The organism is Pseudoalteromonas phenolica, from assembly GCF_005876835.1.
GTDB lineage: Bacteria > Pseudomonadota > Gammaproteobacteria > Enterobacterales > Alteromonadaceae > Pseudoalteromonas > Pseudoalteromonas phenolica_B.
Genome location: NZ_PPSW01000007.1, coordinates 230,686 through 288,356 on the forward strand (window position 1 = coordinate 230,686; position 57,671 = coordinate 288,356).

48 protein-coding genes and 1 pseudogene (2 of these 49 only partly in view) are annotated in these 57,671 nt (G+C 40.9%); 22 read left to right on the plus strand and 27 right to left on the minus strand.

Features of this window, described 5'->3' with window-relative positions; genetic code table 11:
• The 3 genes from C1E24_RS04820 to C1E24_RS04830 all read right to left on the minus strand — a co-directional run.
• Positions 1-1,613, minus strand: the 5' portion of a protein-coding gene (locus tag C1E24_RS04820; protein WP_138479248.1) for a tetratricopeptide repeat protein. It extends 1,150 nt beyond the left edge of the window; 1,613 of the gene's 2,763 nt are visible here — the first part of the coding sequence; its start codon is at positions 1,611-1,613; its stop codon lies beyond the left edge, outside the window.
• A gap of 251 nt (positions 1,614-1,864) precedes the next feature.
• On the minus strand, positions 1,865-2,728 hold the full coding sequence (locus C1E24_RS04825) for an AraC family transcriptional regulator (RefSeq protein WP_138479250.1): 864 nt from the start codon (positions 2,726-2,728) through the stop codon (positions 1,865-1,867).
• A 494-nt stretch (positions 2,729-3,222) separates the two neighbouring features.
• Positions 3,223-4,644 (minus strand): PQQ-dependent sugar dehydrogenase, encoded by a 1,422-nt coding sequence (locus tag C1E24_RS04830; protein WP_138479252.1) that lies wholly within the window; start codon positions 4,642-4,644, stop codon positions 3,223-3,225.
• A 250-nt stretch (positions 4,645-4,894) separates the two neighbouring features.
• Here C1E24_RS04830 and C1E24_RS04835 point away from each other — a divergent pair, with 250 nt between their 5' ends.
• From C1E24_RS04835 to C1E24_RS04845, 3 genes are all read left to right on the plus strand, one after another.
• Positions 4,895-6,979, plus strand: a complete 2,085-nt coding sequence (locus C1E24_RS04835) for a TonB-dependent receptor (protein ID WP_240721947.1) — start codon at positions 4,895-4,897, stop codon at positions 6,977-6,979.
• A gap of 832 nt (positions 6,980-7,811) precedes the next feature.
• Positions 7,812-8,609 (plus strand): hypothetical protein, encoded by a 798-nt coding sequence (locus tag C1E24_RS04840; RefSeq protein ID WP_138479256.1) that lies wholly within the window; start codon positions 7,812-7,814, stop codon positions 8,607-8,609.
• 18 nt (positions 8,610-8,627) lie between these two features.
• Positions 8,628-10,379 carry a serine hydrolase gene (locus C1E24_RS04845; RefSeq protein ID WP_138479258.1) on the plus strand — a complete coding sequence of 584 codons (1,752 nt, stop codon included), beginning with the start codon at positions 8,628-8,630 and terminating at the stop codon, positions 10,377-10,379.
• 63 nt (positions 10,380-10,442) lie between these two features.
• Here the strand turns inward: C1E24_RS04845 and C1E24_RS04850 are convergent, their stop codons facing one another.
• From C1E24_RS04850 to C1E24_RS21160, 5 genes are all read right to left on the minus strand, one after another.
• Positions 10,443-11,108 (minus strand): hypothetical protein, encoded by a 666-nt coding sequence (locus C1E24_RS04850; RefSeq protein ID WP_240721948.1) that lies wholly within the window; start codon positions 11,106-11,108, stop codon positions 10,443-10,445.
• Positions 11,109-11,259: 151 nt separating this feature from the next.
• The gene (locus C1E24_RS04855) at positions 11,260-11,718 is read right to left on the minus strand and encodes a winged helix-turn-helix domain-containing protein (protein WP_171040785.1); all 459 of its coding nucleotides are present in this window, start codon (positions 11,716-11,718) and stop codon (positions 11,260-11,262) included.
• Positions 11,719-11,907: 189 nt separating this feature from the next.
• Complete coding sequence (locus C1E24_RS04860) at positions 11,908-12,645, minus strand: ABC transporter permease (RefSeq protein ID WP_138479263.1); 738 nt, start codon at positions 12,643-12,645, stop codon at positions 11,908-11,910.
• Positions 12,642-13,592 carry an ABC transporter ATP-binding protein gene (locus tag C1E24_RS04865; protein WP_138479265.1) on the minus strand — a complete coding sequence of 317 codons (951 nt, stop codon included), beginning with the start codon at positions 13,590-13,592 and terminating at the stop codon, positions 12,642-12,644. The genes C1E24_RS04860 and C1E24_RS04865 overlap by 4 nt, the downstream gene beginning before the upstream one ends.
• A complete protein-coding gene (locus C1E24_RS21160) occupies positions 13,585-13,716 on the minus strand; it encodes a hypothetical protein (protein ID WP_276609840.1) in 132 nt (43 codons plus the stop codon). The genes C1E24_RS04865 and C1E24_RS21160 overlap by 8 nt, the downstream gene beginning before the upstream one ends.
• Before the next feature lie 227 nt (positions 13,717-13,943).
• Here C1E24_RS21160 and C1E24_RS04870 point away from each other — a divergent pair, with 227 nt between their 5' ends.
• Both C1E24_RS04870 and C1E24_RS04875 read left to right on the plus strand, forming a co-directional pair.
• Entirely contained in the window at positions 13,944-15,740 is a 1,797-nt protein-coding gene (locus C1E24_RS04870; protein ID WP_171040801.1) for a glycoside hydrolase family 3 protein, read from the plus strand.
• A gap of 11 nt (positions 15,741-15,751) precedes the next feature.
• Complete coding sequence (locus tag C1E24_RS04875) at positions 15,752-16,480, plus strand: 5-oxoprolinase subunit PxpA (RefSeq protein ID WP_138479267.1); 729 nt, start codon at positions 15,752-15,754, stop codon at positions 16,478-16,480.
• Between the two features lie 79 nt (positions 16,481-16,559).
• On the opposite strand, the gene C1E24_RS04880 is transcribed toward C1E24_RS04875, so the two are convergent.
• From C1E24_RS04880 to C1E24_RS04910, 7 genes are all read right to left on the minus strand, one after another.
• Positions 16,560-17,765 carry an ABC transporter permease gene (locus C1E24_RS04880; protein WP_138479269.1) on the minus strand — a complete coding sequence of 402 codons (1,206 nt, stop codon included), beginning with the start codon at positions 17,763-17,765 and terminating at the stop codon, positions 16,560-16,562.
• Positions 17,766-17,775: 10 nt separating this feature from the next.
• Entirely contained in the window at positions 17,776-19,089 is a 1,314-nt protein-coding gene (locus tag C1E24_RS04885) for an ABC transporter permease (RefSeq protein WP_138479271.1), read from the minus strand.
• Positions 19,090-19,098: 9 nt separating this feature from the next.
• Complete coding sequence (locus C1E24_RS04890; protein ID WP_138479273.1) at positions 19,099-19,791, minus strand: ABC transporter ATP-binding protein; 693 nt, start codon at positions 19,789-19,791, stop codon at positions 19,099-19,101.
• A gap of 82 nt (positions 19,792-19,873) precedes the next feature.
• Positions 19,874-21,151, minus strand: a complete 1,278-nt coding sequence (locus C1E24_RS04895; protein ID WP_138479274.1) for an efflux RND transporter periplasmic adaptor subunit — start codon at positions 21,149-21,151, stop codon at positions 19,874-19,876.
• 180 nt (positions 21,152-21,331) lie between these two features.
• The gene (efpL, locus tag C1E24_RS04900; protein WP_058031736.1) at positions 21,332-21,904 is read right to left on the minus strand and encodes an elongation factor P-like protein EfpL; all 573 of its coding nucleotides are present in this window, start codon (positions 21,902-21,904) and stop codon (positions 21,332-21,334) included.
• Positions 21,905-22,040: 136 nt separating this feature from the next.
• On the minus strand, positions 22,041-22,394 hold the full coding sequence (locus tag C1E24_RS04905) for a hypothetical protein (RefSeq protein WP_138479275.1): 354 nt from the start codon (positions 22,392-22,394) through the stop codon (positions 22,041-22,043).
• Between the two features lie 105 nt (positions 22,395-22,499).
• Positions 22,500-23,066, minus strand: coding sequence for a uracil-DNA glycosylase family protein (locus C1E24_RS04910; RefSeq protein WP_138479277.1), 567 nt, complete (start codon positions 23,064-23,066; stop codon positions 22,500-22,502).
• A gap of 745 nt (positions 23,067-23,811) precedes the next feature.
• On the opposite strand from C1E24_RS04910, the gene C1E24_RS04915 reads away from it, so the two are divergent.
• Together C1E24_RS04915 and C1E24_RS04920 are read left to right on the plus strand one after the other, a co-directional pair.
• Positions 23,812-24,264 carry a YaiI/YqxD family protein gene (locus tag C1E24_RS04915; protein WP_138479279.1) on the plus strand — a complete coding sequence of 151 codons (453 nt, stop codon included), beginning with the start codon at positions 23,812-23,814 and terminating at the stop codon, positions 24,262-24,264.
• A complete protein-coding gene (locus tag C1E24_RS04920; protein ID WP_138479281.1) occupies positions 24,261-24,800 on the plus strand; it encodes a DUF6942 family protein in 540 nt (179 codons plus the stop codon). Before C1E24_RS04915 ends, C1E24_RS04920 begins: the two co-directional genes overlap by 4 nt.
• 2 nt (positions 24,801-24,802) lie before the next feature.
• Here the strand turns inward: C1E24_RS04920 and C1E24_RS04925 are convergent, their stop codons facing one another.
• Genes C1E24_RS04925 through C1E24_RS04940 form a run of 4 tightly spaced genes read right to left on the minus strand, consistent with a single transcriptional unit; the run spans position 24,803 to position 30,633 of the window.
• Complete coding sequence (locus C1E24_RS04925; RefSeq protein WP_138479283.1) at positions 24,803-25,471, minus strand: class I SAM-dependent methyltransferase; 669 nt, start codon at positions 25,469-25,471, stop codon at positions 24,803-24,805.
• Between the two features lies 1 nt (position 25,472).
• Positions 25,473-29,129, minus strand: coding sequence for an AAA family ATPase (locus tag C1E24_RS04930; RefSeq protein WP_138479285.1), 3,657 nt, complete (start codon positions 29,127-29,129; stop codon positions 25,473-25,475).
• Positions 29,126-30,340, minus strand: coding sequence for an exonuclease subunit SbcD (sbcD, locus tag C1E24_RS04935; protein WP_138479287.1), 1,215 nt, complete (start codon positions 30,338-30,340; stop codon positions 29,126-29,128). Before sbcD ends, C1E24_RS04930 begins: the two co-directional genes overlap by 4 nt.
• 53 nt (positions 30,341-30,393) lie before the next feature.
• Positions 30,394-30,633, minus strand: a complete 240-nt coding sequence (locus tag C1E24_RS04940) for a hypothetical protein (RefSeq protein WP_138479289.1) — start codon at positions 30,631-30,633, stop codon at positions 30,394-30,396.
• A gap of 461 nt (positions 30,634-31,094) precedes the next feature.
• Between C1E24_RS04940 and C1E24_RS04945 the strand changes: the two genes are divergently transcribed.
• The 12 genes and pseudogenes from C1E24_RS04945 to C1E24_RS05000 all read left to right on the plus strand — a co-directional run bounded on the left by C1E24_RS04945 (position 31,095) and on the right by C1E24_RS05000 (position 49,205).
• Entirely contained in the window at positions 31,095-33,527 is a 2,433-nt protein-coding gene (locus tag C1E24_RS04945) for a M1 family metallopeptidase (protein WP_138479291.1), read from the plus strand.
• A gap of 3 nt (positions 33,528-33,530) precedes the next feature.
• A complete protein-coding gene (locus tag C1E24_RS04950; protein WP_138479293.1) occupies positions 33,531-34,025 on the plus strand; it encodes a DUF6702 family protein in 495 nt (164 codons plus the stop codon).
• 126 nt (positions 34,026-34,151) lie between these two features.
• Positions 34,152-34,748, plus strand: a complete 597-nt coding sequence (locus tag C1E24_RS04955) for an HAD family hydrolase (protein WP_138479295.1) — start codon at positions 34,152-34,154, stop codon at positions 34,746-34,748.
• 107 nt (positions 34,749-34,855) lie between these two features.
• Positions 34,856-35,581 (plus strand): YebC/PmpR family DNA-binding transcriptional regulator, encoded by a 726-nt coding sequence (locus C1E24_RS04960; protein ID WP_138479297.1) that lies wholly within the window; start codon positions 34,856-34,858, stop codon positions 35,579-35,581.
• A 152-nt stretch (positions 35,582-35,733) separates the two neighbouring features.
• On the plus strand, positions 35,734-36,969 hold the full coding sequence (locus C1E24_RS04965; protein ID WP_138479299.1) for a hypothetical protein: 1,236 nt from the start codon (positions 35,734-35,736) through the stop codon (positions 36,967-36,969).
• A 50-nt stretch (positions 36,970-37,019) separates the two neighbouring features.
• On the plus strand, positions 37,020-37,421 hold the full coding sequence (locus C1E24_RS04970; protein WP_138479301.1) for a hypothetical protein: 402 nt from the start codon (positions 37,020-37,022) through the stop codon (positions 37,419-37,421).
• Positions 37,414-39,009 (plus strand): GGDEF domain-containing protein, encoded by a 1,596-nt coding sequence (locus C1E24_RS04975; protein WP_138479303.1) that lies wholly within the window; start codon positions 37,414-37,416, stop codon positions 39,007-39,009. Before C1E24_RS04970 ends, C1E24_RS04975 begins: the two co-directional genes overlap by 8 nt.
• Positions 39,002-40,909 (plus strand): putative bifunctional diguanylate cyclase/phosphodiesterase, encoded by a 1,908-nt coding sequence (locus C1E24_RS04980; protein ID WP_138479305.1) that lies wholly within the window; start codon positions 39,002-39,004, stop codon positions 40,907-40,909. The genes C1E24_RS04975 and C1E24_RS04980 overlap by 8 nt, the downstream gene beginning before the upstream one ends.
• A gap of 158 nt (positions 40,910-41,067) precedes the next feature.
• Positions 41,068-43,196 (plus strand): annotated as a pseudogene (gene katG / locus C1E24_RS04985) (catalase/peroxidase HPI); the annotation flags it as partial.
• Positions 43,197-43,360: 164 nt separating this feature from the next.
• A complete protein-coding gene (locus C1E24_RS04990; RefSeq protein ID WP_206078123.1) occupies positions 43,361-44,086 on the plus strand; it encodes a transporter substrate-binding domain-containing protein in 726 nt (241 codons plus the stop codon).
• Positions 44,087-44,367: 281 nt separating this feature from the next.
• Positions 44,368-46,644 carry an aminotransferase class V-fold PLP-dependent enzyme gene (locus C1E24_RS04995; protein ID WP_138479309.1) on the plus strand — a complete coding sequence of 759 codons (2,277 nt, stop codon included), beginning with the start codon at positions 44,368-44,370 and terminating at the stop codon, positions 46,642-46,644.
• 413 nt (positions 46,645-47,057) lie between these two features.
• Positions 47,058-49,205 carry a prolyl oligopeptidase family serine peptidase gene (locus C1E24_RS05000; RefSeq protein ID WP_138479311.1) on the plus strand — a complete coding sequence of 716 codons (2,148 nt, stop codon included), beginning with the start codon at positions 47,058-47,060 and terminating at the stop codon, positions 49,203-49,205.
• A 68-nt stretch (positions 49,206-49,273) separates the two neighbouring features.
• Here the strand turns inward: C1E24_RS05000 and C1E24_RS05005 are convergent, their stop codons facing one another.
• The 4 genes from C1E24_RS05005 to nhaR all read right to left on the minus strand — a co-directional run bounded on the left by C1E24_RS05005 (position 49,274) and on the right by nhaR (position 52,624).
• The gene (locus tag C1E24_RS05005) at positions 49,274-49,642 is read right to left on the minus strand and encodes a response regulator (RefSeq protein WP_138479313.1); all 369 of its coding nucleotides are present in this window, start codon (positions 49,640-49,642) and stop codon (positions 49,274-49,276) included.
• A gap of 115 nt (positions 49,643-49,757) precedes the next feature.
• Positions 49,758-50,222 carry a GNAT family N-acetyltransferase gene (locus C1E24_RS05010; RefSeq protein ID WP_138479314.1) on the minus strand — a complete coding sequence of 155 codons (465 nt, stop codon included), beginning with the start codon at positions 50,220-50,222 and terminating at the stop codon, positions 49,758-49,760.
• Positions 50,223-50,696: 474 nt separating this feature from the next.
• Entirely contained in the window at positions 50,697-51,647 is a 951-nt protein-coding gene (locus C1E24_RS05015) for a class I SAM-dependent methyltransferase (protein WP_138479316.1), read from the minus strand.
• A gap of 83 nt (positions 51,648-51,730) precedes the next feature.
• Positions 51,731-52,624: a transcriptional activator NhaR gene (gene nhaR, locus C1E24_RS05020; RefSeq protein WP_138479318.1), complete on the minus strand. Its 894-nt coding sequence runs from the start codon at positions 52,622-52,624 to the stop codon at positions 51,731-51,733.
• 123 nt (positions 52,625-52,747) lie between these two features.
• Here nhaR and C1E24_RS05025 point away from each other — a divergent pair, with 123 nt between their 5' ends.
• The 3 genes from C1E24_RS05025 to C1E24_RS05035 all read left to right on the plus strand — a co-directional run bounded on the left by C1E24_RS05025 (position 52,748) and on the right by C1E24_RS05035 (position 54,473).
• Entirely contained in the window at positions 52,748-53,050 is a 303-nt protein-coding gene (locus tag C1E24_RS05025) for a hypothetical protein (RefSeq protein WP_138479320.1), read from the plus strand.
• Positions 53,051-53,188: 138 nt separating this feature from the next.
• The gene (arfB, locus tag C1E24_RS05030; RefSeq protein ID WP_138479322.1) at positions 53,189-53,602 is read left to right on the plus strand and encodes an alternative ribosome rescue aminoacyl-tRNA hydrolase ArfB; all 414 of its coding nucleotides are present in this window, start codon (positions 53,189-53,191) and stop codon (positions 53,600-53,602) included.
• Between the two features lie 331 nt (positions 53,603-53,933).
• On the plus strand, positions 53,934-54,473 hold the full coding sequence (locus C1E24_RS05035; protein ID WP_138479324.1) for a hypothetical protein: 540 nt from the start codon (positions 53,934-53,936) through the stop codon (positions 54,471-54,473).
• 377 nt (positions 54,474-54,850) lie between these two features.
• Here the strand turns inward: C1E24_RS05035 and C1E24_RS05040 are convergent, their stop codons facing one another.
• The 4 genes in view from C1E24_RS05040 to C1E24_RS05055 are tightly spaced (at most 6 nt apart) and all read right to left on the minus strand, a layout consistent with a single transcriptional unit that may run on beyond the window.
• Positions 54,851-56,089, minus strand: a complete 1,239-nt coding sequence (locus tag C1E24_RS05040) for an ATP-binding protein (protein WP_138479326.1) — start codon at positions 56,087-56,089, stop codon at positions 54,851-54,853.
• A 6-nt stretch (positions 56,090-56,095) separates the two neighbouring features.
• On the minus strand, positions 56,096-56,785 hold the full coding sequence (locus tag C1E24_RS05045) for a response regulator (protein WP_138479327.1): 690 nt from the start codon (positions 56,783-56,785) through the stop codon (positions 56,096-56,098).
• A complete protein-coding gene (locus C1E24_RS05050) occupies positions 56,785-57,195 on the minus strand; it encodes a DUF3019 domain-containing protein (RefSeq protein ID WP_171040787.1) in 411 nt (136 codons plus the stop codon). The genes C1E24_RS05045 and C1E24_RS05050 overlap by 1 nt, the downstream gene beginning before the upstream one ends.
• On the minus strand, positions 57,185-57,671 hold the 3' portion of the coding sequence (locus tag C1E24_RS05055; protein WP_171040790.1) for a MipA/OmpV family protein. Its footprint extends 449 nt past the window's final position; the window shows 487 of its 936 coding nt (coding positions 450-936); the start codon falls outside the window, past its right edge — the gene reads right to left on this strand; the stop codon is at positions 57,185-57,187. Before C1E24_RS05055 ends, C1E24_RS05050 begins: the two co-directional genes overlap by 11 nt.

Consider the following 57,671-nt stretch of genomic DNA (forward strand, 5'->3'; position numbering starts at 1 on the left):
ACAGTTTGAGTTTTTAAATCCCAGCTCCATAACACATCACCACTCGCCCAAAGTGCCAAACTTAACTTCTGCTCTTTTTCGGCTATTTCTGATTGACTTTGTTTAACTAATGTCAGCTCTCGTTTATTGACCCTTTGTCTATAAAAGTACCAAAGCAATAGCAAAAAGCTCACTACTGCGAGCATCAATAAATTTCTTTTACCGATTTTGTTATTTAATTCTGATTCGGTTAGTTTAGCTTGCTGCTTCACAAATTCTAAGTTGCGCTTGGTTTCTTCAATTTGATTCTGCACAACAAGCATTTCAACCCGCTGCTGGCTATTTAAATCAAATAATTTGTCTTTACTCTGCCTAAAAGTAACCTGCATATCATACGCCGAGCGAAAGTCCCCAATATTTGCATACACTTGAGATAACAACTCATAGGCTTTAAACAACACCACATTTTTTTGCGCTTTTTGTGCGTACTCAATTGCTTCTTTTAACAGAGATACTGCCGACTGATACTGCTGAGTTTGCATCGCTAGGTTAGCTTGCTCCACTAACCCTTCAGCTATACGAGATGCAGAGTTTCGTTTTCGGTAGGTTTCCATGGCCATCGCTAAAATGCGTTCAGCATCTTCATAACGCCTCTCGATGATCGCTATCCGTCCTAAGTACAAATTGGTTGAACCAAGTAGCATTCGATTATTTAATTTATTCGCCAACTCCTCTGCTTTTGCTAAGTAAGATTTTGCTGTTGCTAAATCTCCAGCTAATCGGTGGGTTTCACCCAAATTATTAAATGAATAGACCATGCCCCGCTCGTAGCCAATCTCACGTTTGAGCTCAAGTGATTTGGTATGCATCTCAATGGCTTCTTGGTGTTTTCCGAGGTCTTTATAAACAATGGCCGTGTTATTAAAAGCAATGGCTAAGCTTTTCTTATTGCCTACTTTTCTTTGTCCTTCAATCGTTTGTAATTGATAACTTAACGCGTTATCTAAATCCCCTATCGACCGATAAATTGAGCCAATTCGACCTAAGGTATGAACAACACCCATTTCGAGATCGATCGCTTTATAGTTTTCTTTGGCATTCAATAACCATTCAAACGCACGGGTAAACTTTGACTGAGAGAAATAAGTCATGCCTATGGCGCTTTGTGTATCTGCTAACAACTTGTAATCGCCTTGATGCTCAATCATAGACAAAACATTAAAGCGATCGGTTAACGCCAAATCGCTATTTGACTGCTCTTCATAGATAGTTGCTCGTTGCAATAGCGCTTCAACAGTCACATCCGATAAACCTTCAGTGGTTGATTCATTGATAACTGTATCAAGCAAGATTAATGCATCTCGACGATTACCAATAAAGTTAAGCGCAACCCCTTGCCACAAATACAGATATAATTTTTCTTTAGGGTACTGATTAAGGGGTAAATTTGGCTTAAGTGACTCTGTGAGAGCCAGCGCCTCCCTGGCATCAACAAAAGCTTGTGATCGCATATATTGATTTAAAAGCACTAATTGCTCATGTCCTTTTGCTGCTTTCACGTCATCAACACTGAGCACATTCGCCCTCACAAAAAAGCTCATCGAAAAGAAAAAGGCGAGTAAACAATAGCGCATTGATTGACTCTTTAAACCATGAACATAGTCAAAGTGTAGAGCCTAATTGGTAGGTTCGCGAATCTATCAGCATTAATTTGGTAATGCAAAATCAGCAATAACACATCATGGTGAGTTATTGCTCATCAAAGCATGTTTTATAAATGAACAACTAATAAAAATAGTAGGCATGACGATAGTATTAAATACCCAAAGGTTAAGTTGCGTGAAATATCAGCTATCCGTAGCTGTAACTCAAATAACGTCATCTTCTAACCTTTAAGGGGCAAATAGATATCAGTAATAAGGTCGCACTCATCAACTTGGTGCACAAAATTATGATATTCGAAGAAACAGCAATAGTCGCTCGGTAGTTCACCACTTTGAGGAAGCCACTGCTGGTAAAGCCAACGTATAGTTTGCTCCATGTTATCGTGACTGCCTAAATGCCTGACTTTAGCACAGCGCATGTGTGGAATAATCCCATTTTCGACACCAAACGCGTTATCAGGTACGTCTGCGTTTACCGAGCCGCACAGCTTAAAACGAAATGCGTCTTCAGCCATCGCTTCTGGGTCACCATTTGGCATGCCAAATGTTCGACTCGAATTGAGTGGTGAAAGCCCGCTGTTTTGTCGCCAAGCGATAAACTTGCCTGCACTTTCAAATATCTGTTTTGCTGACCCTTTGTGCTCTAAAAAGGCAATTTGAGTCTGTTCAAAGTTAATTATCTCGACCTGCATGGTCTGCACTCCTAAATTTTGCGGTGAAAAGTTAAAAACGTCATACCAACTAGGCCAATTTGCAGCTTGTCTAAACTTTGAAGGGCTTTGCTCAAACGTACGCTTGAAGGCGCGAGAAAACGCTTCCGCACTGTCAAACTTTGCTTCAAGTGCAATATCAATAATTTTGATATCACGCTCAAACACCAAGCGAAAAGATGCCCGCTTTAATCGTGCCAACAAAATGTACTTGCCCACATTTACGCCCATAAAAGCCATAAATACGCGATGGAAATGAAATTTAGATAAAGCCGCAACATCACTCAGCAAACTCACCGTTAATTCATCATCTAAATGTTGATTGATGTAATCGCAAACAAGCGAAATACGTTGCTGTAAAAGATTGCTTTGCATAAAGCGCCTATGTGTTAGTAAAACTGCAGACAAGCTTAATCATATCAAAAGCCAGATACTTGATTGAGATTGCTGAATGCTACAACAATTTTAAGAACGAGAAAGGCAATAAAAATTAGATAGGTAAAAGCAACGTCAGTCTTCAGGAGCTTGTAGGCGCGATTTTATATCGCGCAAAAAAAGCCCGGGATAAACCCGCGCCTACAGGTTATGAACACTCATTAACCCGACATAAAGTCGGTGCTACCAAGTGCTTTTTCAATTCATTTTTTGGGTTTTGAACTCGTTTCTCGCTAACTTACAGCTCGCAAACTAAAGATTTAAACCCGACATAAAGTCGGTGCTACCAAGTGCTTTTTCAATTCATTTTTTGGTTTTGAACTCGTTTCTCGCTAACTTATAGCTCGCAAACTAAAGATTCAACCCGACATAAAGTCGGTGCTACCGCGCAAAATACCGGTAGCAACGAGTTTATTTCGCGTCTTTATTCAGACTTATTTAGGCGCGATTGCAATGATCTTACTTTGATTGGCATTGCGGTCATTAATGGTTAAATAAATCTCACCATTCGGTGCAGTCACGACATCGCGAATACGACCTAGACCTTTTAATATGATTTCATCTTCTGTGACTTTGCCGTTTTCAATTCGCAAGCGGTGCAATTGCTTCTTCGCTAAACTGCCGACAAATAAGTCGCCCTGCCAATGTTTAAACTTGTTGCCCGTGTAGAAATTCATACCCGCAACAGCAATAGAAGGCGTCCATTGATGCACAGGTAGTTGCATACCGGGTAAATCAGTATGTGGCGTGATAGGCGTACCATTATAGTTCATACCATATGTCACTTTTGGCCAGCCATAGTTAGTGCCTTTGGTGATCAGATTTAATTCGTCACCACCACGCGGACCGTGCTCTGTAGACCACAGAGCTCCAGTTTTAGGGTGTAACGTTAAGCCCTGCGGGTTACGGTTACCGTAGGTCCAAATAGTTTTTTGCGCATCTTTTTCGTTATAAAAAGGGTTATCTTTTGGCACGCGGCCATCTTTGAAAATACGGTGTACTTTACCGTTTTGCGTAGTGATATCTTGCGCGCCATTTTGTAGCCCTTCGTCACCATTGGTAAAGAATAAATAATCGCCTTTAATGGCAAAACGAGAGCCAAAGTGCCAACCGCGATTTTGATGATTTTCTGGTTTGGCTTCAAATAAGGTTTGCTGCTCTACCCACTCTCCATTTTTAATTTTTCCGCGAACAATGGCTGTGAACGCCACTTCTTGCCCTCGGCTGTTTTTGCCTGCATCTTTACTATACGACAAGTAAATCCAACCATTGTTTTTATAATCTGGATCAGGATACACATCTAACAGCCCACCTTGACGCTTATGCCATACTTTAGGCGTGCCCTTAATATGCATTTTTTTACCGCCCTTCGTCATGTGCCAAAGCTCGCCTTCGCGTAAGGTATAAAGCAAACTGCCGTCAGGTAAAAAATCCATAGCCCAGATGATGCCATCACTGTTGGTCACTTCTTTGGTTGTCACCTTGTGATAATCCGTATTAAACGACTTGCCCATTTGCGATTCAGGCTGTTTCGCTTGCTTTGCTCTTGCACCTGCTTCACGAATATATACAACCAGAGTACGAATTTGCTCTTCATTTAACGTCGAGCCAAATGCAGGCATGCCTGCCGAAACAATACCGTTTTTAATGGCATTCGCCAGCGCAGTATCTGTGCCTTCTGTCATCCACTGGTTATCAATTAAAGAACCAGCCATGCCACCTGTTAACTCTTGACCATGGCACGACGCACAGGTTGTTTTAAATAGCTGTTCAACGTTCTGGTTATTAGCATGCGAGGCCATGCTCAACATACAAGCTGCACTTAACAGCGTGGTTTTAAACACTTTTTGATACATAATTTTGCTCGACGGTAGATCGTGTTTTGAATTTATTCAGTATAATGAGGCACTTTTATAATACCAATACTCTTAATTAAGTGATCTATTTTGAGGCAAGGAAAACTTATCGATAGCTAGGCGAAAATTTTGCTGTTTAGTTATTCTAAATAAGAAATTTTTAACGACGCTAGCGTTAGTTTTAATCCCTCAAAATGGTTCAAGTATTATTGAGGATTGGTAAAATATCGTCAAGCTTCGATAAAGGAACATGTCTGTGCGTGAAACGTTTAAATTTTCTATTTTGTCTTTGGCTCTTTTAGGTTGCGCAAGCATCAGTTTTCAGACCTTATCAAGCGCCAATGATAAAGACATCGAAACCCTAGTCACCACCGCCAACCGCACACAAACCCTGCATTTAGACTTGATTGGCAACACCAATAAAATTACCAAACAAAGTATTGAGCAAAGCAACGCTAAGCATTTAAACCAATTACTGAGCCAAGCATCGAGCACTTGGTTAAGCCGTGGTAATGGCCAAGAATCATTATTATCGGTGCGTTCACCTGTTTTAACTGGCGCAGGCTCGTGTGCTGAGTTTTTAACGCTTGAAAATGGTATTAGCTTACGCGCGCCAGGCTTTTGTAACGTAAACCAATTATTCGACACCCACTTTGAGCTTGCAGATAACATCGAAGTGGTGAAAGGCGCGAATTCATCTCGCTACGGTTCAAATGCCATTCATGGCACTATCAATGTGTTTAGCCCAAGTTTATATGCAACGCCTATGGTGAGCGTAGAATTAGGTGAAGATAGCTTTTATCGTGTAAATGGCCTTTACAGCCAGCAAACAGAAGCGCTCGATACCTTAGTGGGCTTAACACTTACCTCAGATGGCGGCTTTCAAGATAGTTCGGGCTACGAACAACAAAAACTCTCATTGTCGGCTTCGCACAGCTTAGGTGATTGGCAAACTACCCACAGAGTGACGCTAACCAACTTAGAACAAGACACAGCAGGCTATTTGCAACGTGGCGAAAACGCCTATCAAGATAAATCATTACTGCGCATTAATGACTTTCCAGATGCATATCGAAACAGTTTGTCGATGCGCTACGCCATGTTTAACACCTTGAATACGGAAGATGCAGTCTGGCAGGTTAATCCATATTTACGCCATACCGACATGGACTTTTTAATGCACTTTTTACCGGGCACACCTGTCGAAGAAAACGGCCATTCGAGTATAGGTTTACAAGTACGTCGCGCAAGTCAGCTGTCTGATATGTTCAGTTTAACGCTTGGCTCTGACATCGACATCACTCGCGGCTTTTTAAAACAAAACCAAGCCAACGACACCGAATCAAACTCTGCGTTTTTACGTGGCGTATTACCTCAAGGAAAGCACTATGATTATGACGTTGATGCGCTAAGTTTTGCCACTTACGCTCAGCTCGACGCCAAAATCACAGACGAACATAATGCCTTTGCAGCACTGCGTTACGATAACACCGACTACGATTATCAAAACAATTTAAGCACAGGTAATTTAAAAGACGATGGCACAGCCTGTGGCTTCGGGGGGTGTCGTTATACTCGCCCTGCAAGCCAAAGTATTCAATTTGACGATATCAGTTATGCTCTTGGCTACAGCTATAAAATTGATAAAAAAACACAACTATTCGCCAAACATGATCAAAGCTTCAGAGCCCCTCATACCAGCGAATTATACCGCCTTCAGAACGGTCAGCTCGCCAGCGATGTAAAAAGTGTCAAAGCCAGACAAACCGAAGTTGGTGTTCGATATATAGATAAAGATCTATTTGCTGAGCTCTCGGTTTATCATTTAAAGAAAAAAGACGGCATTTACCAAGACGCCGACCGTCAATATTTAAATGGCCTAGATACCGAGCACCAGGGCATCGAGTTTGCACTTAACCGCCAAGTAACGCGTACCATCAGTACAAAACTGGCCTTTAGCTATAGCGAGCACACTTATTTAAATAACCCAACTAATGGTGCGCAAATCAAAGGCAACGACATAGATACCGCGCCCAAATTATTACTTAACCTGCAGATCAATTGGCAAGTTACACGAACTATCATGGCTCAGTTAGAACGCCAGCAAATAGACGACTACTTTTTAGATGCCGCCAATACGCAAAGCTATGCTGGCCATAAAGTTTATAATCTGCGAGCAGATTGGCAGATCAATCCACAGTTAAGCGCGTCATTTGCGGTGATGAACATCACAGACGAGCGCTACGCAGAGCGTGCTGATTTTGCCTTTGGTAATCATCGCTACTTTGTTGGTGAACCGAGAAATATGAGTTTGAAATTAAAATATCAATTTTAGTTGGCGAGAGGCGAGCTCAAAGCCACAAAGCCCAGAGTTGAAGCCACCTCGGTAGCACCGACTTTATGTCGGGTTAATGAACGCCGCCAAACCTGTAGACGCGGGTTTACCCCGCGCTTTTTAAGCGCGATATAAAATCGCGCCTACATCCCCCACTGAGCTCTGCTGCTCCACTAAGTGCAGTTGGTAAAATGATATAGCCTCAAACTCAAACTCAAATCAAACGCGGTAGCACCGACTTTATGTCGGGTTAATAATCTCAGTTTGCGAGCAAAAAGTTATAGAGAGGCGGGTTAAAAAGCATGAAATAGCACTATTAATAAAAAAGCCACTATTTAATACTTTGGAAGAATATTAAACGCGGCTTTTTTCGCATATTTGCTTTTGGTAAACAAATGCATTATCTGTAATCCTAGCACCCAAAATATGGCCCAACATTGATAAGCTGTCAACTTCAAGAAGCTTAACCAAAATTAACTTTTTTACCCACACGACAAATGCCTAGCTCAAGAATGCAGCGATTAAATTGATACTATAAAAATAGGTACTAACCTTTACAGGGTTAAAAGATAAAGACAGTGCTTTCATACAAGCAAACCAAATAGCAGCGCCCCAACGCGGCTATTTTTCTTCGAGCTTTCCGAAAATGTAAACCCCCTTTACAACCAAACTCAATAATCAAACCTTCTTGTCAAAATCAGAATACTCAAAAAGAATGTTGAAAAGTGTTCAAAGCTGTACCTTTAAGCATACATTTTCGCGCAACTTAACAACAGTTTCTTACCCTTCATCCCTCTAAGCTAAACGCTCATTTCATCAAGGGATATAAAAAATGTCAGTCAAATTGTTTTCTCGTACACCCATTGCAACCGCACTTTTCGCCACCCTAGTACTAAGCGGATGTTCTAGTGACAAAGATACGCGCACCGAACTGCAAAAAGCCGAAGGCGTATGGAACAAAACCGCTTACGGCGCCGTGTTAGACATTCAAGATAACAAGGTAAGTGCTTATGAATACAATACATTTGCTTGTATTAAAGTGAACCAATTAAGCCATGAGCAAGCCAACAAAGAGTTCATCGCTGAGCTTAAATCGACCGATACCGCATTAAGCTTGCGAGAGAAAGGCGAAATTCATGCGCAAACCTATACCACAAATAAAACCCTACCAGCGCTGTGTAATACACCGATTGATGTCACTGAGAACGCAACTCCAAACCAAGTTTTTGAGTATTTTTGGCATGCCTTTAACGATTACTATGCCTTTTTTGAGTTAAGAGGCGTTGATTGGTCACAGCAATATGTAAAATTTAAACCGCAAATTAGTGATGACATGACTGACGAAGCACTATTTAGCACACTTGCGACTATGGTAGCCCCACTAAAAGACGGACACGTAAATATTTGGGCCAAAGACGCCAACTTTTATGTCGGTAAAGACAGCCCATTTCTGAAAGCTGCAATCGGTATTCAAGGAAATTACTTAAGAGCAGGCGAGCAAACCAGTCTGGATGACGTATTTAATACCATGCTTGGTCATTATACAGAAATTAGCAAAGCCTATTTACAACCTGACAGCATGTCGCAATTTCCTGCACAGAGTGAATTTCCGACCTTACTTTGGGGCTAAACCGCTGACAATGTCGGGGTGATCGTACTCAATAACTTAGAGAGCTTTAGTGACACCGATGATGCCACCGCCGAAGTGCAACTGACAGCTGCAGAAACATTACTCGATAAAGTAATGGCGCAATTAAAAGACACTGATGGCCTCATTTTAGATATACGTAATAATCAAGGTGGACACGATGCCATCGCCTTAGAAGTTGCCAACTATTTTGCAGATAAAACCGTACTCGCAGTTAATAAACAAGCAGTGACACCTGCTGGCATGGGCGTACCAGTTAGATATCAAGTGCTTAAAAATGACAGCGCTTATACAAACCCAGTTTACTTGCTAACCAGTCAAATGACGGTAAGTGCAGGCGAAGTGCTGGCTATGACTTTAGAACAGTTCGACCATGTTCATACTGTTGGTGAACCAACCTCAGGCGCACTGTCTGACATATTAACGTTTACGCTGCCAAATGGCTGGGAGATCGGCCTTTCAAACGAGGTGTATCGCAACGCTCAAGGCAAAGCATTTGAATTAACAGGTATTGTGCCTCAGCACGCACAGAGCGCCTTCTCAGTTCATTCATTCGACGAAGCACGCTTTACAAGTTATGACTTTGCGCTTGAGCAACTGAACAAACACACTCACCTAACACTTTCAGTAGATGAATTCGAAACAGCACTGGAGCAATTACAAACCAAAGGCAATATTCCCAGCATTGCAGTGGGCATCATTCATGACGGCAAAGTGGTGTATCAAAATGGTTTTGGGATCGCAGATGAAAGCGGTACCCCAGTGACAGCAGATAGTCGCTTTTACCTCGCTTCAGTCAGTAAAACTCTGCTGGGTGCCACACTGGCTCATGCAGAAGGTCAAGGGCAGATTAAATTAGATAAAAACATCGCACCACTGCTGCCGTTTTCAATTGATAACCCGACATCTGATAAACCCATTACCCTAAGACATTTGATCACCCACAGCAGTGGTATTCTCGACAATAACGCCGTCTATTTGTGTAGCTACTACTTACGTGACAACCATAGCAGTTTAATGAACTTATTGGCACAGAATAACAACTGCCCGCAAGTGATTGACCCAGATATGCCTCGCTTTTTCGAAAATTATTTGTCAGCGCAAGGTGACTATTATTTTAATGCAAACTTTAGCAGCCAATTTGGACTCACACCGGGTGATGCCTCTATTTATTCAAATGTTGGCGCAGCACTAGCGGGCTTTATACTTGAACAAGATAGTCAGCAAAGCCTACCTAGTTTGAGCCAAAAAACGGTGTTTGACCCACTCAATATGCACAACACAGAATGGGCCATCGACAAACCTCAAAAGCCCATTGTTCAGCGAGCGGGATTTAGCCCACAAACAGGCGAATTATTTACTCTGCCCGATTACGGCTCTGTCACATACAGCGATGGTAATGCCGTCTCTAGCGTGAAAGACTTGAGTCAGTTTTTGCTTGCCAGTATCCATGAAGGCAAAATCGGTGATGAACAAGTACTAGATCAAAACGCCGTTAAAAACATGCTATCGATACAATATGAGCCTGCACAAACCGTGCTCCAGCATGGCTACTTTTGGAATATCGACCAGCACTTTATTTCTCATGGCGGCACCGACTTTGGTGTTCGAAATAAAATATTTGCCGACCTAAAACGTAAAAACGGCTTTGTTTTATTGACCAACGCCGATGCGTTTAACGAAAACAGCGAACAAACTTTTACTGAAATAGAAGCGTTAGTAAGAACCTTTGCTAATGGTTATGAGGAATAGATAGAAATACTATTTAAATAGAGCGTAAAGCCCCTTTACGCTCTTTATACCTGATATAAAAAGTTAATCAATCGGCTCATACCTAGTCGGTAGAGCACTAAATTGCAGCCAAGTATCACTTTGCATCCAACGCTTCTTTTTAGGGATTTCAATCACCAACTCGTCGTCTGTTTTGTACGCTTTAGTTTTGCCTTTGCTGTCTTTTACCGTAATGGTTGCAGGAGCATCAAAGGTGAACTTTATTTCGTCCATACTTGGGACGAACATAGAAAAGCCACCAGCCATGTGTTCTGTGAAATTGTTGATATCATCAAGTAAAACAAATACGTCTGAGTATTTGAGTTCTTTACTCTCTAAAGGTTTTAAACTGGTATTAAGAATAAACCCAACATCGTCTTTGCTATAGTTCGAATGCAGTAAGGTCTTTTCAGCATCAGCCTGAGGTAGGATAGGCAAATTGATATTACCCTCTTTATCAAAGGTCGCATTAGCAATGACTTTTTCTTCTTGTTCGAGCCAAAGCTTTATATCGTCTATTTTGATTTCTTGGTTACCAATTTGTAGTTTAAAAAGCGGAGTGAGATATTTTGATTTTGCTTTATTAGTCGCTAAATCTCGGAGCTGATTTATCTTTCCATATTCAATGCTGCGCCCTTCTGCATAACTAAAATGACTAAAAAGAGAGGTGCTAAGTAATAGGCTTACTGCAAATACTGTTGATAATTTCATTATTATGCTTCCTTGGTAGTTTTGCTATTCATAGACCAAGAAGGGTACAAAAAAGTTCAAAAGGATTTTAAAAGACTATGATTTTTATAAAAAAATAGAGGGCAACAAAGCGATGTTTGCCATCGCTTTATTTAAAAAAGAGAGAAGCAAATTAAGACTTAACAGCCATCCAAATCGCTGTTGCCACAACTAAGGCTGCGGCGCCCAAAATGCCGAGCCAAGTGGTCGACTTGCTCTCTTTTGCAGGCTGCTCTGATGAACTTTCAGAAGTTGGCGCATCATTTTGCTGAGGACTGTCTGAGCTTTCATTGTTTTTTGACTCACTCTCAGCTTTGCTTTCCTCTGCAACAGGCGCTTTGCTAGTAGCCGCTTGTGACGCTGGGGCCGCAGCTACTTCTTCAGCTTGCTCTGTGACTTCGGTAAGCTCTAATTGCCACTGATAGCCTCTTTTTGAAAAGGTTTTAATGGCATCGTTACCAAAAATGGCACGTAAGTGACTGATGTTCTGAAAGACGACTTGTTCAGACACGGTTTTGTCTGGCCAAACCGTTTCTAACAGCTCTGCTTTAGACAGAATTCTATCGTTATTCAAAATAAAGAACTTGAGCATATTAGCAGCTCTGTCTTTTAGCTTAATAACCTTTCCGTGGCGGGTAAGGATTTTGTGTTCACAATCGAACTGGAAAATCTGAAAACTAAACTTCATGTTTTTTAAGAAATAATTAACAACAGGTTAAGAGTAAAGGAATGAAGCCCAGAGGTAAAGCCCCTCTCCGTAAAGGGGCGTTACAATATGATTTTATTTCATGGCGTTGTACTTTTTTGTTGCTAGATATCCACACGGCAATGTAAATAATGCAACGCCTAATAAATGCCAAGCTAAATTAAAGCCTTGGTGCATCTCTAAAATACTCAGCCCTAATTGAGATAAGTGATAGCTAGGCAATGCCCATGCAAACCACTGTAGTGCTTCAGGAAACATAGTGATTGGTAACCATAAACCTGACAGCATCGAAATGGGTAAGTAAATCAAATTTACAAGCGCGGGGGCCGATTTGGCTGAAAAACTTAAGCCCATCACTAAGCCAAGCATGCAAAATGGTAATGTGCCTAACAGCGCTAACGCATATACCTGACCCCACTTAAGTAGCGACATACTCACGCCTGCGAATAACACGGCAAAACTAGAAAGAAGAATAAATATCAGCGTCGAAAACAATAAAGCAGTAAAGGTTTTACCCATTAAGTACTGACTAGCAGGCATAGGCGATAGCTGTTTCAACGCCAATAAGCCTTGCTCTCTATCGGTTGCGACATTGACCCCAAAATTGAATAAAGCGGGGCCCATCACCCCAAAAATGATGTAGTTTATTAGCAAATAGCTGCTGGTTTTTTCATCTCCCATAGCGACACCAAAAAACAAGTAAAAGGCACATGGAAACGCTAAGGTCGGGATCACAAAGCCTAAGTTTCTAAATACACTTTTAGAGTCGCACCACGCTTCTTGTTTGAGACTATATAAACTTATGCTATTCATGCTGCTTGCTCCTTGACTGATTTGTCTGATGCTGAATTTACTGGTGTTTTATTTTCGTGTTCAGCGGTTTCTGTCAGTGAAAGAAAGGTTTGCTCTAACGATGAAGGTTTAACGCTGAGTAAGTCGCAGCTTAGCCCATTTGCAAATGCTTGCTTTAACAGTGTGTTTGGTGATTTACAGCGGGTTTTAGCCTTACCCTCATTCACTTGCCACGACCACTCAGGTAATAAAGTCGAAAGTTCAGACTCATTCAATTCAGATGCAAAGCTCACTTCACTTAACTGCATATTGTGACTTAACTCACTTGGCGAGCCCTGTGCGATGATCTTTCCCTCATTTAAAATGAATAACTCATCGCTTAGGGCTTCAGCTTCTTCCATATAATGGGTGGTTAAAACCACCGTTTTGTCCTGAGCTTTTAATTGTCGAATGGTTTGCCACATTTGTTGACGGGCATTTACGTCCATTGCCAAACTAGGCTCATCTAAAAATACCAGTTGTGGGTCGCCAATAATGGCAATGGCAAACAACAAACGTTGCTTTAGACCACCTGATAATTTGCTAAATGGTGTATTTTCATAAGCATTTAAGTCACTCAAACGCAGTGCTTTAGAGACAGGCATTGGAGACTGATAGTAGCTCGCGAATAGATTGAGTTGTTCAAGTACAGTCAAATTCGCAGGTAAACTGCCGATTTGTAGCATAGCGCCTACTTTAGCTTTCGCAGCAACAGAACCCGCTTTATTACCCAGTATTTCAACGCTACCTTGTGACGCTTTTAATCGGCCTAGTAGCAAGTTAATTAACGTTGTTTTACCTGCGCCATTGGCACCTAAAAATCCGTAAACTCGGCCTGCTTTTAATGAGAAATCTAAACCTTTAAGGACGGATTTGTCACCATAGCTATGGTGTAAGTTGTTAACCGAAACCACTGCTGAATTAGTCATAGTTCACCTCGGTGTTTCTTGATTTACTATAAAACGGCTTACCACGATTGTATTTATAAGTGCTTAACGCTGCGGCAATTAAACTGTATGCCATACCTAATACTGCCCACATGATGCTTTCCATAACCAATTCCTCAGTGCGTAGTTAACTTTGATGGGTTTAGTATGGCTAAAGGCGCGAAAGGTTTTCAGTGAGGTTTGTCATTGAACGATATGACAAGTGTCATGTTTTTATCGAGGTAGGTTATTAATTCAGTGCTGCAAATGCTAAATTAACCCATTCAGTTTAAGGCCAGATAATTTAGGTAGCCTGTGACGCAATTTTTTAAACATATCGGGATGGTGATCGCCATGACAATCAGTGCCAGCGGTGCAGCGAAATCGCTCAATCATGCCTCTGAACTACCTTTAGAAGCACAACTTGGTCAAAAGTTGATGCTAGATTTTCGTTATTACTGCGAAAGTGGCAAGTCAAAAGCCTGTAGACAAGGTATGACCGAGTTGCCCAAAGCACTTGCAGATTTGATTGCTAAACACCATATTGGTGGCGTGATCTTATTCGCCGAAAATGTGCCAGACACTGCGCAAATCGTAAAACTCACCAATGACTTACAAGCGGCTGCTCAGCAAGCTAAACATCCACAACCGTTGTTTATTTCGATTGATCAAGAAGGTGGCCGTGTAGCTCGTATCAACCGTGCTGAGGCGACTTCGTTCACAGGTAATATGAGCATAGGAGCCACCTATCATAAATACGGTACGCACTATGCAAGTGTAGCGGCTACCGCTATTGGTAAAGAGCTAAATAGCCTTGGCATTAATGTAAACTTTGCGCCGACCGTTGATGTGAATAACAACGCTGGTAATCCGGTGATCAACGTTCGCTCTTTCTCTGAGAACTCACACGAAGTAGCAAAAATGGGGGCAGCACAAGTTGAAGCATTTGAAGCGCAAAACGTCGTTTCAGCGCTTAAGCACTTTCCAGGACACGGTGATACCTCGGTCGATAGTCACACTGGTTTGCCGCTTGTTAAACACGATTTAAAACGTATTGAGCAGGTTGAGCTTGCACCTTTTAAATACATTATTGATAAGCACGCGCCGGGTATGATCATGACAGCGCATATTCAATATCCCGCACTTGATAACAGCACCTTTGTGAACAAGCAAGGTGAAGTCATGATTAAACCGGCTACATTGTCGCGTAAAATTATGCACGACTTACTACGAGAAAAATTGAACTACCAAGGTGTAACAGTCACAGATGCACTCGATATGGCGGGGATTAGCCACTTTTTTACCCCAATAGCCGCAGTGATTGAAACCTTTAAAGCTGGGGTTGATATAGCCCTAATGCCGATTGCCATTCGTACTCCTGACGATATTAAAAAGCTTGATGAACTAATGAGTGCGCTGAATGCGGCGGTTGCTTTAGGTGAACTAAATGAAACTGAAATAGCGCAATCGGCACAGCGTATTATTTCACTCAAACAACAATTTTTGGCAGACCAAACGCCCCGCTCTGCCGCCATTGCTAAAGCAACATTAGGGAACCCGAGTCACCGACAACTTGAAAGTGAACTCGCTGTTGCAGCCATTACTCAAGTAAAGAACAACGGCCTATTGCCTATTCAAGCTAAACACAAACGCATTCATTTGGTCATGCCTGATACGCAAAAATGTCATGCGCTTGAACAAGCCTTACTCTCTTTAAGCAAGCAAGAATTAAACATCACCTGTAGCAGCTTGCAAGGTTTCGATCCAAAACAAGCAGATCAAAATATTACTAACTCAGATTTGATCATAGCCGCCCATGCCAGCCCACAACAAAGTGCTGTTGAGATTGGTGGTATGGATGATGTAAAGGCCCTTGACAGCTTTAAGCTCAAACGTAACGAGCAACCAAAGGCCCTATTGGCGCTGCTTAAGCAGGCAAAGCTTGCTGGAAAGCCAACGCTATTTATTAGCCTGCGCGCGCCCTATGAGATCCCGACTTATGCACCATACGCACAAGCAGTTTTGGCCAGTTATGCCTACAATATTGATGTAGTTAGTAAAAATGTGATCTCTGGTCCTGCGTTTACTGCGCTCGCTAAAGTGATTTTGGGCTTAGAAAAGCCAGAAGGCCAACTCCCTGTCAGTATTTAAAGGATGCAAACATGTTATTAAATTGCGATTTAGGTGAAAGCTTTGGTGCGTGGCAAATGGGTTTAGATAGCCACGCTATGCAAGTGATTGATTTGGCAAATATTGCTTGTGGCTTTCACGCCGGCGACCCTGATGTGATGGCACAAACCCTAACGCTTGCTAAACAACATAACGTGCAAATTGGAGCTCACCCAAGCTATCCCGACAAACAAGGCTTTGGTCGCCGCTCTATGAAGCTTAGTCATGATGAGTTAGTAAATTGTTTGCACTACCAAATTGCTGCTTTAGATGGCATGGCACAAGTTCATGGTTTATCAATTAGTTATGTAAAGCCACATGGTGCACTTTATAACGATATGATGGCAGATAAAGGCATTTTAGAGACAGTCATGCAGGCAGTAAGTAGCTATGCCAAGCCGCTAAAATTAATGCTACTGGCAACCAATGAGCAGCCGTCGCACTTGGCTATGGCTGAAAAATATAACCTACCATTGTTGTTTGAAGCATTTGCGGATCGCTTATATACCAACGAAGGGCGTTTAACTCCTAGAACTGAGCCGAATGCAGTGCATAACAAGCCTGCTTTGATGGCACAAGTCGAGCAGTTATTGACTCAAGGCACAGTCACAACGGGCTCAGGAAGCACGCTCGCACTAAGAGCAGATACCTTATGTGTACATGGCGATAACGAAGCCAGTATTGCCTTAGTGAAAGAGATTAAGCAGTTGATAAAGAAATAATTACTCAGATACAAAAAAGCCAGATCAAAATTTTACCTAGTAAAAATATGATCTGGCTTTTTCAATTAAGCTAAAGTGTTTAAGCACTTCGCGTTGCGATAGCAGGTTCCACTCTTGACGCTTGCAGTGCAGGATAACTCACTGATAACTGACCTAACACAAACAATGCAGCCATACCCGATAATAAATACGGCAACGGTACAGGTGTTAAACCAAAATGTTGAGAAAATTGTTCGCTCAGAGATAATGCAGCAATAAAACCAATAACAAGTCCTGTAAGGCTGACCACGGCATTTTCAAGCATAAAGAATCGCATAACCTGACCTTTACTTGCACCTAATGCTCTGCGCGTGCCTATTTGTCTTTTACGACGATTAACCGAAAATCGAGCTTGGCCGTAAATGCCTAAGCCAGTCACTATAAGTAGACCCAAACAGACGCCTATCAACAGCTTACTCGTTGCTCGGTCACTCTGATATGCCTCAAACTTTAACGTTTCTATGGTTTTTGCCTTTTCAATCATGCGTCCAGGTGTTTTAAGCAAGGCTTCTAACACTTGCTCCATTGCTTCATCACGAAGACCTGGTTTTGCTCTAACGAAATAGCGAACCTCATTGTATGCTTCACGTAATGGCGAGATAACATTGAACTCGACGCCGTACCACAATGGCCAAGGGCCTTGCATTGTTTCTACAACCCCTTTGACTTGTTGGGGTTTATCATTTGAAAGATAGACAGTCATGCCAACCGCTTGTTGCCAATCATCTGGGCTTAAACTTTGCGCTACCGCTTTTGTTATCAATATATTTGTTGAAAGGTCGATCCCATCCATTGGAAGAGTATAAACATCTTCAACAGATAGATTTTCACCTGCGATTAAGTTTAAGCCGAGTACTTCAACCACACTTTCATCTACAGCAAAATAAGCACCATACTCAAACACCTTTGCAGGCTCTTTATTAATAAGCGTTGCCCGCCCCCATGCTTCAAGTGGAATGGCTGACATAGGTGTAACCCCCTGCACAGAAGGTAAAGCACGTAACCGAACAAGATCTTCATCTAAACGCGCTCCCAAAGCATTGGACTCGCCTTGTAAATTAGTTTGTATATAGAAGCTATTAGTCTCATCTACGCCAATCGGTCGTGCCATATTTTTGCTGCGTTCACTAAGCATATTGACGGCATTCACCATGACCATAAAGGTAATCGCAATTTGCAATATCAATAGAAATGGGCTGGCTTTTGCTTTCAGTAACGTCTTTATAATAGGTGCTAAATCTTTCATTGTTTCACTCCTACAGACTTTTTAGCTGACTAGAGGGTTGCGTTAGACTGGCCTTAAAAATAGGAAGTAAACCAAAAGTGCAGCTAACTAAAACAGCTAATAATAAGGTGCTTAATACTAAGATGAGGTTCATTTGCATGAGTGATGCGTGCAAATAGTTGTATAAGTTTTCCGCTATGGCTAAGCCAAATTGCGCCAAAATCAAGCCAACTAAGCCACCAATGAAACCTATAACAGCTAATTCAACACTAAATTGCGCCACTATATGCTGCTTACTTGCCCCTACAGCTCTACGTAAACCAACTTCACCCGCTTTACCGTGAAATTTAGCCATCATCAAGCCCATACAATTGAGCAAGCATACAATCAAAAATAACACTGATAACCATACTGCCATTTTGCTGTCATCTGAGACGATTTCTTCGTCTACAAGGTACTGTTTAACATCAACTAAGCGGTTGTAAATTCGATTTGCAAAACGTCCATGATCTCGCTGCTGCTGAGCATAACGATCTATATAAGCTTGGTATTGCTCTCTTGCAGCGTCATTATCTAGTTCAACCCACAACACGACCCACATACATTCAGAAGCGAGAAATGCTGCAAAGTCATCACCCTCATAACTTTTCCAACAAGTATTGTTAACTAAATTCCCTACCATTAACTCATTTTTAACTTGCGTATTAAATGGGATAAAGACATCGTGAGGCTCAGAGAAAGCTTCTGTTTTTACACCGTAAAACTTGGGCATTAATTGCCAGTCGTCTAGTACTCCGACAACTTGGTAAAGAACATCACCAAACTGCAAAAATCTTCCTACTGAATTTTCTCCATTAAAAAAGCGGTTATTAGATTTTTTTGTTAGTACAATAACCTGTTGAGCTTGCTTATCTGCTTGTTCATCCCAGCCAGAGCCGAACAGAAATGGCGTTTCAAACATGGTAAAAAAATCAGCATTTGTGGTTCTTACTTTGCTTTTGATGGCTTGAGTTTGCTGCTGAGGGTTTTTGAGCATTGTACTAACGGCACTTATAACCACATGGTGCTTAGGGATCCCTGAATTGATGACATTTTGCATGTCCATATAGGTGATTTCTGCCAATGAGCTTTCGCCCCAATCATAGCCGTCGCCTCGGCTATCCATCTGTACAGAGAAAACTCTATCACTTTTAGAAGGAAGTGGGTCCTGACTCATCATATAACTCACCGTAAAGGTCGTCATCGTTGCACCTATGCCCATTGCTATTAGTAGTACCATTAAAAAACTGAGCAATGGCGTTCGCTTAAAACTGATCAGTGCCAATTTCACATAATATGAGAACATCGTCACTCCTTAGGCAATGGCTTGAGCCAAAATAGGTGCATCTTCACTTAATACCCCATCTTTTATTTGAACGATGCGCTGAGCCTGCTGAGCTTGTTCGTTATCATGGGTCACCATAATAATACTGGTGCCTGAAGCATTGATGTCTTGTAACAGCGACATGATCCCCTGCGCCATTTTTGAATCAAGGTTACCTGTTGGCTCATCGGCAAAAATAACACTGGGTGAGCCGGCTATTGCGCGGGCAATCGCAACGCGTTGCTGTTGGCCACCTGATAATTGAGTGGGATAGTGATTTTTACGACCCGCCAGACCAACTTGCTCTAACGCTTTCATAATGCGTTCGTCACGCTCTTTGGCAGTAAACTTTCGATAGCGCAGTGGCATATCAATATTGTCATAAAGATTAAGTTCAGGAATGAGATTAAAGCTCTGAAAAACAAAGCCGATTTTTTCATTTCGGTAGGCTGATTTATGCTTATCTGATAGCGTAGAAACATCTTTGCCATCTAACTCGTAGACGCCTTCACTGTGATTTTCAAGCAGACCTGCGATGTTCAAGAAGGTGGTTTTACCCGAACCTGAAGGGCCTATCACAGCGACAAATTCCCCTTGCTCAATAGAGAGGTTAAAAGGCTGAAGTGCTTGTGTTTTCACATCTGAGGTTAAATAGACTTTTGCTAACCCTGTCATTTTTAACATTTTCTTTCCTTATTATTATTTCAAACATCAATACGAAATGAGTGACCAACTCGGTTAATTAGCCACTTTTTAAAAGTTTGAACTACTGTATTACCCGCACGCTCTGTGCTTCTTTGAAGACATTCATGTTAGAGATAACAACCTGATCATTCACAGCAAGACCAGACACTATTTCGACTTTTGTTAGACCGATTGAACCAAGTTTTACTGGGGTTCTTATAGCTTCACCATCACGAAAAACATAAAGAAATTGTCCACTCTTTTGTAAATATTGACCCCGAGGTAGATAAGCTACATTTTGTTTTTGCTCTAAAATAATACGTGTTGTTAAACGCTGATTTTGTCTAAGGTTAGCAGGAGACTGCTTGCTAAAACGGACTTTGCCCTGCACGCGCCCTTGACTGATCTCAGGAGAAATGGCCACCAACTTTCCTAAAAACGTATTTTCATTAAAGGTAATTTCAGCAAGTAAACCGATGGCTAAATCATCAGCATATATTTCTGGAATTTGTACCTCTAATTCATATTCACTGAGGTCAACCACACTCATAAGGGGCTGATTTTTACTGACAGTATTCTTTTGCTCAAAATTTAAATTACCGACCACACCAACAACCGGAGAACGGATTTCTAAACCAGTAACTAGTCTTTGCAACTCAGTTACCTTGACCTTCTGTGCATTAAACTCCAGTTCGTAGGTCTGAATTTCAAACGCTTGGCTTTCTTTTAATAACGCGACTTCTTTATTTACATGATTGTATTCACGCTCTGCGTTTTCTAAATCATCCTTGGCTTTTTGATAATCAATATCACTAATAACTTGATTTTTGATCGCCTCATCAGAACGACGCATCTCTCTCTTCGCTGCATTTAAGGCGACATGAGCTTGGCCTATGCGATTTTCTTGCTGTAGTTGAATTTGTTTGGCTTGAATCTTTTCTCGGGATAACTGCGTTTTCAAGCGCGACAGTTTAGTCGTTTCTTGTTCAAATAAACTTTGCAGTTCAGGGCTTTCAATACGTGCAACGACTTGGCTAAGTTCTACACTATCACCGGCATCAACTAAGTAGGTAACCGAACCCTGAGCCGGGCTATACAAAACCGGCCGACGTGCGGCTATCACTTTACCTTGTATCGCAAGATCACGAATAAAGTCTCCTTTCTTAACCTTAGCTATGCGTAACTTATCTATTGAAATAGCTGACTGCCCGCCAGACCAACTCATCAATAGGGGAGAAACAACAAAGTAAAAAGAAATAACAATAAACAAGCAGACAAGAGCACGAATAATCCACTTTTTCTTATTTTTAGGCGTGACGACTTGTGAGTCCTGTGCACTGGTATCTGGAATATAACTCATTAAAAACCCTTGCTAATCCGTAGCAAAAAATAGAATAAAGATATTTATTTTATGTCACTAAAAAAGACAAAAAACAAAATAGGTACGAAGTTTATCAGGAAAGAAACAAAGGTTAAAGTTTTGTTAAAACAAAAAGAAGTGGTTATTGGTTGCGGTTAATAAAAGCCGCAACCGAAGAGCTTAGCTGTCTGCACGCCCCATAAACTTTTTCTCATCAGTGTTAATTTTGATTTTATCACCTGTAGAAATATGCTCTGGTACTTGAACAATTAAACCTGTTGTTAGTGTTGCAGGCTTTGTACGTGCACTTGCTGAAGCACCTTTAATTGAAGGTGATGTGTCTTCAATTACTAGCTCAACGCTTGATGGTAGGTCAATAGAAACTGGCGAGCCTTCAACTAAAACAGCCTGTAAGCCTTTCGTTTCTTCGTTAATAAATAGTACTTGCTCAGCAATTGAAGACGTATTGATGTTATATGGTGTGTAATCTTCTTCATCCATAAACACGTGTTCTTCACCGTCGATATAAGACAACATAACCGGGCGACGAACTAAATCAGCCAGATTTAACATTTCTTCAGCTTTGAACGTTTCGTCAACCTTGCCGCCTGTTACAACATCGTACATACGCATACGGTATAAACTACCGCCAGCTCGACCTTGAGGTACTGAACGTTCGATATCACGTACAATCATTACGCGACCGTTGTAATCAATGGCATTATGTTTTTTTATTTCACTTGCCTTAGGCATGACTTTTATCTCTTTGAAAATAAATTTGCCAAAAATTACCATGAAGTCACTAAAACGCCAAGTACAGAAGGCAAGAGATATTTAAAAGGGGAGAGAAGTAAGTTGGCTAATTGAATAGCCAACTTATTAAAGTCGGCTAATTAACTGCGTCTAATTGCGCTAGCAGTGTTTCTTTTCTGAGTAGACCAAAACAAACAACACTCACGACTGCAAAAATACCGTACATAGATAACACATAAACCCAGTCATTTTGCTGTGAGAACAAAAATACATTCGTTCCATCATTGATAACGAAAATATTGATCAGTGAAAAAAGAAATACTAAATTGAAGTAGACATATTTGCCTGAACTACTTGCATAAGCCCCGATAAACATTGCGAACAAGCTTATATAAAAGCCGATACACGACAAACCACCTGCCATATTGCTGGGGTAAAAGGCCATCAGTGATAATAAAACAGCACACCAGCCAGTAACCTTGTTGAGCATATTCTATCCTTGAGAATGTACTTGTTAATATTTGTAATCATGTGTAATGCCAAGTAAGTATGTATTGACTTATCTAAAAAAACAACGCCTTTTCGTTAAAATTATTTAACTAGCGATTAACTTCTGTATTTGTTCTTTTAACTCAGGCACTAACGCTTGTTCGAACCAGGGGTTTTTAGCACGCCAAGGCTGGTTTCTTGGGCTGGGATGAGGCAAAGCAATACGCTCAGGTAGCATAGATGACCATTGCTGAACTTGCAGTGTCACTGATTTAAAATTATTACAATAATAACGCTGTGAATACTGACCAACTAATATGTGTAATTTTATCTGTTTAAAATAATTTTGTAGTGGCTGCCGCCAAGTTTGTGCACATACCTTCGGTGGGGGTAGATCACCACTTTTTCCTTTACCCGGATAACAAAACGCCATCGGTACAATGGCAAATAAGTCAGGATCATAAAACTGTCTTTCGGTTACTCCAAGCCAGTCTCTGAGGGTTTCGCCACTTTGATCGTTGAATAACTTTCCTGTTTGATGAACTTTCAAACTAGGGGCTTGCCCTGAGATCAAAATTTTAGCATCCGGTGAGGCTTGAATGACAGGTCGAGCACCAAAGGGGAGTGCTTCGTCGCAAAGTCGACACGTCGTAATTTGCTCAATTAAACTCATATTCTCATACTAGTAGTTCATGTTCAGATCGTTATTTTACTAAGTTAATCTGAATTAAGGGCTATAAATTTTGCTCAAAAAGTAAATTCATTAACTAGAGGACTGCTATAGCTAAATACCTTCAACTTTTACCCTTATCAATCTAGTTACTTTAATCCTATTTATAACAATCCACTATTTTATTGGGCCATACAGATCATGATTTTATCAACTTAAGCGTTAGCTGTACGACAACGCCTACCACTTTCTGAAAAAGCCTCTTTTATATGGAAAAGTTATTAGCTTTTGGGTATTGATAACTCTTTTTGGATCATAATTTTACTAAGCCAGTTAGTAAAACTATGATCTCTCTAGAACTAATAGGTCATCACGTTAGTAAAAACATGATCTAGAAGTTTTAATTAAACAATTAAAAAGACCTTTAGTTAGTAAAAATATGATCTAGTAATTAATTAAGGGAGCTCAGTAAGTAAAATCGTGATCTACCACAAAGCCAGTTGGTAAAAATCTGATCTTGATAAAGTATCATTAAGCTTAACGTCTTTTTAGTTAGTAAAAATATGATCTAAACGCCTTTATAGGCAAAAATACTTCGCAACTTTAAGAGCTTCTATGAAAATACGATGACACTGAGCCTCATAAGCTATATTCAATCTAAGTGTAAAGGGGGTTTACACTTGCTGATTTAAGTTTTATTGGTATCATCGTCTCTCACACCAAATTTTTACTAACTCAGAGTCTATTTATGCATATTTGGGTCGATGCGGACGCGTGTCCTGCTGTTATCAAAGAAATACTTTTCCGCGCAGCTGAGCGCACTAAAACACACACAACACTGGTCGCAAATCATAGTATGCGCGTCCCTGTCACACAATATGTGAACTTGCTCCAAGTGAGCAAAGGCTTTGATATTGCTGATAATGAGATTGTAAAAAGAGTTAAAAAGAACGATTTGGTTATCACTTCTGATATTCCTCTTGCTGCAGAAGTACTAGAAGAGGGCGCTTTTGCATTGAGCCCAAGAGGCGAAAAGTTTACTGAGAACAACATCAAACAAATCCTTAATATGCGGGATTTTATGGATACTATGCGAAGCAGTGGTGTAGAAATGTCAGGTGGACCAGCAAAATTAAACAGTACCGACAAGCAAACATTCGCCAATGCCATTGATAGTCTGCTAGCACAACACAGATCATGAAATTATCAACTCAGGGATTAGGGGCAGAAGAGGGCTTAATCGCAATCTATGTTGAAAACCCACCTAGTATGTCTGAATACCATAATATTCAATCAGTACAATCACTTAGTACAGGTGAGATCGATATTATAAACCAAGCATGTGGTAATGGATGGCGCAAAGTTTTCAACGTTTATGCAAAAATTTTGGCTGAGTGGCAACACAGAGATCATCATTTTACTAACTTTAAGCGTTGGCAAGACTACCGAGATAAAGTACTGCTACAAGGGCATAGCCAAGAAGCACTGCTCTTTAGTCCGCCAAATTTCTCTGAAAAAAATTATAAATTTCATGTTATTGCAGGCAGAACATATGCCAAGAGAATACTCCGAGATCATATTTTTACTAACTCTTTGGTGTGGTTAGATGAGGAGTTCGCAATTGATAAAGCTAGTAATTTAGTGATCTGCCCGTATTTAGACTACAGGCAACTAAGTAATATTAAGATAACTAGACTAGTAGGGCTCTTAGCTGAGTTAGAGCGCACGAGTACTTAAAACTAAGTGCGCTTATTACAACTTACTCCAGTGAAACCAAGCGCCTTAAAGAAAGGGTGGGGGGCATTGAAACCACATTCATCGAGCAGTTCGCTTAAACGCATTCGATCAAGTGGATAAAACTCATTTTCTAAGTTGTACCGCATACGAGTTTGACCTATTTCTGTTAAACCCAGAGTACGACAAAATACTAACTGCGCCTCTCGTTCAAACTGGGTTTCTGGCTTCATAAGGTCAACAAGAAATAAAGGCGCTCTAGGTTTTAAAACACTATTAATCTGATTTAAAAGCGTTTTCTTTGCACCGTTATCTTCTAGGAAGTGAAGAACTAGCAAACATAGGGCACAATCAACATGCTCAGTTAGAGACGTTAACTCACCACATTGTATTTTTACCCTATGACTTAGGCCTAAGTTAGTAAAACTTTGATCTGCGATAGCGAGCATGTCAGCAGAAACATCTTGCACAATAAAAGACCATGTAGAATTAAGCTTAGCTAACTCTATAACCTCTTTACCCGTGCCTGCTCCCACTATTAAGATTCTCGCTTCATCAGGAAACAGCACGTTTAATTGCGCGGCCGTCAAACCATGTAGTAACTCGTAGCCAGGTACGAGTCGCGTGATCCTTTCGTCATAATGAGTGGCTTGCTCACCTTTAAAATCAGGCATATTAAGCACCTTTTATTAATACGTTCGAATAACCGCCGGGCTGTTTTTTAACTTGTACTTGCGTGGCAACGCGTTCTGACATTTCACTTACGTGTGAAATGACACCCACTTTTCTGCCCTGTGCTTGTAGGGCATCTAAAGCATCTAGCGCCACACTCAAGGTTTCAGGGTCTAACGTGCCAAAACCTTCATCAATGAATAGCGAACCAATGTTTACTTTGTTTGAAGAAAGTGAAGCTAATCCTAACGCCAAAGCAAGAGAAACTAAGAAAGACTCACCACCAGAAAGCGTATTCACAGAGCGCTGCTCATCGGCCATATCTTTATCAATGATAGCAATATTCAAAGAGTGCCCTATCACGGTCAGGCGATAGCGCTTAGACAAACTCGCTAAGTGTTGGTTGGCATATTGCAGCAAGATTTTTAATGTCTGAGTTTGCGCAATATTTCGCAGCTTTTTACCCGTGGCATCACCGAGTAATTTATCAAGCAAGTGCCAATGTTCATACTTAGCCTGAAGCGTATTGAGCTTTTGCTGCTCAGTTGCCAATTTTTCAACATTTTTGTGATGTTGTTCAAGCTGCGTGTTCACACTCAGCCAGTATTGTTGCGTTTGTTGAAACTGAGACTCTAAAATTACTAACTGCTCATTAATTTGTTGCTCAGTTAGCTCGGTCAGCGCTTTCGCTAAATGCGTATGCAAGCTCTCTTTTAAATGACTTAACTTGCCTGATAGCTCTACTTTGCCGTGCGACAACTGTTTAAACTCAGACAAGGTTTGCTGAATGTCCGCTTTTGGAAGCGTGAGTAAGTAAGAAACTAGCTCTTCATTCAAGTCAGCATAGATCTGTGACTTTTCATTGAGCCATTGTTCAAAGCGCGACTCAAGTGCGGTTTTTTGAGTTAGTAAAATCTCGATCTGCTCAGCTATATTGGTCAGATCTTTTTCTTTATCTTTTTCAGCCTGCAAGATCTGCTTCAATTGTTCAGAGCAAGCATTTAAATCATGTTGCCTTGCTTTTAATTGTGCCTGACACTTTTCTTGCCATTCATCAGCGGTGATCTCTTGTGGTAAACGCTCAAACCTTGCTTGCTCAAAACTCAACTTCTCTGAGCGCGCATTTTCAACTGTGCTGTTAATAGCGTTTAACTGCTCTGAAACATTCACAGCTGATTCTTGTAAATGATTCAACTGCAAAGTTAATGCTTGTTGAGATTGCTGAAGCTGAGCGAGTTTCTCTTTATTATTTTTAAACTCATCAACCGCTTTTGTTAAAGAGGCCAAAGCATCTTGTGGGGCACTTTCAAACTGCGCCCACCATATTTCATCGGCATAATAATCACACGCTTTTTGTTGCGCACGGTTTATTTCTTGCGAAAGTTGAGTAAGTGTATTTTGCTGTTGTTCAATCTGATGAGAAAGCTCAGTGGCTTGCTGTGTAATGGCATTTAACTGCGCTTGTTGTTGCTCAAACAACTTTTGCTGTTCCTGTTGAGTGTGCCACGCTTTTTGCAATTGCGACTGAAGACCTGTGAAATGCTGTTGCTGCTGTACAAGCATTTGTTGATGATCTAAACATTGCTGCAGCGACCACCCTTGGTATTCGCTAAACTGTTCAAGTTGCCCTTGAAACTCAGATACTTTACTCGTTAAACGCTGATGTTGTAGTTTGCTTTCTTGATATCTAGCGTTCACTTTTTCAAATTCAGTTAAGTGAACTTGGCTACGTTGCATCGCTTGTTCGTAAGCTTGCTCAGCCTGTTTATGTTGAGTGGCAAAGTCATTTAGTAAGTTTGCCCAATGGCTATCAATATGGTCAACCGCGTAGGGATGCTCTTTTGAGCCACACACCATACATTCATGACCAGGTTTTAGTTCTGCACGTAATGCGCTAATGCTCTCGCTTGCACGGAGTTGAACTTGCGTTAGGCTATCTCGAGTCACTTGTACCCGTTGTTTACTTAGCTCTTTTTGTTGCTCAGTATCTGCCATTTGCACTTCAATGGCTTGTTTCTTTTGGAAGTTACTTGCCATTGAAGATTGTTGTTGTAACTGCTCCGCACTAATATCTGAAATATTCTGCATCAAAGCAATCACGTGTTGCAGCCGCTGAGTCGCTAATTGCAAATCATCGATGTTTAACTGTTCAACTTGCTGCTGGAGTACATCAATTGACGATTGCCCCGAAATCAATTGTGTTTGCAATTGTGATAACCCAGACTTGAGCGGCTCTGCTTGTTGGGTGTTTTCTTGATGCTGCTTTTGCGCATGTTGCAATGCAGCGCGCGCACGTTGAGACTGAGATTGTTTATCTATGATGTCATCTAACAAGCCTTTGAGGTGAGACCAGTTTTCAACTGTAGTCTGTAAGCTGTTATTGGAAGTTAATAGCGACTCTAATTCGTGACTTTGTTGCTGTACTTGTTGTAATTGCGTATTGGTATTTTGCTGTTCTATTGAAAGCTTAGCCTGCTGTTGCTTAACCTCACTCTGTTGCTTTAAGACCTGCTGTAATACTGAGTCAGCATTCGCGATTTTAGTATCAAGTTGCCTGACCTCAAGCAGAACACTTTGCTGCTCTGTCACATAGACTTCGGTTTGTTGTAGCGCATCAAACGCCTTATTCGACGCGTCTTTTGCTTGCTGGATTTGCTCAGCAAAGTCTTTTGTTTTAAGCTCGCCTTGCTTTAACTCGAGTGCACTTAAATTGTTTTTTGTCACCGTCCATTGCTGACGATTATCGGCAATCTCAAAAGCGGCTTGTGCTTGCTCTGCTTCATTATAACTATGTGCTTTTTCTGTCAGTTTCGCTTCTGTTTCTTGAATAGCCTGCTCTGTTTGCGCTAATTGAGTTCGCAATTGGGCTGACTCTGTTAGCCATTGCAATGACGATTTGTGCTGAGCTTGTTGTGCTCTTAATTCATCTAACTGCTGCTTGTGCGTGTTTGCATCAAGGGTTAATTGCTCAAGTTGCTCATCAGTTAATAACACATAGGCACTCAAGCTATCTTTTAATCGCTCGAGTTCTGCTTTTTTTTCTTTATGTTTTTCAAAGATCAGCTGGCCAATACGACTAAATTTATCGGTCGCAGTCAAACACTCTAAAAGTTGTGCGCGTTCATCGCTACTGGCTTTCAAAAATGCGGCAAACTCATGCTGAGCGAGTAATACAGTACGGGTAAATTGCTCAAAGCTAAGACCGATTAATTGCTCGACCGCTTTAACCGCCGCGCTTTTATGGGCCAACAAGGTTTCGTCACTGAGGCGAATAATCTCGTGCTCTGGTGTCTTGAGTTTACCTGAGATTTTTTTACGTGCTCGGGCAACAGACCATTTTGCTAAATAGCGATCACCATCTTGACCTAAAAAAGTCACTTCAGCAGAGCCCTCAGCGCAGCCTCTACGAAGTAGGTTTCTTGGGTCGTTTAATTTAATGTCATCACCATTAAACGACACCGTGTTTTTTAAGTCATTTTTTAAACGGGCTGTTTTTGCATAGAGGGCTAAACAAATAGCATCTAACAGGGTGCTTTTACCAGCGCCTGTGTCACCAGTAATGGCAAATAATCCGGCTTGCTCTAAGGGCGCTTTTTCAAAATCAATATCAGCGTGGGTAATGGAGGCTAAATTTGTGATTGTTATTTTAAGTAATTTCACGCGTTTTGCTCCTCTTCCATGTCATTTAATACCTCGGCTAAACAATCAGCTAAATTTGCGGGTAAGTCCTGCTCTGAATCGACCTGCTGCTTAAAAACCATGTCTAGCAAATCGAGTGGGTTTAATTTTTCGACTTGACCTAAATCTTGGAAAATCACTTCATCTTCATGCTTTTGCACATCTTGAACACGTTCAATACCACAAAACAAAATGTCTTTGTCTTTTAGGCTTGATGATATCTTCTCCCTAAACTGGCTATCGGTCTCGCTGGCATTAAGTCGTAAGCGAAGGTAAGGACTTGCTTCGTGTGACGATAAATCTAGCTTTTCGATTTCATTACAAAGTACAGCGAGATCCGCCCCACCTTTTTTAGGAAGTACTATCAGTTGTCTAAGCCTTGGTGTGTAAAGGGGGTTTACGCTTTCACATGTTTTTCCATTAAATTCGCACACCAAAACTTGGTGTTGATAATTTTTTTCTGAAAATGACATCGGCATAGGCGTACCGCAATATCGCTTTGCGTCGCACTTTGCTACTACTTGGGCTTTGTGAAGATGACCAAGCGCAACGTAATCAGCCTTGTCGGTAAACACCTCAGCTGTTACCGCATCAAAACCGCCGATGCTTATGTTTCTCTCTGAGTCTTCACTAATGGTACCGCCTTTGGCGTGCAGGTGGCCCATAACAATAATAGGAGCGGTGCTCTCTTCACACAGTTCAACCACAGACTGGTAAGCCTGCGCCACACCTTGCTGATAGGCTTTATTATTTTGTGTATCTAGCGTGACATCAGCAGGGCGTAAGAAAGGCATTGCAACCACTTGTGCCTTACCCTTTTCAGTTTCAATATTCACTAAACAAGTTGCTGGGTCTGCTTTGTCATATCGGCCAATAACATGCGTATCAAATTGTTTTAAAAGAGGTTTAGCGGTCTCAATGCGATTCGCAGAGTCGTGGTTACCTGCAATAATGACGATATGCAATTCAGGACATGCCTGTTTGACTTGCTTTATGAATTGGTAAAGTTGTTGTTCAGCAGAAGAGGGAGGGGTTGCTGTATGATAGATATCACCGGCAACAAGCAATAGGTCAATCGCCTGTTGTTGTAATGTTGTCACCAACCAATCAAGAAAATACTGATGCTCTTGAACACGGTGATGTTCGTAAAACTGTTGGCCTAAATGCCAATCAGAGGTGTGTAATACTTTCATGTAGCGCCCCTTTCGCATTGAAACGCTACTATAACACCGCTTTAAGTATTTGTTTAACGGGTAATTTGCCACCAAATAAAGGCAATAACAGGCAAAGCCAGCAAAAACAACAAAACCGGTGTTTTAAACACTTTTGTTTGTTTGCTTTGCAACACTTCTAGTGCGGACTTTTCGTTACAAGCAGCAACTTTATCAACATAAAAGTAGCCATCTTCTAAATACTGTTTGCAATTTTGTTCATCAGCCGGAATAGCCACCAGCTTGTCTTGCTTTTTCAGGATGTAGAAATCCATATTGCTCACCACATTTTACTGTAAACGGGTACACTATACAGAGCAAAACTAACGCCAACTTTTTAACGTAACTATTTGCTCAAAAATCAAAGAGCGCGAATTTAAAAATAATTCGCAGTAAATATCAACAGCCAAACTAAGGTTTTTTGATCAAATTTGTTAATACCCAGCATAAACCACCAAAATAAACGTAAGATGAATTAGCTGCTGTTGTTTTCTGCTCATATTTTCGTTGATATCGATGAATTTCGAACTTGTACTTTAGTGGAACAAAACGTACAAAAAGTCACTAAAAAACATTAAAATGTTACTTTATCTCAATTTAATTGCATTTTCTTGATGCTTTTGCGACGCTCAATGCGTTATGCGACTATTAAAGTGCAAAACATTCTTTCGTTCACAAACTTACAAAGAATAGATAAGTGCTGAACAACCATATCTTGGGTAGCTAGGAAAATATAATGAAAAAAATAACCAGTGCCTTGTCACTGTGCATACCGCTTATGGCATCGAGCTTAGCGGTTGCTAGTGCTGTTGAGCAAACAAAAGGCAACTTTGTAGATAAGTTTCGTCAATTAGACGAAGTACTGCCAACACCAAACGTCTACCGTAACGCAGCAGGTGAGCCAGGTGAACGTTACTGGCAACAAAAAGTCGATTATGACATAGACGTTGTATTAGACGAAAAACAGCGCCGTTTAACCGCTGAGCAAAGTATCGAATACAAAAACAATTCACCTTACACGCTAAAATATCTTTGGATGCAACTAGACCAAAATATTTTTAAGCAAGACTCACTTGCTGAGCGAAGCGCTACATTTAAAAATAGCCTGCAAAGTAATCCTGCAGCAAAACCAGCAAAAATCAGCTTAAACCAACTTCGTCGCCAACAGTTTATAGACGACACTGAACTGGGTTTTGTGATCAGTGATGTCAAAGACGAAGACGGTAAGCCACTCAAGGTCACTATTGTCGATACTATGATGCGTATCGATTTAAACGAGCCATTAAAGCCAGGCAAGTCGACAGAGTTTAGCCTTGATTTTGCCTTTAACATTGTTGAAGAGGATGCGGTTGGCGCGCGCTCGGGTTATGAACACTTTGAAGAAGATGGCAACGATATTTTCTTACTGGCGCAATGGTTCCCGCGTCTTACCGCTTTTACTGACTATGAAGCTTGGACAAACAAAGCGTTTTTAGGTCGTGGTGAGTTCACACTGGAATTTGGTGATTATGATGTAGAGATCACCGTACCTGCAGACCACATTGTTTCATCGACAGGTGAGCTGAAAAACGCTAAAAAGGTACTGACAAAAACACAACTAAAGCGCTTGAAAGAAGCAGAAACTGCAAAACGCCCTGTGTTTCTTGTGACTGAAGAAGAAGCGATTGAAAACGAAAAAGCAGGCACAGACAAAACCAAAACTTGGCATTTCGAAGCTGAAAATGTACGCGATTTTGCATGGGCATCCTCTCGTAAGTTTATGTGGGATGCCAAAGGCTATCAACAAGGTGGTAAAGAACAGCCACTTGTAATGGCGATGTCTTTCTTCCCGAAAGAGGGCGGTGATCTTTGGAAAAAATACTCAACAGAGTCTGTGATCCATACCATGGAAGTGTACTCTCGCTTCTCATTTGATTATCCATATCCAGTTGCTCAGTCAGTAAACGGCCCTGTAGGCGGTATGGAATACCCAATGATCACCTTCAATGGTCCGCGTACAGAACTAAGAGATGATGGCTCACGCACTTACTCACAAGCTGAGAAGCGTTTCTTAATTGGCGTTGTGATCCACGAAATTGGTCATATTTACTTCCCAATGATCGTTAACTCAGATGAGCGTCAATGGACTTGGATGGATGAAGGCCTTAACAGCTTCTTAGATGGCGTAGCTGGCCGTGAATGGGATCCAAACATTCCTTGGGGCGTAGAGCCGCGTGACATCGTGCCTTATATGAAGTCTCAAAACCAAGTGCCGATTATGACGCAGTCTGACAGCGTATTAAATCTAGGTCCGAATGCTTATACTAAACCTGCAGCAGCACTAAATATTCTTCGAGAAGTGATTTTAGGTCGTGAACTATTCGACTTCGCGTTTAAAGAATACTCGCAGCGCTGGAAATACAAACGTCCAACCCCAGCTGATTTCTTTAGGACTATGGAAGAAGCATCTGGTGTCGATTTAGACTGGTTCTGGCGTGGCTGGTTCTATACCACAGATCATGTTGATATCTCACTAGACAAGGTTTATCAGTTACGTATTGATACTAAGAACCCAGACATTGACTATGCACGTTTACGTGAGTTCGAGCAGAGCAAGCCTATGTCACTGTTCAACAAGCGTAACCAAGAGGAAGGCAGCGAGCTTTGGATTGATAAAAACAAAGACGTGTCAGACTTCTACGATGACAATGACCGCTTTACGGTGACCAACAAAGAGCGAAATGCGTATCAAAGCTTCTTGAAAAAGCTTAAGCCTTGGGAGCGTAAAGCCCTTGATAGAGCGGTTGAAGAAGACAAAAACTATTATGTCATGGAGTTCAGCAACCTAGGTGGCTTGGTAATGCCAATCATTCTTGAACTGACGTATCAAGACGGTTCGACGGAAGAGCGTATGCTACCGGCTGAGATTTGGCGTCGTAGCCCGAATAAAGTGAGTAAGTTAATCATCACAGACAAAGACAAGCCTTTAAAGTCTATTGTGGTTGACCCTCGCTGGGAAACTGCCGATGTCGACATTGAGAACAACCATTACCCGCGTCAGATCATTCCTTCACGCTTAGAAGTGTATAAGCGTAAGAAGAGCTCAGCCAAAGTGCGTCGTGATATCATGCACGACATCAAAACTGAGTTGAAAAAAGATGACAATGACGAAAAAGAGAAGAAGGATTAATCCATGAGGGCTTGGCTTGCTGCCAGCTTACTTTTACTGTTGAGCGGTCAAGTCACCGCTCACCAGTTAAAAGCTGCAATGACAACCGTATTGATCAATGAGCGTACGGGTAATCTTGAGCTCATGCATCGCTTTTATCTGCACGATACTGAACATGCTGTAGAGACTTTGATAGGCGGTCATGCCGATCTGTTTAAGCACGCTAAAGATAGAGCCGAATTTGCACAATATGTAAATCGTAAAGTGGCTTTACAGTTAGCAGATAAAACACCTCTCAAGCTTTCTTTAGTCGGTCAAGAAGTTGATGGAAAGTTTTTTTGGGTTTATCAAGAAACGCAGATCCCAGCAAATTTCAGCGCGTTGAGAATGCAACACGGTGCACTAAGAGACGTTTGGGCAGATCAAGTCAACATGGTCAACTTCGAAGGTAAAGGCAAAGTAAAAACCTTACATTTTGATGGTGAAGACAACTGGCTCACCGTTCATTTTGATAAGTAATCGCTTAGAAGCAGAGCCCACGCTCTGCTTTTTACTAAACAGTATTTCCCACAATAACGACTCTAATCCAACCTTTTAATCTTTTCGTATATACTCAAAATACGCTCACTAAGACCACTCTCTTTTATGACTCAAACTGCAGTAAATGCTAACTACCAAGGTGTTATCTTTGATTTAGACAACACGTTAGTAAGCTCCTCTTTAAACTTTAAACATATTCGCGCTGAAATCGGATGTACTGAACACACAGATTTATTAACCTATATTGAACAGCTGCCTGAGGTTGAAGCTCAAGCTGCCATGGATATTGTCTTAAGCCATGAATACCAAGATGCTGAATCAGCAGTGCTAATGCCGGGTGTTGTAGAGTGTCTTGCAGCGCTGGCAGAGCAAAACATCAAAATGGCGGTTGTAACGCGTAACTGCCAACATGCGGCACAACTGAAACTGGCTAAAACCGGGCTTAGGTTCGACATTGTACTCACCCGGGACGATGCCCCCGCAAAACCTGATCCAACCGCATTACTGCAAGTTACTGACAGCTGGCAAGTAAACCCTTCGCAGTGTATTTATGTTGGCGACTTTTTATTTGATATTCAGGCTGCAGACAATGCGCAAATGGACAGTTGTTTATATATTATTGATGCGCGCCCTGACTACGCGGATACAGCGACGCATACAATAGAGCACTTTTCGCAATTGACTAAATTAGTCCTTCCGTAACGTTTGGTTTTTAAAAATATGCCGCTATTCTCGCTGCCCTCTAGCTCAAAGCCTTGAGTCTTGCTAGAATCTTGGCAATTTTTTAAATTCATAACACGAGAATTAAGATGGGCAGAGCATTTGAAGTCCGCAAAAACGCCATGGCAAAAACGGCGGCGGCAAAAACCAAAGTTAACTCTAAATACGGTAAGGAAATCTACGTTGTAGCTAAAAACGGCGGTGCAGATCCTGAAACAAACCTATCTTTACGTCGTCTAATCGAAAAAGCGAAAAAAGACCAAGTACCAGCTCACGTTATCGACAAAGCCGTTGAGAAAGCAGCGGGCGGTGCAGGTGAAGACTATTCTCCAGCACGTTACGAAGGTTACGGCCCGGGTAACTGTATGGTTATCGTTGACTGTTTAACAGATAACCCGAATCGTACTATCAAAGATGTACGTCTGCCATTCACAAAAACAGATTCGAAAATCGGTAGCCCAGGTTGTGTTGCACACATGTTCGATCACCAAGCAATCCTTGGCTTTGATGGCGACGATGATGAAGTGGTACTTGAAGCATTAATGATGGCTGATGTTGATGTAACTGACGTTGAAGTTGAAGACGGCAAAGTATCTGTATTCGCGCCACACACTGAATACTTCAAAGCGAAAACAGCATTAACAGAAGCATTCGAAGGCATCAACTTTGAAGTAGATGAAATCACCTTTGTACCACAAACACATGTTGAGATCACAGACGAAGACGACCTAGCTAACTTTGAAAAATTCATGAACATGCTAGAAGATTGTGATGATGTACAAAACATCTATCACAACGCAATTGTGAACAAGTAATCATCACACAATGCATTTAAAAGGAGCCAATTGGCTCCTTTTTTGATTTAAGCCACACAAGGCGCTGAAAACTTACTCATTTCATTTCGAAAAGCCAAACATCCGCTATAATTTATTTACTGCGTTTATATAAATTATCGGTGAGATGTTAGATGTTGCGATTTCTGTACGCTTTATTATGTCTATCAAGCTTTTTTGGTATTTGTGCTGAGCGTGCAACCATCAGCGGCTTTGGCAACATAGGAGCCGTCCATTCCAATTCTGACACCTATCGCTTTAGAACTGATATCTCACGAGATAATGACAACTTTGAAGATAGTTTAGACTTTAGCGCCATTAGTTCTTTAGGCATTCAAGCTGACATATCTTTATTTCGAGATTTCGACCTCGTCACCCAGTTAATTTATCGCGGGCAAAAAAAGGTCACTTTAGACAACGCGCTTAGTTTAGCTTTTTTGAGATACAAACCAGCTCCTGACTGGGAGCTCAGAGTTGGTCGAACACAACTTGACCTATACTTACTTACAGAATACAGAGATATTGGCTTTGCTTATCCGTGGGCAAAAGTCCCCACTGAAGTCTATGCTTTACTCCCATACCGCAATTTAGACGGAGCCGATTTTACCTATTTTAAAAGCCATAATGATTTAGATTACCGTATCAAGCTGTTTGGCGGTCAATCTTCGAGTCACATTGCCCTTGATAATGAAAATGTAGAACTAAAAATTGATGATGTTTTAGGTGTGTCCTTCGAACTCAGTCAATTCGACTGGACCCTGTCTCTTAAACACACTCAAGCTCGCACCAAAAACAACATTTCGACCATGGCAAGTATTATTGGTGGCTTACAACAGATACCTGACGTAATTTGGCCGGATAAAGCAGCTTTTATTAACGACTTTTCGTTAATTAATAAAAAAGCATATTTTAGCTCTGCAGGGCTAAAATATAACTTAGGACCACTGACTTTTTTAACAGAGTTTGCCCATCTTCACAGCGATTCATCAGTGGTTTCTGCTGTCAGTAGCGGCTATATCAGTACGACCTACAATTTTGATAAAGGGCAGCTATTTTACACCTTTGCGATCGTAGAATCCGATCCCAGTGAGTTTAACGATGCGGTCAATATTCAACGATTTTTACCAAACCAAGTAGAGGAGATTATTCTAGCGGTTAACGAGTCATTTCGTGTATTCAGCCCTAATCAACAAACCCATTCTCTCGGTGTCAGATACGACGTGAAAGACAATATTGCCCTTAAGTTACAGATTGATCACACTAATATTGAAGCTCAAGGGGGGGCACTGTGGTCATATCAGGGTATGAATACCTTGGCACCGAAAGAGTCTTTTACCACCCTATTTTTTAGTGTGAGTTTTACTTTTTAGCTATGAAAAAGTTGATTATCTGCCTCACCCTAATACTTGCATACAGCTTAATGAATACAGCCGTGGCTAAGCCTATTTCTATCGTTGTGCATGCCGACAATGCTACAGACTCCTTGTCAAAAAAGCAGTTAATTGACTTATATATGGGCCGATATGTTGCTTTCCCTGACAATCAATCCGCTCAACCATTAGATACACTCACACCAGAGGGATTGAAATCAACTTTCTACAAAAGGCTCGTGAATATGCCTTTATCGAGAGTAAATGCGTATTGGTCTAGAGTTCGTTTTACCGGTAGAGCTACCCCTCCAGAAACATATGCTGACGAGCAGATGGTTTTAAACTTTATAGCCGAAAACCCCAATGCCATTGGTTATGTATTTAGCGATGCGTTAACTAAACAACAAAAACAAAAACAAAAAGTAAAAGTCATCTTGGAGTTATATGAATAAGAGTGGCTTATTACTCAGGCTCGCAATATCAATTAGCTTTGCTGCCGTGTTTGTCGGTTTTATTTCTTCTCAGGTTTTTTTTAAACTGGCGTATCAAAAAAACCTAGATAAAACCCAGGCCAGCATTGAGCAACTTTATGAGGTCGTTGCACCTACGGCCAATATTGCGGCCTATTTAGGTGATCAAGAACTAGCAAAAGAAGTGATTAACGGCCTTAGTAACAACCAAGCAATCTTAGCTGCATCGTTTGAATCAGAGCTATTTTCAATACAAAGTAAAGCTTTTAAAGTTGAGCCTGAAAAACAAACAGAGTTCATGGTTTATTCACCTTTTGTACCTTCTGAATCGTTAGGTACGATCAAAGTTCAGCACAATTTAGACTATATAGAAGAGGATTCACAAAATGCGGCAAGCTTCTTATCCAACTCTTTGCTGATACAAGCATTCGTTGTCACTGCCATTGCTATTTTTATTGCATTTTACTTCATCACTAAGCCTATTCTTATTATTGCAAATCGTCTGCACTCACTGAATCCAGGCACAGCAAGACGTTTAAAAAAGCCTGTCTTTCACGACAAAAGCGAGTTAGGTAATTTAGTTGAAGACATCAACCTACTATTAGAAAAGGCAGAAGAGCAGATCTCTCAAGAGCGATTATTACGCTCTGAAATTGAGCTTTTAGAAAAACGTTTCAGGTTGTTATTCGAAAACTCCGTCGCTCCCATCATTTTAATGGAACCAAGAGGCAATATTCTTCTCACCAACAAAGCTTTTAAGTCTTTGATAGAACGAATAGAGCAACCCATAAAGAAAAACTATGGACCGATACTCAGTGAGCTATTTGAAACGCCTGAATTAGTGACTCGCTCTGTAAATAGTGCATTTTTGAATGATGAAATCGCCATAGGTGAGCATCGACTAAAATTTAAAGAGCAAAATAAAACCATCTGGTTACAAGTGGTTGTTTCTAGCATCATTACAGATGATTTAAAATCGTATTATCAAATCACACTCAATGATGTATCTAAAAAACGTGACGAGCTCGATAAATTAAGCCGACGAGCCGATTATGACGCCCTAACCAATATGACTAACCGCCATGCTGGTGAGAAAAGAATTGATCAACTCATAAAAGATAAAACACCTTTCGTCTTTGCCTTGATGGATCTCAATGGCTTTAAACAGGTGAATGATATCTATGGTCATGATGCCGGTGACGAAGTGCTGATATTCGTGGCGAATCAGTTAAAACAGCTCACCCCGAGTAATGGGATAGCGTGTCGATGGGGAGGCGATGAGTTTGTCGTCGTATTAGAAAACACTAACAAAGCTGATTTTGAATTGTTCTGTGAACAACTCACAACAAGGATCGTTAAGCCTTATACACTTATCTCGCACCAAGCTAATGTACAGGTAGGCCTTTGTATTGGTGCTGCTTTTTACCCGTATGACACAAGCCATAAGCCGGAGCTCATCCACTTAGCCGATAAAGCCATGTATGCCATTAAACCTGAGTCTAAAACAAGGGGAGGAAGAACGCTGGCTTTTGCGACTCCCACTAAAACTTTAGAGCGCAAATATGAATAGACGAGAAAGTGTTGACTACAGCAGTATTCTTGGTCAAATTGCGACGGACAAGGTGAAGCGTTTAAAGTCATTTATTCTTCTGATCAGCCTTTCTTTGGCACTGTTCTTTATCCTCAACATTCTAATTTATCAACAAGGCTACGCTTACACACTTGTCGTCGCATTCGGGATCTTTTTATTTTTACACTGGTTTGTCTGTGAAGATACCTTGCCTGTAGTGTCTGGTATTTTTATATGGACTTTGACCTTACTGGCATTCTTTTTTGCGTGGAATATTGAAGGGCTCTACGACACCAGTTTACTTGCCTATCCATGTATTCTTGTATTTTGTGCCATGCTTAACAGCCGCCTACTTATCATCTCTACAACCACATTTATGGTGCTCAGCATATACTGTTTAGCCTATGCTGAGTACATAGGGTTATTGGCCTCTCCACTGGCTGAGTTCGCCGATTGGCGTAAAGCGCACAACATGGCCCTAGTGCTGCTTGTGTTCGCTTCTGTGGTTTACTTATTAACGAAAGACATTGATAGGCTGCTCGAAAGACTAGTCAAAATGCATGTGAATTCACTCAGAAATAAAACTCGTACTCAGCGAAAAGCACTGACTAATAGATTAACTCTATTGCCCAATGAAATAGCCTGTGCACAATATGTCCAAGGGCGTATCTACCGTCACCATCAGGCAGAACAACTTAGTGCATTAATGGTGCTCACCTTAAATAACTTAAACTCCATTAATGCCTCTTTGGGGTTTGATATAGGTGACAAGTTAATCAACATGATTGCACAACGACTAAATACATTGTCTGAAGATAACGCCAAAATTTTTCACAGCTCCAACAATCAATTTTTTATTTTTATTGATGAAACCGATTACCACGATATAGAAGCTTTTGCCCACCAAGCATTGCAAACTACTTTTTTTAGCAATTACGTCGAACAGTACGAGGTAGAAGTATCGGCCTGCATTGGCATTGCAATAGCCCCTCATGATGGTAATCACTATGATGCGCTATTACGCAGAGCACACACTGCACTAACTAAAGCAGTGCAAATGGGTCATAACCAATACGCATTTTTTGATTTAGAGATGGAACAACAAAGCAAAGCGAGACTGGCTATGCTAGCAGGATTAAAACGTGCCATTGAACAGCAAGAGTTTGAGCTCTACTATCAACCCAAAATTGAACTGAGTAGCAATTCCATTGCAGGGGTAGAAGCGCTGATCCGCTGGCGTTTACCAGATGATACATTAATTCCTTCTTCCATTTTCATTCCTGTCGCAGAGGCATCTGGATTAATTAATGAAATAGGGATCTGGGTAGTAAAACAAGCCGCTAAAGATTGTCTTACTTGGCATCAACTCGGCTTTAATCAGCTTGGAGTGTCAGTCAATGCCTCAGCGGAACAGTTTAAAAAAGGTAATTTTGGCAGTTTAGTATTAAAAACCTTAAAACAACAAAAGCTCGACCCCTCATACCTAGACATTGAAATCACTGAGTCACTATTCATTGAAGACGAGAAAAACATACAGGCACAAATTCACCAAATGGTCTCCCAGGGTATTTCGATTTCTATTGATGATTTTGGTACTGGTTATTCGAACTTAAATTACTTAACTAAGTTTAATGCTTCGACTCTAAAGATTGATCAATCCTTTATCAAAAATATGATGCATGAAAGAAATCAATACCACTTAGTTGATGCCATATTGAAAATGAGCCATGCAATTGGTATTGAGAATATTGCTGAGGGTATCGAAGATAAGAGCACTGCCAATATTTTAGTGCAACTAGGCTGTCGATATGGTCAAGGCTATTTCTGGTCAAAGCCGATTCCTCAACAAGCTTTTTGCCAATTTTTGATAAATTGGCCTAAACACAGTAAAGCCAGTTGAGCGTATTTCTTATGCCAAATATGACATGATCTCTTCATTGTTTTTTTGAACATATGAATCTATTTAATCAATTTATAAAAAATTAGATCACCTCCTATACTCAATCCTGATGTAAACAAGTCGGTCTATTGATTGCAAACTTAGGCACATGAAGTTGCTTTTGGTGGCCTGAACAATTAGATTTGTCGCCACTTAGAGATCATGACAGCCGTTCAAATCCACTTGGTAGTGACTTCAACTATGCAGACGCATTCAATAAGCTAGACATGGCGGCACTCAAAAAAGACATGAATGAGTTGCTTACCACATCTCAAGATTGGTGGCCTGCAGACTGGGGTAACTACGGCCCATTGTTCATTTGCTTAGCGTGGCATAGCACAGGAACATATCGCACACTAGATGGCCGAGGCGGTGGTGATGGCGGTCAAATGCGTTTTGACCCACTGAATAGCTGGCCTGACAACGGTAATTTAGATAAAGCCAAAAGATTACTGTGGCCATTAAAGCAAAAGTACGGAGAAAGCATCTCTTGGGGTGACTTAATGATACTGGCAGGTACAGTTGGTCTTGAAAACATGGGCTTTAAGACCTTTGGATTCGCGGGCGGCCGTACTGATGACTGGGAGCCAGATCTTGTTTATTGGGGCCCTGAAGTTGAAATGCTTGCCAGTGACCGTGAGGAGCGTGACGGTAAGCTACAACGTCCTCTTGGGGCGACGCATATGGGTCTAATTTACGTTAACCCTGAAGGTCCAAAAGGAAAGCCAGATCCACTTGGTTCAGCTAAAAATATTCGCATTGCCTTCGGCCGTATGGCAATGAGCGATGAAGAAACGTTGCACTTATCGCAGGCGGTCACACCTTTGGTAAAATGCACGGTGCGCACAAAGCAGGCCAATGTGTGGGTAAAGAACCCGGCGGTGCAGCTATTGAAGAACAAGGGTTAGGCTGGAAAAATAAATGTGGTAAAGGTCACTCAGAAGACACTGTGACCAGTGGCCTTGAAGGCGCGTGGACGCAAGCACCGAATCGCTGGACGACACTTTATTTACAAAACTTACTTAACTTTGAATGGCAACAGACACGCAGCCCAGCAGGTGCAATTCAGTGGATCCCAACCGATGAATCGCTACATACTTCAGTCCCTGATGCACATGTGAAAGGTAAGTTTAATTCACCGGTTATGACTACCGCTGATTTAGCCCTTAAGTACGATCCTGAATATCGCAAAATAGCAGAGCGTTTCTTAGCAAATCCAGAAGAATATCGCCTCGCATTTGCAAAAGCTTGGTATAAGTTAACACATAGAGATATGGGACCAAAAGCTCGCTACCTTGGTGATAATGTGCCGAGTGAAGCGTTAATTTGGCAGGACCCTGTACCAGCTGTCGACCATACGCTTGTCAATGCAAACGATATTGCGAACTTAAAGCGCGATATTCTGCGTACAGGTTTAACCATCCCTCAACTTATAAGAACAGCATAGGGCTCAGCAGCAAGCTGTAGAGCGTCAGATATGCGAGGAGGGGCGAATGGTGCGCGCATTATGTTAGCACCACAAAAAGACTGGGCAGTAAATAACCCAGATGAACTGAACATGGTGTTAAATACACTTAAAACTGTGCAAAGCAATTTCAACAGGAAAGCATCTAGCAATAAAAAAGTGTCCATGGCAGACATCATCGTATTAGGTGGAGCAGCAGCTGTTGAGAAGGCGGCCGACAATGCTGGCGTGACAGTGTCAATCCCCTTTACAGCGGGCAGAACTGACGCCACACAAGCACAAACAGATGTAACCTCATTCTCGCTACTGGAGCCAAAAGCAGATGCCTTTAGAAACTATTTCAATACTAAAGAAAGTTATCGCTCTCCAGCCGAAATGTTAGTCGATAAAGCTGATCAGCTTAATCTAACCGTGCCAGAGATGACTGCGCTTTTAGGAGGTCTACGTGTCTTGGGTGCAAACAGTAATGGTAGTAGCCATGGCGTATTCACTAATAATGTAGGCGCTTTGAGCAACGACTTCTTCGTTAATCTATTGGATATGTCGACAGTTTGGAAAAAGTCAGCTCAAGAAGGGTTATATGAAGGATTTAACCGTAAGAGTGGACAGAAACAATATACTGCGACTACGGTAGATCTTGTGTTCGGTTCAAACTCTGAGCTCAGAGCCATTGCGGAAGTTTATGCCTATGATAATGCAAAGCAAAAGTTTGCTGATGATTTTGCCAAAGCCTGGCACAAAGTCATGCAACTTGACCGCTTTGATTTAAGACACAACCTATAAGACCCTCACAGAGCAAGAGATTCACTCTTGCTCTTTCTTCATCAAAAAGCAGCTATCTTGTAGAGTTAATATACAAAATTAACTATAGTCTGTATAAAATAACCACAAAAAACACCTTATTGATGATAACGACTGGCTTCTCCAGAATAAACTTAAAGCATGCCTTGTACTTAAGTGCAGTTATTTGTACATATTTTACCTCGTCACACTGTTATGCACGTGCAACGCTTAAAATTTGTCATGAAGCCAGCAATTATCCGCCATACATTTATCAACAAGAAAACCAAGCTAAAGGACTATTAGCCGATATAATAAAAACCGCTGCTGGAAATGCTAAAGTGGACGTGCAATTCGATGCCAAACCATGGAATCGCTGTCAAAAAGATGTCAAAGCAGGTAATAGTCACGCTCTATTTGCCATGATAAAAACTCCGCAAAGAGACCAAGAATACGCTTTTCCGAATTACAAAGGTGGTCATCTCTGGACGGCAACTTATCCTGTTTTTATAGAACAAACGTCAACATTTTCGCTGACTGACTATTTACCAAATAAAGGACTTGGTGCGCCATTGGGGTATGTTGTTTGGCAAGAATTGAATCAAAGAAATTGGTTAAGCCCATTTCAATATGACCCTGAGTTAGGCCTCAAAATGGTGGCACAAGGTAAATTAGATGGGTATGTGGTAGAGCGCTTAATTGGCCTTCATCTAATTTATGAAAATCAACTCTCTGATGTTATTAAACCCTCCAAAGAACAATTATTGGATACTGTTTGGTATTTACCATTTAACAAACATTTTTATAAACAAAACCCCCATCTTGTTCAGCAAATTTGGCAAGAAATAGACAGAGCAAGAGAGCAGCTTAAGAACAAATACAATAAACCTTAGTCCTGTTTTATTTGCAGGCATACTTCAACCTCTTGAATTAACTGCCTGTTTTTAGGGCTTAGCTATCTCCTCAATATCGTGTTTATACTCATCCACAAACCAAACACATAGGCATGAACTTCTGTTCAAAATACTAACTCACTACACGACTGCGAAATAATACCAAATCCTTAAAAACTTTATGGTTGAATAAGCATCAAAAACCCCTTAATATTCCTTTAAGTAATTAGATATAACAAAATGCAATATAGGCGCATTTTTATATAAATAAAGGCTATGTCATGACTGAGCAGCAGCAATTGAGTCAAATCTATCTTGATGCCAACGCAACCACTCCCGTATTACCAGCGGCCGCGCAAGCTGCGCTTGCAACCATGCAGACCCAATTTGGCAACCCGAGCAGTAGCCACATTACAGGACTTCAAGCTAAGCAAATAATGGAACAAACCCGCAGTAAAGCACGCAAAGTAATTGGTGCTAGTAGCGGGCAAGTTATCTTTACCAGTGGCGCAACCGAAGGGATCCAAACGGCCATTTTGTCTGCGCTTTATCAAGCGAAGCAGATCTACAGCTCTGATAAAAAACCTTGTATTTTATATGGTGCAACTGAGCATAAAGCTGTACCTGAATCTCTAAAGCACTGGAATCATATTCTTGATATTCATGCTGAAATTAAAGCCATCCCAGTTAATAAAGATGGTATGTTAGATTTAGATTTTATCGCCAAAGAAGTGCCAAATGCTTTGATGATCTGCACTATGGCCGTCAATAACGAAACCGGTGCAGAGCAAGATTTGAGCAAACTCGAACAGGTGATTAGAAGCAATAACCCCAAAACTTTCTGGATGGTTGATTGCGTTCAAGCACTCGGTAAAGTTGAACTTGATATTGCCAATACCAGTATCGATTACGCGCCATTTAGCGGTCATAAACTCTATGCAATGAAAGGCATCGGCTTTGTCTATATTCGTGAACAAGCCCCTTTTACACCATTTATCGCAGGGGGTGGGCAAGAAAGTGGGCTACGCTCAGGTACTGAAAACTTACCCGGTTTAGCTTCACTGAATGTGATTTTCGATGAACTACTTGGGCAGGGTAGGGGTGTATTTGCTACCAAAGAAACACTATGCGATTACCGCGACCAACTTGCTAAAGCGTTAACAACAGCATTCCCTACCATTGTATTTAACAATAACTTTACGTGTAGTGTCCCAACTACGCTGAACTTCGCGATCCCAGGGTTTAGTGCCAAAGAGATCTTAGATTTATTCGATGCCGCTAATATTCGTGTCAGCTCGGGGTCTGCGTGTAGTTCGAAAGTGACTGGCAGTTTTGTGCTTGATGCAATGGGATTGCCCCAAGCACAAAGTGAAGCCGCAATACGTCTATCTTTTGGTCCTGCTGCTACTCAAGCTGAGATAGATGCAGCTTGTGAACGCATTGCTTATTGTGCGAAAGCGCTTGGCCATAGTTGCTTAGTAAACATGGGTGACTTAGACAATAAGTCAAAACTCGATGGATTAGTGCAGTTCAAAGTGGGCGGTAGTTGCTGTTGGTTATTTGTCGATGGTGAGAGCCAAGAGGCAATCATTATAGAGCCACTAGAAGAACTCACTCAGCGTTTATTAACCGTTTTAGAATGCCAAGGCCTTACTTTAAAAGCGGTTATAGACACACATGGTCATGCTGATCATACTTCAGCTAGAACGCAACTGTTAAGCAATGAATTAAAAGACCAAGTGACTGATCACTTAGGCTGGCCTACCCAGTGTCACGTTGTAACTGTCGATGCCCTTACTTTACCATTTATCGATGTAGGGAAATTCGCTTTAGTCAAAATTGCCACGTCAGGCCATACACAAGACAGTATCTCCTTGGCGCTTTGCCACAAAGCTGAGTTAAAGGCGGGTAAATTCAATAGTATTTATACCTTCTGCGGTGATTTAATTTTAATGGGCACACTAGGCAGAACAAACTTTGAAAGCAGTGATGCGTCTCAAATGTATCAATCAATAAAGTTACTAAGCAGCTTATTAGAACTAGATAGCTTGCTTTGCCCAAGCCATGACTATAACAATGAGTTTGTGACAACTCTAAATGCAGAAACGCAGCGTAATCAGTTATTGGCAGACGTTTTGAGCCAGCGTATATCAGTTACAGAGTTTATGAGTAAAAAAACTGAACTCGATAGCCATATTCACGACCAGGCCAACCAAGAAATTATGTGTGGTGCGCTGACTACTTGCTCGCAAAAGCATAGCTTCCTAGAGTTACATACTGACGCCTTGCAAGCTCATTTAGACAGCACTAAAGACGTACAACTGATTGATATTCGTGAACCACATGAATATGCACTCAACCATGCGCAACAATTTGATAAAAATGTGCCATTAACCAGACTTGCAAACTTTATTGGCCTACAACGACTAAACAAAAACCAACCCTTGGTGCTTGTATGCCGAAGTGGCAGTCGATCTTCTGTTGCTGCGCAAGCGCTAGTAAGACTTGGGTTTGAGCATGTAGCCCATTTAAAAGGTGGCTACGCTTTAGCGCAATAACACCCTATATTCCCCTAAAGTGATGAGTAGTAAAGCGCTCATCACTTTGTTAACCCCCTTTACAGCTTCTGTGTATTCGTAAATCAATGTTAATAGAAAAATATACTATTGATTTTTAAGAAATAATTTCATCTCATCTTACTTCTCAGTATTTATTCCTAGTGATAACATCTCTTAAATCTAGCCTTCTAGCGCTCTTTAGAATGATTACTAGGCTGGCGAAGATGAAGATTTCGATTTTTCAAACCTTGCCATATTTCATCGTGTTATTAAAAGACATGCGCTGATGAGAGGTTAAAACACTGGTTTTGTTTTAATAACAACCAAGTCAATACCTTTGCTGATAGCTCAAATGAATACTTGCAGCCAAAGATAATATCGAGATGAATTATAAAATAAATAAGGGATACACTATGCTAAAGCAAGCACTAGCACTGTCTGTGGCAATCGCACTGACAGGCTGTAATAGCTCAAACGAACAAGTTGATTCAAACGTGGCAGTTCAAAATAAAACACAAGTTTCTTACCCTGATACACGTAAAGATAACGTGGTAGATACCTATTTCGGCCAACAAGTTGCTGATCCATACCGTTGGTTAGAAGATGATATGAGTGCAGAAACGGCAGAGTGGGTAAAAGCGCAAAATAACACAACGTTTGATTATCTAGCTAATATCCCTTACCGCGACCAAATCAAAGAAACCCTAACCGAGTTAATGGATTTTGAAAAAATCGGCACACCATTTAAAAAAGGAAAATATACTTATTTCTACAAAAATGATGGCCTACAAAATCAATATGTACTTTATCGCCAACTTGAAGATGGCGAGCCAGAAGTATTTTTAGATCCGAATACCTTCAGTAAAGATGGTACAACGTCTTTAGCAGGCATTAGCTTTACAGAAGACGGTTCACTGGTTGCTTACCAAATTTCTGAAGGCGGTAGTGACTGGCGCAAGGTGATTGTATTAGACACTGAAACCAAAAAACAAATTGGTGAAACTTTAGTTGATGTGAAATTCAGTGGCATTTCTTGGTACGGTAATGAGGGTTTTTATTACTCAAGCTATGACAAACCAAAAGGCAGTGAGTTATCAGCAAAAACTGATCAGCACAAAGTATATTACCACCAACTAAATACGCCTCAGTCTGCAGATAAAGTGATTTATGGTGCAACAGCAAGCGAAAAACATCGTTATGTTGGCGCGAGCGTTACCAAAGATAAACATTATCTTATTATTTCTGCCAGTGTTTCAACCTCAGGCAACAAGTTATTCATCAAAGACTTAACTAAGTCAAACAGTAAGCTAGTTACTATCCTTGATCACACCAATTCAGACACATATGTGATGGATAGCGAAGGCAGTAAACTAACCTTAGTAACTAACCTTAACGCACCGAATAAGCGCATTGTTACTGTTGATGCGAGCAATCCTGCTCCTGCTAACTGGCAAGACCTTATCCCAGAAACTGAAAATGTGCTAAGCCCGAGTATGGGTGGTGGCTATATCTTTGCAAGATACATGGTTGATGCCGTATCTAAAGTAAAGCAGTTTGATAAAAAAGGTAATTTAGTTCGTACAGTGGAACTACCTGGTGTAGGAACAGCTTACGGCTTTGGTGCTGAGAAAGATGACGAAGTTTTATATTATGCTTTCAGTAACTACAAAACACCAACCACGTCCTATAAGTTAGATATCAAATCTGGTAAGTCTGAAGTTTATCAAAAGCCTGAGATTAACTTTAACCCTGATAACTACGAGTCAAAACAAGTATTCTACACTTCAAAAGACGGCACTAAAGTACCTATGATCATCACCTACAAGAAGGGTTTAGAACTTGATGGTTCAAACCCAACGATTCTGTATGGTTACGGTGGTTTTAACGTCAGTCTTACGCCTTCATTCAGCTCTTCTCGTGCTGCATGGTTGAAAATGGGTGGTGTTTACGCGGTAGCAAATATTCGTGGTGGTGGTGAATATGGTAAAAACTGGCACAAAGCAGGTACACAGCTTCAGAAGCAAAATGTATTTGATGACTTTATTGCCGCAGCTGAATATCTAATCGACAAAGATTATACGTCAAGTAAGAAGCTTGCTCTGAATGGTGGTTCAAATGGTGGCCTATTAGTCGGCGCTGTAATGACGCAGCGTCCGGAGCTATTTAAAGTTGCACTGCCAGCTGTTGGTGTACTTGATATGTTGAGATATCACACTTTCACAGCAGGTGCAGGTTGGGCATATGACTACGGCACAGCAGATCAAAGCAAAGAAATGTTCAAGTACCTTAAAAACTACTCGCCAGTTCATAATGTAAAAGCGGGTGTGCAGTACCCAGCGACACTTGTAACGACAGGCGATCATGATGACCGTGTTGTACCAGCTCACTCTTACAAGTTTGTAGCTGAACTTCAAGACAAGCAAACGGGTTCAAATCCGACGCTTATTCGTATTGAAACGAACGCAGGTCACGGTGCAGGTACACCTACGAGCAAGATCATCGACCAATACGCCGATATCTTTGGGTTCACATTACATAATATGGGTGTGACTAAGCTATAATTATTGCTTAAATAAGAAGAGATTGAGAGCACCTGATGGTGCTCTTTTTTATTTTATGAAATGAAAAACTAAACCGCTTCTCTTAGCCTTGAGAGCTGCTTTTCAAGTGTCTGCAAGTTGAAAGGCTTCAAGATAAATCCGCTGACCTTTTCTAATAAAGCCTGCTGTACTTTTTGCTTGTCGTTTTCACAAGTTACCATGATCACTGGCGTGTCTTTTAATTTTTGATCATTGCGGATCGACTTAAGTAATTGCTGACCATCCATTTTGGGCATATTAAGATCGGTGATCACAAGATCGTAAGAGGCATTTTTTAGCATCCCTAGCGCTTGGAAACCATCGACAGCTTCATCTAAATGTTCGAAACCGACATGCCTTAACATATTCATCATTACATGTCGCATCGCGGCCATGTCATCAACAACGAGTACTTTCATCGCCAAAAGTCTCCCTACTTAGAGTCAAACAATAAAAATAAATATAGAACACAAGGAAGGAAATTACTGCAAAAACTGCGATAAAGCCATTACAGCAGCTTACAGGTAATAAGGCTTAAGCCTTACTAAGAGGGAGCTCCATAAAAACACTCAGCGGGTTATCTCGATATAGACCAAAACGCTCACATCGCTTAAAACCTAAACTTTCGTATAAGCTGATTGCTTCAGCCTGCTTACTACCTGTTTCAAGACGCATTAGAGGAATTTGTGCTTCTCCGGCATAATGAAGCAGGGTTTGCATAATACGCTTAGATAAGCCCTTACCTCGATAAGCGGGTTTTACGTATAAACGTTTCAATTCGCCATATAGTGTTTTATCAAACTGCTTCACAATCGCACCACAAGCAACAATGCCATCTTCATTTAATAAGCCAATGGCACGAACATTGGGTTGCCGTAATTCAGATAAAGCAAGAGACTGATCACTGGCAATAGGATAGAGTGTATTCATCAGCCGATCGATCTCCGTAAATAACTCAATGGCATTGGGATCTTCTGGGTTTAAATCGACTAATTGCATATTACGTCAAATCCTATTTGATATCTAAAAGCAGCCATAAACTATACCTGCTTGATTTAAATGAACAAGTTAATTTAACCGATATAAACAACTATTTAACTTAAAAGTTAATGTAGATCAGAAAGCAAGATGCTTAAGTAAATTAACTGCATCGTCAAAACGACGCTGAAGTTAGTAAAAATTTGATCTTAAAATAAGATAAGGTCGTTAAAGTTAGTAAAATTTCGGTTTGTAGTTGAGGTTTGACCCTCGATTGTTTAAATAAATTCAATTTAATTCTAAAAAATAATGTGATTTTTCTTTTCTGAGAAGAAATTGTGACTCAGTACCTAGAAACCTCCCTGAATAACTTCAAGTAAGACAGAAAAATCGACCCTTTTAATATCCATAACCTGAGTTAGAATAATCGTGATCTAATCATCAAATTTGAAGTGTAAAGGGGCTTTACACTTCAAATTTAAACAGGAAAAGTATTTAGCTTCTCTCTGATTTGCCATCTAAAACAAATAATAAGCTTTTTAAACTGGCTTCTGGATCACTATCAATGAACTCAGGCGGGTTTTCTAAACGGTGCTGATAACGCATTGAAGGTGCATGTTCCGCCATTTCGTCAATTAAAAATTGAGAAGTCAGATCAGGATCATTCACGCAAGCAAGTACTTGCCCGTTTTCGCTGAGTAACTCATGTAAACGACGTAAAATCTTTTTATAATCTTTGGTCAGTGCAAAACTGCCTTTTTGAAAACTTGGCGGGTCAATGATAATCAAGTCGTAAGGTCCAAACTTTTTGACTTTCCCCCAAGATTTAAATAAGTCATACCCTAAGAATCGGACTTGTCTCAAATCATGCTCATTTAATTGATGGTTCACCCTGCCTTTTGACAGTGCCGCTTTGGCCATATCAAGATTCACAACACTTTGAGCATCACCAGCAATGGCTGCAACTGAAAAACCGCAGGTATAGGCAAAAAGGTTTAAAACACGCTTATTTTTACTGTTTTCTAATACCCACTTACGGCCATAGCGCATGTCTAAAAATAAGCCGTTATTTTGCTTTTGACCCAAATCGAGCTGAAACTTCAATCCGTTTTCAATGACATTTTGCTGATCTGTTAATTCACCAAAAACCACTTCTATCGGTGAGTTCATTTTAAATCGATACTGCAACAATACACTTTTGACTTGCGCCTGCCATGTATCTATCTGCAGCCATGCAGTAATATGCTGTTTTAACACGGACAGAAAATCTTCATCGACTTCTTTGAAAATTGAAATCAAGATTTGTCCATCAAGCCAGTCAATTGTTAATTGCTCAAGCCCTTCAAACGCTTTACCTCGGCCGTGAAATAAACGCCTTACTTCATTAGGCAAGGGAGAAAAATTAGCAAGATGAGAATCAAGGAATGAGATTGCTGAGGACTGCATAACGGGCTCAAAAAAGTAAATAGGGGCGTATTGTACTCACAAAAGCACAAAGCCCCTAATTTCTTTAGCTCAAGCTTATTTGATCAGCAGCTTTGTGCGTTTTTCACAAACTCTGAGTAAATTGAATCTTTAATGAGTCTATCAGGTGTAAATGCATAATAATGCTGATAAACATTTTCAATTGCACCCAAATAAGTCACATCAAGCGCTTTTTCGATTTCCTGCTTAATTGACAATGGCGCAGGAAAAATACCAAACCCTTGTTCGCCTAATGCTTTCATTAATGCACTGTCATCAACGTGACCCGCTACAGATACCTCTAACTCGAGGTCTTCTAACCAAAACTTAATCGCGCTTGTCACCGGACTGGTTTTAGCAGGTAAAATGACAGGCAGCTCACTCAGTAAATTAGGGAATTGCGTTTGTACACTGCTTTGTAAGCTGGCTTTACCAAAAAAGCCCAGTTGGCTCTTGCCTATCTCATGGCAAAAAGCCTTAAACGGCAGACTGCTATCTAATGGCTTATCAGCTAATACCAAATCAAGCTTGTGCGTGGCCATTTGCGCCAGTAGCTCCGCTTGTTGGCCGTCAATACAATGTAAATTCGAAATACGTTCATTTTCAATCAAAGGTGCTAGCCATTTAGATACCAAAGATTTAGGTAAAGAATCTGAGATTCCTACCCTAAGCGTTTTAGAGACATTGCTCATATCACCCTGAGTCGTCTCAAGCCACTCTTCGGCAATGGCAAACATATCATCAGCATACTGTTTAGTGACTTGACCAAACTCAGTTAGTCGTAAACCTCGCCCTTCACGTAAAAATAACGGTTTACCTAGTCTATGTTCAAGACTGGTAATTTGTGCACTGACCGTTTGTGGTGTCAGATGTAACACTTTACTGGCTGCCGCGATGCTGCCATGACGGCTTACTTGCCAAAAGTAGTAGAGGTGGTTGTAATTTATGTTGGTAATCATTCGATTTCACCGAACCCTAAGTAAGATTTAATCAGCTTTTTTCTTTTCTATTACATTAGTAGATTAATTCCATCGCTGCAATATATCGCGATAAAACTTTATAAACTGATTGGAATTTACACGATGAAACTGATTTTGACGCTACAAGACAAACTACAAAATGCTGCGACAAAAATGCAAATTTCACGTCTGGTGAATAGCAAACTGTCTAAGTACAGTAAAAACATCCGTAAAATTACTATCAATGTAAAAGACATACATCAAGATCAAGCCACCAGCATGCAACAATGCAACATTGAATTATTATTGCCTGGCTTGCCTAGTATGCAGATAAAAGCCAAGGGTAAAGACTTATTACAAGCAACAAAACGCGCTCTTCAGTATTCACAACAACAATTAGCGCATAAGTACCAACTAGGCCACTAATTCCCAAGCACTTGCCATGGCAAGGATGCCGTGATTTTTCTTAAACAATTGCTTGGACACGCCATATCTTCAAAACTGCAAACATCTACTGCCAACATGTTAAACTCTTAATATTAAGTAAAAACCACGAGACGTGACATGTTAGTTTTATCCAACAATGTTGAAATTCCAGCTTGGCAATTAGAATTCAGCGCGATCCGCGCCCAAGGCGCTGGGGGTCAAAACGTCAATAAAGTATCAACCGCCATTCATTTAAAGTTCGATATTAAACGTTCATCGTTGCCACAATTTTATAAAGAAAGGCTACTTGCGCTAAAAGACTCTAGGATCACCAAAGAGGGAGTCATTGTCATCAAAGCGCAATCTCACCGTAGCCAAGAAATGAATAAAGAAGAATCATTAGAGCGCTTAAAGGCCCTTATTTTAGATGCAATTAAAGTTCAAAAGGCACGAAGAGATACAAAACCAACCCGAAGCTCACAACGTAAACGCGTCGATAGCAAAGTCAAAAAAGGTCAAACAAAACAACTTCGCAAGCGCGTTGATTACTAATACCAATAATACTTAATCATTTTTAGGGACTAAAGTTGCCGCTAACGGCGTTAAAAATTTCTCATTTACGACTGCATGGATGCAGAAGGTAGTGCAATGCAGGAGCAATTGCCGAGAACAACTAAATAGCAAAATTTTTGCCCTGTTATCGATAAACTTTCCTACCCTCAAAATAGCTCACTTAATTAAGTGGATTGGTATAAAAACACTCCTTACACCCATTTTAGATATTATTTATTGCAGATAGCGGGTAAATTGTTTAATAATAATGCCGTTAAAAAGTATTAGACTTTTTAAAATTAAGGTAAGCCAAAAACGACTAGGACGAAATATGAAAACTCAACTCGCGTTATTATTCACCTCTATTACGGCACTATCAGGCTGTTCAACAACTACTGTTGAACGAACTGTAAAAGACGGCGTTAACGGTGCAATAAACGGTATCCTTGGTTCTACAAGCCCATCATCTCCTGTAACAAACACACCTAATCAATCTGGTAATTACTCAGTAAAACGTGAAAAGATTTACATACTCGATGCCAAGAAAACATCTAGAGACTATGGTCAAACAACAATTAGTAAATCTGAACGTAACCCAAATGATAAGACAAGACTCACAATAGAGCGCTCTTTTCACCCTCGTATAGGTAATGTCGCATTCGAAGCTTACTTATATGAGTACTCACCTGAAGGCTGGTTAGTCAAAACAAGAACTAAGTTTGATACGACCTTTAATGAAAATATTACACTGCCTGCTGGTAAGTATTACATTAAAGCTCAAACCAGAGGTGTTGACAGAAAATCCTATGCAACAGGTACGATTACCATAGACCCGTTCGTCACAAATTACATCACCTTAGAGTTTGAATAATTTAAGCTAGGGCGTGTTTATCTTTGAGGTATGAATTTTGTTCAAATCAAAGGCTTTCAATACACGAAATGAGCTACGAAGCATAGGTTGCCCCGCATAATGGGTTATGTGAGTGGCGAATGACAAAGTAGTGGAAGCCTTTGGTTGAACTCTCCGAGCAGCGCGAGTTGGCCATTTATTCGGCGTTATCGGCTTACTTACATAGAATAACTATGCGGGGCAACCCTTGCTACGAAGCCTCTGCGGGGCAGCCCCTGCCTGGCCTAAATACCCAACTCACTGCTGCAAAAACAAACAGCAAAGGTCAACACGCCCTTACAACAAAGGCCTTAATTAAGGCCTTTGTTGTTTTTAGAACAGTTTATAAATCTTACCTTTCAGACTTTGATAAAGCGCATTTTTGGCAGTGTGATCACGAAACTCGCGCCACCAAGTTTACTTTTTGCGACCACACATTGTCCTTTATGCCAGCTCACAATTTTTTTCACTATGGCTAAACCAAGTCCATAACCACCAAGGTGCTTATTGCGGCTCTTTTCTAATCGAACAAAAGGCATAAACACGCTATCGAATTGGTCTTCCGCTATCCCTTCACCATCATCTTCAACCGTAATAATAACCTGCTGTTCAACCTCTCTCAAAGACACATCAATTTGGCTAGCACCATATTTATCAGCATTTTGCAGCAAATTTTGTAGTACACGGGCAAGGTAATGTGCATTGGCATTGACTGTAATACCAGATGAAATAGATGTGGTAATTTCTTTACTGCTAGGCCCTTGCAGCTTATCAAGCTGCGCCTGCATTAGCTCTGATAGATCAAACTCTTCACGACTAAACTGCTCACCCGCGATTTCTAAACGTGCGTAACTGAGCATTTCATCGATTAATGACTCCATTTCTTGTACGTCTTGTTGCATACCTGAGATTTGCTCAGGCTGCGCGCTTTGCAGCATAGCTAGAGCAAACTTTAGTCTCGCAAGCGGAGTGCGCAATTCATGAGAAACCGCATTAACGAGCTGCTTTTGATCAGTCATCAAATTAGCCACTTTTTGCGCCATGATATGAAATTGCTCGGTGAGATCAGAAATAGCAGAAAAACGTGAAGCCTTGCGCTCTACGCTTAAGTTCCCTTGCGCTAATTGCTCAGTGACCCGTTTAAACTGCATCAGATCAAGCCATAGTGGCCGTAACCAAACAATCAACAATAACCCAAGTACCAGAAAAGAAATGAATTTAAACAGATATAGTTTATTTGATGCTGGCTCTGAAGGTAAAAATGGTCCTAGTTGAACTAAGGTATAATTATCAAAAAGTAAAAAACTCAATAATGCCTGACCTTGGGCATTATAAGTTGTCAGCACTTCACCATTTAATAATTGAGTGCGTTGCTCATCTAACCATGCAATGCTATCAATATCTAACCCTTGATAACTCGCCTGAAGCTGTTCAGGCGCTGTAATGTGTGCTTGCATCACATGCGCTACTTGTTTGGCATGACGAAGTTCATCTGGCTCGTGTGTCACCCAATTTTGCCAAACATAATCACTGGCTTGATTAATAACGACAATACTGATGATGACCACCAAATAAAGACTAATTAGAAGTCGAATCACGCTTGATTAATCCCAAGCCGACTTGGAGCATAAATAACCTTTCCCCCACACTGTAATGAGTCTAAATGGTTGCTCTAAGTTATCTCCTAGCTTTTTGCGAAGACGAGAAATACGCACATCAACACTGCGATCAAGTCCATCATATTCTCTGCCTACAACATGTTTATAGATAAACTCTCTGCTTTGAGTTTCGCCAGCATTGCTTGCTAGCGCCCACAATAAGTCAAACTCATAACTGGTTAGTTCAACCTCCTCGCTATCAAGGTAAACTCGGCGGTCAGCTTTATCTATTTGTAGCTTACCTAAAGACAAAGAGTCTTTATTCTTCGTCTTAGTCTGACAACGACGGAGTAGGGCATTCAAACGCGCCAATAGCACAAAAGGCTCAACAGGCTTGATGACATAATCGTCAGCCCCAATCTCGAGTCCTTTTACCTGATCAAAATCACTGTCTTTGGCACTTAAAAATAATACAGGCCCAGAATACTCGTCTTTAATGGCACGGCAAATACTAAACCCATCTTGATTCGGTAACATAATATCTAAAATCACGATATCGGGTTGCATAGCAATGATCTGCTTAGCGGCGTCAGCCCCATCATGGATCATCTCCACTTCAAACCCATTTGCTTTTAAAAATTGTGCAGTCAAAGTGGCTAAGCGAACATCGTCTTCAACTAAGATAACTTTAGACATTAAAATAAACTCCAATCAGACTTTAACTTTCGGCGGTACTTTCGACTACTCAATGCATGCACTTTAATTGTTTGTTCAACCAATGTGCGTTCCTTTGAGTCTCGCAGGCTAAATACCATGGTTTTATCGAGTGTCACATCAAGCATTTCAGATACTTGATTTTGCTTAGCCCAACACTTCAGTTGCTGTTTATCCTGAAACAAACACACACTCTGCGGCATAGTTGACTGCCAAGTCACGTTCGCTTTCATTTGGCATGCTTCACCTAAACTTTTTACAACGCAGGTGATAGGTTTAATAGCAAGAGAGGTCACATGCTGATTGCCGTGTTCAGAAGCGCTTTGCGCATTTGCAAGAGAGGTGAATAAACAACTCGAAACCAATATGAATAATGGGCGACTAAAACTCATAAAGTCCCCCGATAAATACATAATCTTGGTGCTTATCATTCACTAATGGGCTATCAGTTATCGCACTCGATAAGAAAGTACGCTTGGCACTGAACTTAAACTGCCACCGTTTGTTAATCCGGTAATTAAATACCGTCCCAAGAAAAGGCGACACACCTTGCTTACCCTGATAAAAGTACGCTTGCTCTACGTTATCTTTACTATTCAGACCATAGTAATAGTCATTAAGCTCAGCACTTTGCCAGTCAAATCCAGCTGAAAGCTGCAGTTTCGCAGGCCAATCAAAAGCAGCAAGCTGGTATTTATAACTGGCTTTAATATGTTGCCCTTTATAAACGCCACTGACATCATGTAACCACTGAGCGGTTATTTTATGTTGTTTACCTATATACCAATGGGCAAGTACACCGGCATCTATAGCCCAATCGCGCTTGGCAATATCATCTAAAGTTGGAAGACGTTTTGGTTCAGCAGGT

Excerpts from the sequence above, each read along its gene's own strand:
- C1E24_RS04855 (WP_171040785.1), bottom strand. The coding sequence starts at position 11,718 with ATGCTCAAGTTCTTTATTTTGAATAACGATAGAATTCTGTCTAAAGCA.
- C1E24_RS04920 (WP_138479281.1), top strand. The coding sequence starts at position 24,261 with ATGAAATTATCAACTCAGGGATTAGGGGCAGAAGAGGGCTTAATCGCA.
- C1E24_RS04875 (WP_138479267.1), top strand. The coding sequence starts at position 15,752 with ATGTTATTAAATTGCGATTTAGGTGAAAGCTTTGGTGCGTGGCAAATG.
- C1E24_RS04895 (WP_138479274.1), bottom strand. The coding sequence starts at position 21,151 with ATGAGTTATATTCCAGATACCAGTGCACAGGACTCACAAGTCGTCACG.
- C1E24_RS04905 (WP_138479275.1), bottom strand. The coding sequence starts at position 22,394 with ATGCTCAACAAGGTTACTGGCTGGTGTGCTGTTTTATTATCACTGATG.
- C1E24_RS04840 (WP_138479256.1), top strand. The coding sequence starts at position 7,812 with ATGTCAGTCAAATTGTTTTCTCGTACACCCATTGCAACCGCACTTTTC.
- C1E24_RS04965 (WP_138479299.1), top strand. The coding sequence starts at position 35,734 with ATGTTGCGATTTCTGTACGCTTTATTATGTCTATCAAGCTTTTTTGGT.
- C1E24_RS04825 (WP_138479250.1), bottom strand. The coding sequence starts at position 2,728 with ATGCAAAGCAATCTTTTACAGCAACGTATTTCGCTTGTTTGCGATTAC.
- C1E24_RS21160 (WP_276609840.1), bottom strand. The coding sequence starts at position 13,716 with ATGGAAAGCATCATGTGGGCAGTATTAGGTATGGCATACAGTTTAATT.
- C1E24_RS05045 (WP_138479327.1), bottom strand. The coding sequence starts at position 56,785 with ATGTCTAAAGTTATCTTAGTTGAAGACGATGTTCGCTTAGCCACTTTG.
- C1E24_RS05010 (WP_138479314.1), bottom strand. The coding sequence starts at position 50,222 with ATGCAATTAGTCGATTTAAACCCAGAAGATCCCAATGCCATTGAGTTA.
- sbcD (WP_138479287.1), bottom strand. The coding sequence starts at position 30,340 with ATGAAAGTATTACACACCTCTGATTGGCATTTAGGCCAACAGTTTTAC.
- C1E24_RS04955 (WP_138479295.1), top strand. The coding sequence starts at position 34,152 with ATGACTCAAACTGCAGTAAATGCTAACTACCAAGGTGTTATCTTTGAT.
- C1E24_RS05005 (WP_138479313.1), bottom strand. The coding sequence starts at position 49,642 with ATGAAAGTACTCGTTGTTGATGACATGGCCGCGATGCGACATGTAATG.
- C1E24_RS05025 (WP_138479320.1), top strand. The coding sequence starts at position 52,748 with ATGAAACTGATTTTGACGCTACAAGACAAACTACAAAATGCTGCGACA.
- C1E24_RS04970 (WP_138479301.1), top strand. The coding sequence starts at position 37,020 with ATGAATACAGCCGTGGCTAAGCCTATTTCTATCGTTGTGCATGCCGAC.
- C1E24_RS05050 (WP_171040787.1), bottom strand. The coding sequence starts at position 57,195 with ATGAGTTTTAGTCGCCCATTATTCATATTGGTTTCGAGTTGTTTATTC.
- nhaR (WP_138479318.1), bottom strand. The coding sequence starts at position 52,624 with ATGATTACCAACATAAATTACAACCACCTCTACTACTTTTGGCAAGTA.
- C1E24_RS04865 (WP_138479265.1), bottom strand. The coding sequence starts at position 13,592 with ATGACTAATTCAGCAGTGGTTTCGGTTAACAACTTACACCATAGCTAT.
- C1E24_RS04870 (WP_171040801.1), top strand. The coding sequence starts at position 13,944 with ATGACAATCAGTGCCAGCGGTGCAGCGAAATCGCTCAATCATGCCTCT.
- C1E24_RS04980 (WP_138479305.1), top strand. The coding sequence starts at position 39,002 with ATGAATAGACGAGAAAGTGTTGACTACAGCAGTATTCTTGGTCAAATT.
- C1E24_RS04910 (WP_138479277.1), bottom strand. The coding sequence starts at position 23,066 with ATGAGTTTAATTGAGCAAATTACGACGTGTCGACTTTGCGACGAAGCA.
- C1E24_RS05000 (WP_138479311.1), top strand. The coding sequence starts at position 47,058 with ATGCTAAAGCAAGCACTAGCACTGTCTGTGGCAATCGCACTGACAGGC.
- C1E24_RS04995 (WP_138479309.1), top strand. The coding sequence starts at position 44,368 with ATGACTGAGCAGCAGCAATTGAGTCAAATCTATCTTGATGCCAACGCA.
- C1E24_RS04975 (WP_138479303.1), top strand. The coding sequence starts at position 37,414 with ATGAATAAGAGTGGCTTATTACTCAGGCTCGCAATATCAATTAGCTTT.
- C1E24_RS04850 (WP_240721948.1), bottom strand. The coding sequence starts at position 11,108 with ATGAAATTATCAACAGTATTTGCAGTAAGCCTATTACTTAGCACCTCT.
- C1E24_RS04915 (WP_138479279.1), top strand. The coding sequence starts at position 23,812 with ATGCATATTTGGGTCGATGCGGACGCGTGTCCTGCTGTTATCAAAGAA.
- C1E24_RS04890 (WP_138479273.1), bottom strand. The coding sequence starts at position 19,791 with ATGTTAAAAATGACAGGGTTAGCAAAAGTCTATTTAACCTCAGATGTG.
- C1E24_RS04830 (WP_138479252.1), bottom strand. The coding sequence starts at position 4,644 with ATGTATCAAAAAGTGTTTAAAACCACGCTGTTAAGTGCAGCTTGTATG.
- C1E24_RS04940 (WP_138479289.1), bottom strand. The coding sequence starts at position 30,633 with ATGGATTTCTACATCCTGAAAAAGCAAGACAAGCTGGTGGCTATTCCG.
- C1E24_RS04835 (WP_240721947.1), top strand. The coding sequence starts at position 4,895 with ATGTCTGTGCGTGAAACGTTTAAATTTTCTATTTTGTCTTTGGCTCTT.
- C1E24_RS04925 (WP_138479283.1), bottom strand. The coding sequence starts at position 25,471 with ATGCCTGATTTTAAAGGTGAGCAAGCCACTCATTATGACGAAAGGATC.
- C1E24_RS05015 (WP_138479316.1), bottom strand. The coding sequence starts at position 51,647 with ATGCAGTCCTCAGCAATCTCATTCCTTGATTCTCATCTTGCTAATTTT.
- C1E24_RS04860 (WP_138479263.1), bottom strand. The coding sequence starts at position 12,645 with ATGAATAGCATAAGTTTATATAGTCTCAAACAAGAAGCGTGGTGCGAC.
- C1E24_RS04885 (WP_138479271.1), bottom strand. The coding sequence starts at position 19,089 with ATGTTCTCATATTATGTGAAATTGGCACTGATCAGTTTTAAGCGAACG.
- efpL (WP_058031736.1), bottom strand. The coding sequence starts at position 21,904 with ATGCCTAAGGCAAGTGAAATAAAAAAACATAATGCCATTGATTACAAC.
- C1E24_RS04945 (WP_138479291.1), top strand. The coding sequence starts at position 31,095 with ATGAAAAAAATAACCAGTGCCTTGTCACTGTGCATACCGCTTATGGCA.
- C1E24_RS04880 (WP_138479269.1), bottom strand. The coding sequence starts at position 17,765 with ATGAAAGATTTAGCACCTATTATAAAGACGTTACTGAAAGCAAAAGCC.
- C1E24_RS04950 (WP_138479293.1), top strand. The coding sequence starts at position 33,531 with ATGAGGGCTTGGCTTGCTGCCAGCTTACTTTTACTGTTGAGCGGTCAA.
- C1E24_RS04960 (WP_138479297.1), top strand. The coding sequence starts at position 34,856 with ATGGGCAGAGCATTTGAAGTCCGCAAAAACGCCATGGCAAAAACGGCG.
- C1E24_RS05035 (WP_138479324.1), top strand. The coding sequence starts at position 53,934 with ATGAAAACTCAACTCGCGTTATTATTCACCTCTATTACGGCACTATCA.
- arfB (WP_138479322.1), top strand. The coding sequence starts at position 53,189 with ATGTTAGTTTTATCCAACAATGTTGAAATTCCAGCTTGGCAATTAGAA.